Raw genomic sequence first — 57,088 nt, forward strand, 5'->3', positions numbered from 1 at the left:
GCAGGAGGATTGAGACTTTGTTTTCGAAGTTTTCTGAGTTTCTTCTGAGGCCGAGCAGGAGTGTTAGTTTGAGGGGGTTAGCTGTCAGGATTTTAGGGGCGATTCTGGCCGTGAATCTGGACAGATTATACAACTTCACAGGTGGTGGGAACTAGGGTATATGTATAAGATAAAAGATGAGTGGGGAGAATTTCTAGTGAGGCTTGCCAGAAAGGCTATAGAAGAATATTTAAAGTCCGGTAAGGAAATAGAGCCTCCTAAGGACACTCCTCCCGAGCTTTGGGAAAAAATGGGTGTCTTTGTAACCCTCAACAGGATAGGTGTCCCCCCTACGCAGGCATTACGTGGGTGCATAGGCTTTCCCTATCCACTCTACCCTCTAGTTAAAGCCACTATAAAAGCAGCTATATACGCAGCCGTTGATGACCCACGCTTTCCTCCTGTGACGCTTGATGAACTTGACAATCTAACGATAGAAGTCAGTGTTCTAACTCCTCCGGAGCCCGTAGAGGGGCCGCCTCATGAAAGACCCAAAAAAATAAAGGTCGGAAGAGATGGGCTTATCATTAAAAAGGGCATCTACAGCGGGCTTTTGCTTCCTCAGGTTCCTATTGAATGGGGATGGGATGAAGAGGAGTTCTTGAGCGAAACATGCTGGAAAGCAGGCCTTCCTCCTGACTGCTGGTTAGATGAGGATACGGAGGTTTATCGTTTTACAGCGGAGATTTTTGAAGAAGAGTACCCCAACGGGCCCGTAAAGAGGAAACCTCTGCATTAATCAAAACTCTTCTTTTTTAAGAATTTTCTCCATGTTCTTAGAAGGTAACGAGTAATTACCTATATAGTATTTGCTCAAATACATAATAATAAGTTGGAGGTATTATGCAATGAAAAAAGTTTTAGGACTTGTAGTCGTTTTCTTGTTTGTTTTGAGTAGCCTTAGCTTTTCTGCAGCCCAAGGACTTACAGGAAAGAAAGTACTCATACTAAAAAATGTAGATGCATGGAATTTTGATACAAATGAGGTGGTATTGACTGAACTAGGAGTTTCTTATGATGTCATGACTGCAGATCAACTAAACTCCCTAACTACCTCTGATCTAATAAACACTTATGACATGATCTTAATTGCAAGCGACCAGAATCAACAGTTTTACGATGATCTTGGTCCTCAAATGCTGAAGCTCGAAGAGTTTGTAAAGGCAGGAAAAGTTCTCCAAGTTCATGCGGCCAACTGGGGATGGCATGGAGGGCTTTGGACAACTTCACTTCCCGGTGGTGTTTCAATTACGAGGGGATACTCTAACTATGATTACATTGTCAAGAACGGAAGCTGGCTTTACAGTAATTACGCAAGCCATGGTTATTTAATTAACGTTCCGGCAGATGCAGAGATAGTTACTGTTCAAGGAGATGGGACTACTCCAGACTACACCAAACCAAGCACGATAATATACTCCCTCGGACGTGGCCGGGTTTTAGTTAGTGGGCTTACATTCGAATACAGTGTTAGATATGGAGGCCCAGAATGGAAAGCATTTCTTAAGGAACTAATTGTGGATAACTTGGAATATTCAAAAAAGAAAGAAGAAAAGCCTGAAGCTGTTCAGAAGTCCTTTAACTACGTTATCTGGAATTTCTTTTACTACAGACAATACCAAAAAGCTACTGAAAGGTTTAACTTATTGTACAGTAGTCCTGAGGCTGGAGAACTAGATAATGAGACCTTAGAGCTTGCACTGTTTCACAAGACCCTTGCAGAACAGTACTATGCAAAAGCAGAGGAAAACGGCCCAATATTCCGGAACTTAAACAGCATAAAAGTGTTCATAAACCTGAGAAAAGCGTACTTCTATGTGAGAGACGCAGTTGGTGTCCTCGAAGAAAGTATGGGTTGATTTTATTTTTTCAGTTTTGCAATGAAGAAACTATTGCAGTCGTGTAAGTGTGTAAAAGACCTGAAAACCTTATCTCCAATCTCAGTGAATCCCCTTTCTCCCCACTCAAAGGGGTAGTTGATAAGCTCAAAGCCCACTCTACTTATTGCGTATTTTATGTTCTCCTCGTTTTCATCGACCCTTATTGAACATGTCGAATACGTCATTTCTCCATCTTTCCTTAGGTTTCTATAGGCATTTCTCAACATGGCTTTTTGAACCTGAATGACCTTTTTTATCTTGTTTTCATCGAAACGCCATTTAACTTCCGGGAATTGTCTGTAGGTTCCGGAAGAAGAGCATGGAGCGTCGAGTATTATCCTGTCAAATTCTTCTTTGTCCTTAAACTTCATTCCATCTGCGTGCACAAGCCTGACGTTTTTTACGCCAAGAACTTTCATTTTTGCCTTCATCTTTTGGAGCCTTTCAGCAGAATAATCAACAGCGACTATCTCCCCAGTATTTTCCATTAAATGAGCCACGTGAAAGGTTTTGCTTCCCGGGGCAGCGGCAAGGTCTAAAATCCTCTCGCCTTTTTCCGGAGCGAGGACATGAGCAACGTAAGCACTTGCAAGGTCTTGAATCACAAAATAGCCCTCTTTATACCAATCCAAACGGGTTATAGGTGTTTCGTACTCCAAAATTTTCAGAACATCATCAATCGGAGTCCTTGCCGTTCTAACTCCATGTGCCTCTAAATACTCGGCAAGCTTATCTATGTCAGTTTTCAGCGGATTGACTCTAACGTAATATCTCTGAGGCCTGTTGTTGCTCAGCAAGAGCCTTACCGCATTTTCATAACCAAGAAGGTCAATTACGTATTCCACGTACCACCTGGGATGTGAGAATTTCACGCTTAAGTATTCTATCCTATCCTTTTCTTTGAGTTTTTTTAGAGCTCTATCCAGATTAAACTTTTCTGCCTCTCTGAGAACTGCGTTTACAAACTTTGCCCTGTTCAAATCGTATTTTTCTTTTACCACCCTGACCACTGAGTCGGTGGCTATCGCGGGAGCAACTCCCTTGAACTTCATCTCAAATATGCCAATCCTCAGGAGGTTGGCAAGATACAGCTCAAGGTCTCCAATCTTGGTTCCTTTGAGGACGGAATTTGCAATGAAATCTATTTTCTTTCTCCACTTTTCAATTTCAAAAACGTAAGCGTGAGCTAAACCTCTCGCTCTTTCTCTGTCCTTTCCGCTAACTCTCTTGAATACTCTTTCCAGAGCGTTTTTTGATGAAAGCTCACGCTCCTCTATGAGGGTCAGCACATCTGCAATGAGTTCGTGAAGGGTTATCCTGTAAAACAACTCCATGGTTTTCGATTTGGACGGGGGTTTAAAAATTTGGCGGAACTTTTATTTAATCTGAGCCTTAGTTTATATCTGGTGAGAACTGTGATATTGGACACTGACTACATAACAAAGGACGGTAAACCAATAATCCGAATTTTTAAGAAGGAGAATGGGGAGTTTAAAATAGAACTCGACCCCCACTTTCAGCCCTATATCTATGCTCTTCTCAAAGATGACTCTGCTATTGAAGAAATAAAGTCCATAAGAGGCGAGAGGCACGGAAAAACCGTGAGGGTGCTCGACGCAGAAAAGGTTAGAAAGAAATTTTTGGGAAGGGAAGTTGAGGTATGGAAGCTTATTTTTGAGCATCCCCAAGACGTTCCAGCTATGCGGGGCAAAATAAGGGAACATCCAGCTGTGGTTGATATTTACGAATATGATATACCCTTCGCCAAGCGTTATCTCATAGACAAGGGTCTGATTCCCATGGAAGGGGAGGAGGAGCTCAAGCTCCTTGCCTTTGACATTGAAACGTTCTATCATGAGGGGGATGAGTTCGGAAAGGGCGAGATAATAATGATTAGTTATGCCGATGAGGAAGAGGCAAGGGTAATTACATGGAAGAACATTGATCTGCCTTATGTTGAGGTTGTATCCAGCGAGAGGGAAATGATAAAGCGCTTTATTCAGATTGTCAAAGAAAAAGACCCGGACGTGATAATCACATATAACGGAGACAATTTTGATCTTCCCTATCTTATAAAACGGGCAGAAAAGCTGGGAATTCGCCTCATTTTGGGTAGGGATAAAGAACACCCCGAACCTAAAATTCAGAGGATGGGAGATAGCTTTGCCGTGGAAATTAAGGGTAGAATACACTTTGACCTTTTCCCTGTCGTGAGAAGGACAATAAACCTCCCAACGTATACGCTTGAGGCGGTTTATGAAGCTGTTTTGGGGAAAACCAAAAGCAAACTGGAGGCAGAGGAAATTGCCGCTATCTGGGAAACAGAGGAAAGTATGAAAAAACTCGCCCAGTACTCGATGGAGGATGCTAAGGCAACATATGAGCTTGGAAAAGAGTTCTTCCCCATGGAGGCCGAGCTGGCAAAGCTGATAGGCCAGAGCGTATGGGATGTCTCGAGGTCAAGCACGGGCAACCTTGTGGAGTGGTACTTGCTGAGGGTAGCATATCAGAGAAACGAACTAGCACCGAACAAACCCAGTGATGAGGAATACCGCAGGCGTCTGAGAACAACTTACCTCGGAGGATATGTAAAGGAACCGGAAAGAGGCTTATGGGAGAACATCGTTTACCTCGACTTCCGCAGCCTGTATCCATCTATAATAGTCACGCATAATATATCCCCCGATACTCTGGAAAAGGAGGGGTGTAAAAATTACGACGTTGCCCCAATAGTGGGATATAAGTTCTGCAAGGACTTTCCGGGGTTTATTCCCTCCATACTTGGTGACCTAATCAATATGAGGCAAGATATAAAGAAGAAAATGAAATCCACAGTTGACCCAATCGAAAAGAAAATGCTCGATTATAGACAAAGAGCAGTTAAATTGCTTGCAAACAGCATTCTACCCAACGAGTGGTTACCAATAATAGAAGATAGGGAAGTCAAATTTGTAAAAATTGGCGAGTTTATAGACTCTCATATAGAAAAGCAGAGAGATAGAGTTAAGAGAGTGGATAATACCGAAGTCCTCGAAGTGGACAACCTTTATGCGTTCTCATTTAACAGAAAAAGCAAAGAAAGTGAAGTTAAAAAGGTGAAGGCACTCATAAGACATAAGTACAAAGGGAAAGCTTATGAGATTCAGCTTAGTTCTGGCAGAAAAATTAACATAACTGCCAGTCACAGCCTGTTTACGGTTAGAAATGGAGAAATAATGGAAGTTTCTGGAGACGAGATAAGGAAAGGCGACCTAATTGTGGTGCCAAAGAGGATTAAGCTCGATGAAAAGGAAACTATTCTTAACATTCCCGAATTAATATCAAGTCTTCCCGACAAGGAAACAGCCGACATCGTTATGACAGTTCCAGTCAGGGGAAGAAAGAACTTCTTTAAAGGGATGCTTAGAACCCTAAGGTGGATTTTTGGGGAAGAGAACAAAAGGATAAGAACGTTTAACCGTTATCTGTTCCATCTTGAAAAGCTTGGTCTTGTAAGGATATTGCCTCGGGGATACGAGGTTATTAACTGGGAAGGGCTAAAGAGATACAAACAGCTTTACGAGAGACTTGCAGAGAGAGTCAAATACAACGGAAACAAAAGGGAGTATCTGGTTATGTTCAACGACATTAAGGAGTTTATACCATACTTTCCGCAAAGAGAGTTAGAGGAATGGAAGATTGGAACTCTCAACGGTTTTAGAATGAACTGCATCCTCAAGGTCAATGAAGACTTTGGAAGGCTCCTCGGGTATTATGTTAGCGAAGGTTATGCTAGCGCACAAAGAAACAAAACCGGCGGTGTTAGCTACTCAGTAAAGCTGTACAACGAAGACCCACGTGTCATCGAAAAAATGAAAACGGTTGCGGAGAAATTCTTTGGTGGAGTTAGGATTGGCAAAAACTGCGTGGATATACCTAAGAAGATGGCATATTTAGTTATGAAGTGTCTCTGCGGAGCGTTAGCGGAAAACAAGAGAATTCCCGCGATCATATTCAACTCTCCCGAATCCGTACGCTGGGCATTTCTGGAGACATATTTTGAAGGGGACGGGGACGTTCATCCATCAAAACGGTTTAGGCTCTCAACAAAGAGTGAACTCCTCGCAAACCAACTTGTGTTCTTGCTGAACTCGTTGGGAATCTCATCCGTGAAGATTGGCTTTGACAGCGGGGTTTATAGGGTCTACATAAACGAAGACCTGCAGTTTCTGCAAACCTCCAGGGAGAAGAATACATACTACTCAAACTTAATCCCCAAAGAGGTTCTCGAAGAAGTGTTTGGAAGAAAATTCCAAAAGAACATGACGTTCGAGAAGTTTAAAGAGCTCACTGAGGAGGGAAAACTCGACAGGGAGAAAGCCAAACTCTTGGAGTTTTTCATCTATGGGGATGTGGTTCTTGACAAGGTTACGAGTGTTGAAGAGAAAGAGTATGAGGGATACGTCTATGACCTAAGCGTCGAAGATAACGAGAACTTCCTCGTTGGTTTTGGCTTGCTGTACGCCCACAACAGCTATTACGGCTATATGGGGTATCCTAAGGCTAGGTGGTATTCGAAGGAATGTGCCGAGAGCGTTACCGCATGGGGGAGACACTACATAGAGATGACGATAAGAGAAATAGAGGAAAAATTCGGGTTTAAGGTTCTTTATGCAGACAGTGTCTCAGGAGAAAGTGAGATCATAATAAGGCAAAACGGAAAGATTAAATTTGTGAAAATAAAGGATCTTTTCTCTAAGGTGGACTACAGCATTGGCGAAAAAGAATACTGCATTCTCGAAGGTGTTGAAGCACTAACTCTGGACGATGACGGAAAGCTTGTCTGGAAGCCTGTTCCCTACGTGATGAGGCACAGAGCGAATAAAAGAATGTTCCGCATCTGGCTGACCAACAGCTGGTATATAGATGTTACTGAGGATCATTCTCTCATAGGCTATCTAAACACGTCAAAAAAGAAAACTGCCAAAAAAATCGGGGAAAGACTAAAGGAAGTAAAGCCTTTTGAATTAGGCAAAGCAGTAAAATCGCTCATATGCCCAAATGCACCGTTAAAGAATGAGAATACCAAAACTAACGAAATAGCGGTAAAATTCTGGGAGCTCGTAGGATTGATTGTAGGAGATGGAAACTGGGGTGGAAACTCTCATTGGGCAGAGTATTATCTTGGACTTTCAACAGGCAAAGATGCAGAAGAGATAAAGCAAAAACTTCTGGAACCCCTAAAAACTTATGGAGTAATCTCAAACTATTACCCAAAAAACGAGAGGGGAGACTTCAACATATTAGCAAAGAGCCTTGTAAGGTTTATGAAAAGGCACTTTAAGGACGAAAAAGGAAGACGAAAAATTCCAGAGTTCATGTATGAGCTTCCGGTTACTTACATAGAGGCATTTCTACGAGGACTGTTTTCAGCTGATGGTACTGTAACTATCAGGAAGGGAGTTCCAGAGATTAGGCTAACAAACATTGATGCTGACTTTCTAAGGGAAGTAAGGAAGCTTCTGTGGATTGTTGGAATTTCAAATTCAATATTTGCTGAGACTACTCCAAATCGCTACAATGGTGTTTCTACTGGAACCTACTCAAAGCATCTAAGGATCAAAAATAAGTGGCGTTTTGCTGAAAGGATAGGCTTTTTAATCGAGAGAAAGCAGAAGAGACTTTTAGAACATTTAAAATCAGCGAGGGTAAAAAGGAATACCATAGATTTTGGCTTTGATCTTGTGCATGTGAAAAAAGTCGAAGAGATACCATACGAGGGCTACGTTTATGACATTGAAGTCGAAGAGACGCATAGGTTCTTTGCAAACAACATCCTGGTACACAATACTGACGGATTCTATGCAACAATACCTGGAGAAAAGCCGGATGTTATTAAACAGAAGGCTAAAGAATTCCTCAAGTACATAAACTCCAAACTCCCGGGCCTGCTTGAACTTGAGTACGAGGGCTTTTACCTGAGAGGGTTCTTTGTCACGAAAAAGCGCTACGCGGTTATAGATGAAGAAGGTAGGATAACGACAAGAGGTCTGGAAGTTGTGAGGAGGGACTGGAGCGAGATAGCCAAAGAGACCCAGGCAAAGGTTTTGGAGGCGATACTTAGAGAAGGAAGTATTGAGAAGGCAGTTAAGATTGTGAAGGACGTTGTGGAGAAGATAGCAAAATACGAGGTTCCGCTTGAAAAGCTCGTTATCCATGAGCAGATTACCCGGGATTTAAAGGATTACAAAGCTATTGGTCCCCATGTAGCGATAGCTAAACGGCTCGCCGCAAAGGGAATCAAGGTAAAGCCGGGCACAATAATAAGCTACATCGTTCTTAAAGGTGGAGGAAAGATTAGCGACAGAGTGGTTTTGCTTACAGAATACGACCCCGCAAAGCACAAGTACGATCCGGACTACTACATCGAAAACCAAGTTCTGCCAGCAGTGCTTAGGATTCTCGAAGCATTTGGATATAGAAAAGAGGATTTGAGATATCAGAGCTCGAAGCAAACCGGACTGGATGCGTGGCTCAAGAGGTAGCTTCGCTCTCTTTTAATCCAAGCTTCTCCGCGAGTTTCTCTATTTCTTTTTGGTATTCCTCTATGTGGTTCTCGTTGACTATCAGGTAGTCCGCTAAAGCTATAACGCTTCCAATTCCAAACTTGAGCTCCTTCCAGTCCCTAGCTTCGAAATCACTCCATGTTTTTGGATCATCGCTTCTTCCCCTTCTGCTAAGCCTCTCGAATCTTTTTCTTGGCGAAGAGTGCACGGCTATTATGATTATCTTTTCATCTGGAAACGCATCTTTAAAGGTCTGAATTTCATCTAGAGACCTCACTCCGTCGATTATAACTGCCTTGTGCTTCTTTAGGAGTTCTTTTACCTTTGGGATCGTTAATTTTGCCACAGCATTGTCCCCAAGCTCCTGCCTAAGCTGAATACTCACACTGTTCATTCCTTCGGGAGTTCTTGGAATTCCCCTTTTGTCGGCTTCCTCCCTCACAACATCACCCATAGAAACGTGAGGCACTCCGTACTTTCCAAAAATTTTCACTATCTGACCTTTCCCAGAACCAGGCATTCCTACTATACAGATTATCATTGCCCACACCCACCTAAAGCGGATTGATTTAAAAAAGTTGCTCATTTGAAAAAGTCATCCAGCGTCCCTTTTTTCACTTTTTTCTTCTCTTTAATCTTCGGGAGCTCCACTCCAAAGTGTTGATATAGCTTTTCCAAGATTCCAACTCCAATTCCCTCCACCTTTAGAAGTTCACTGGGCTTTGCTTTTACGATGTCTTCTATGCTCTTAAATCCTGCATTGTATAGGGCTCTTGCTCTCTTTCTGCCTATCATTGGAAGGCTTGTAAGCTCAAGAAGCTCTTCTCTTACTCCATACTTCACTCTTAAGTGAAGTTGCTTTAAGAATTCTAAAATCTCTTTTTTGGGGCTGGAAAGCTTGTATAATTCAATTAGGGAATACATAAGCCAATCTGCCAATTCCAGTATCCTGTAGAGATCTCCTGTGTCTATGTCGTAAGTTTCCAAGATTCTTGACTCAGAGACTTCGTTAATCCAGTCAAGGAGAAGTTTTGCCGTTTTTACCTCTCCAAGGAACTTCTCAAATTTGTAGTCTTCCCAATAGGGAATGTTCTGGTAAAGATAGCTCTCCATCTCATAGGCATAGTCAAGAATATCCTCCTGTTCTTTGCGTCTTATCCTTAAAGATGCCATATCCGGGGTGGAAGCCAAAAGATGAAAAACTCCTAGCGGGTTTGGATTCGTCTCAAGCTTTTCAAAAGCATCCTTGAACTTTTTAGCCGTTAATGGATCAAGATACAGCTGGGAAGTCCTTATCCCAAATGGAAGCGGCATAAACTGGTCGTTTAAGTCGATGTCAATAAACTCGTTTTCAAGCAGGAAGTAAACTATATCTTTGGCCTTTCCTTCAAGGGCCTCAAGGTTCTTTCGCTGGTGATAGTAGAAAGTCCTCTCCAAGAATTCCACGAGCTCTCTAAAGCTCCTAACTCCAAAGTTGGTTATTAAGGCAAGAACCTGACTCCTAAACGACGCTTCATTTGAGAGCATAGAGAAGAGCTTCTCTGGTTTGCCAAAGACATACTTTTTCATCAAGTTCTCTGGCTTTTCAGTCCCCGCAATTATTATTGCTTGGCCTTCCCTGTCGTATTTTGGCCTCCCTGCCCTACCCATCATCTGCTGTATTTCCACAACAGGAATGTCTCTCCATCCGAAGTCAGAATAGCGCTTTGTGTCCCGTATTATGACACGGTACGCGGGGAGGTTTACGCCAGCGGACAGGGTCGGGGTGGCTGTAATCACCTTTATAAGTCCTTCTCTAAAGGCTTCTTCTACAATGGAGCGCTCTTCTCTTCCCAAGCCTGCATGGTGAAAGGCTACTCCTTTCTTCAGAGCCTCTTTAAGTTTCTCGTTGGTTGGAGTGCTCTCAAGTTCATCCGCTATCTGCTTTAATCTCCTCTCTTCGGGTTTGGTTAAAAATCTCTGAACTTTTCCCCCAATAGAAGGGCTTCTTTTTCGGCACTCCTTCGGGTATTGACAAAGACAAGCACCTGTTTGTCTTTTTTTAAAGCGTCAATAACGAGAGAGTCCCACTGACTCGGGAATTTTTCAATACTCCCGTCCTCCCAGAAAATCTGCCCGTGATGAAAGATGCCCCTCTTCAGGCTTACGGGGCGCCATTCACTCACCACTAGCTCAGCATTTAACCACTCCGCAAGCTCTTCGGCATTTCCAATTGTTGCACTCAGCCCTAAAATCTGGGCTTTATCCCTTAAGTGAGCGAGAATCATCTCCAAGGTAGCCCCTCTGTCATATGAGCCGAGAAGGTGAACTTCATCTGCGATTATAAGCTTAACGTCCCTTATCCAAGGAGACTTGTGACGGAGCAGAGAGTCGAATTTTTCTGATGTCGCGATTATGATGTCATATCTCCCAAGCCACTCCTCAGTGCTGTCGTAATCTCCGGTTGTTACCGCTATCTTAAGCCCAATCCGTTCCCAGAACTTGAACTCCTTATACTTTTCCTCGGCAAGTGCCTTTAAGGGGACAAGGTATACGGCCTTTCCTCCCTCGCGGAGAATCTTGTTTATCATCACTGTTTCCGCAACAAGGGTCTTTCCAGAGGCTGTAGGAATGGCCAAAATCAGGTTTTTCCCGTTAAGCACACCACTCTTTAAAGCCTCCGCTTGAGGAGGATACAGTTCCTCTATACCTCTCTCGCGTATCAGCCTTATAACTCTCTCATCGACTCCAAGTGATTTAAGCTCCTCCACCCTCATAGCCCATCAGTCCACATAAGAGAAAAGCGTTTATATAGCTTTTTGAGATATTGTCTTTCATGAAGATTGAGGTGCCATATATCGTTTTCGAGGTAAAGGGAAAACGCTTTATGCTGGATGCATATTTTTCCAAAAAAGTTGAGAAAATAGAGCACGTGAGTGTTCTTATAAGAAAATTCAACAAAGAACTCCCAAGAGAAGCGAGGAACCCTCTTCCAAAGCTTGTTAACGAAGAAAACCTCGAAGAATTTCTTAAGAGGACCTTTGAAAGGGTGTATGAGCTTTCGGGAAGAACTCTGGATGAAAGACTTAGACATATGCGAAAGTGGAACGTGTTCAGAATTCACCGATACAGCCACTTGCTACTACAGCAAAAATCAAAACACCCAAGACTAATATGGTTGCTAGTTGCTTTTTCATCTACTTCCCTCCACAAAGTAGGTCATTGATATCTCTATCATAGAGTTCTAATAAATTTTTCTACGCCCATGATACTTATTGTGCAGCAAACAACACAATATAACTTGGTTGTTTCTTTCTATTTAGCAATGTTTTTGCACCCAACAACGAAACAATTCTTGCCGAGTGTGCTAAAAATAAATGCGAAAACCTTAAATTATAGAACGTCTCTAACAAAGAATGACAACAAAATCTGGTGATGTAAATGGTTAGGGCATACATTTTGTTAACAGTCGAGATTGGGAAAGTTGAGAAGGTAATAGAAGAAATAAAAGCAATTCCAGGAGTTTTAAAAGCCGATGCTGTCACTGGCCCGTACGATGCAATAGTGGAGATTAATGCTTCAGACTTGGGAGAACTTACAAGAAAAATCCTCCACGATATACACAACATAGACGGCGTAATTGACACAACAACTGCAATAGTTGTAGAAACAGAAGAGTAAAGGCCATTATTTTTTCTTGCGTGCTTTCCTAAATTCTCTAACCTTTTGGGCTATTAGTTTTAGAGTTTTCGATTTTCCATGCTTGCTTTCGACTATAACCCTACCTTTAGTTCTTAACTCTTCGTCTACTCCTGCAAGCCTTGGATTAAGAGCGTCTCTATTTACCTCGATAACCGTAATCCCAAGACTTTTGGCCGCATCTATTATTTCGTCTATATTTGGCCTTTCCACTGCAAGATTTTTCGGAACTTCCCTGCCATATTTTCTCGAAATTCTGGCATCTATTTCGTTTGCCCATATTACGAACTTGCCCATTTTGAACACCTACAAAAGTTTAAAAGCCCTGGTGTTAAAAATCCTTTGGTGAGAGTATGGAGGTCGGTTCACTTGCTGAGTTTTTAAAAAAACACTCCACACTTGGCGATTTCATTCTCGTGGAATACCCTTCCTTGTATCCCCTCGGAGATTTGGTATGGGGAGAAATTATACCTTCATTTTCCAGTCATGATATCTTGATAGACGACTTTTTTGGGGTAGGAGATTTGTTGTTTAGGGATTATCTGAGAAAAAGCTCTCCCCAAAAATACAAAGAAGTTATGGAGTCCACAAAGAGGATAAAGGCAATAAGAATAGGGCCCGGGAGAACAAGCTATGCCTCCATAGTTGAAGAAATCCCCCTCACGTACGAAATTTCTGAGTTCATGAAAAGCTATTATGACGCTCTGATGAAGCTTTCTTCTCATTCAGCAAAAGTTGAGTACTCAATAACCTTCGGCATCTCTCAGTATATTTACTTTGGGGGAGATAATGCCCTGAGAGCAATTCTGTTTACAAGAAGTGTGCTTCCGTTTGAAGACTGGACTTCAATTTACTTTGTGAACAGAGATATCCTGAACAAACAGCAAATTGCCATCTTGAGGGAAATGGCAAGCAAACTGATAAAAATCCAAAAAGAGGGAAATCTTTACAAGCTTGAAATAGAGGATTAGTCCGGTGATTAAAATGATAAAACAGGGAGACAAAGTTGTGCTGCTCGATCCTAGAGGGAAGAGATATCTCATAACGATAAAAGAAGGAGAGTTTCACACAGACCTAGGCAAAATAAATCTAAATGAGCTTTTAGGGAAAGAGTTTGGAACCATTGTGGAGTCCCATAAAGGGTATCAATTCAGGGTTCTCAAGCCGAGAATAATAGACTATATCGACAAGATGAAGAGAGGCCCTCAGATAATCCACCCAAAGGACGCTGCCCAGATAGTGGCATTTGCTGGAATCTCACCAGGGGATGTTATAATCGAAGCCGGGGTAGGAAGCGGGGCATTAACGCTTTTTTTAGCCAATATTGTTGGCTCTCAAGGCAAGATAATCGCCTACGAAGTTAGAGAAGATTTTGCAAAGCTCGCATGGAGAAATATCGAATGGGCCGGCTTTGATGATAGGGTTGAAATAAAGCTGAAGAACATATATGAAGGGATTGATGAGGAGAACGTGGATCACATTATCTTAGACCTTCCACAGCCAGAAAACGTTGTGGAACATGCAATAAAAGCCCTAAAGCCGGGAGGATTTTTTGTTGCGTACACTCCCTGTATAAATCAGGTTGACAGACTGTATAAGAAGTTGAGGGAGTACAAAGACTACTTTACGAGACCAAAAACAATTGAGTGCCTTGTGAGAGAGCAGGAAGTTAAAGAGGAGTGTATAAGGCCAAGAACAACCATGCTGGCCCATACGGGCTATATAACCTTTGTTAGAAAGAGGTAGCTTGTTTTTGCTTCTTTCTGTTTCTATTGACCTTTTTTGTGAGCTTCTCTCATCTTAGACTTTCATCTTTTTTAGCCCACTTCTCAACTTTTGGTTTACAATATTTTTATAAATACCTCTGGTTTTGAACAAAAGTAGATAGCCAAACTTGAACGTATGTACGGAGGTGTTCATCGTGTACGAGATACTGGAAAAGAGAGAAATTGCAGCCAATAATGTGCTGTATAAAATTCACGCTCCGCACATAGCTAGAAAGGTTCAGCCTGGGCAGTTTGTTGTTGTCAGAGCATTTGAAAACGGCGAAAGAATACCCTTAACTCCCGTAATGTGGGATGCAGAGGAGGGGTGGATAACACTCGTGACCTTCATAAGAGGAAGAACCACCCTTAGAATGAACATGGAACTACAAGAGGGGGACAAAATACTAAACATAGCCGGCCCCCTTGGTAATCCCGCACCGATGAAAAAGTTTGGGAAGATTTTGGCAATAGGAATGATAACCGGAATAGTGGAGGTCTATCCAATAGCTAAGGCATGGCAGGAAATTGGAAACGAAGTAATAACCCTCCACATAGTCCCGGAACCAATGATTATTCTTAAAGAAGACCTGGAAAAGGCAGTCTCAAAACACATAGTGGAGAGCTTCCCGCTTAAAGAAGGCATGGGTATGCCAGAAATATTTAAAGAGCTCGTCACAAGGGGGCAAGCAAAAGTAAGAGAGCTCATTGAAAAAGAAAAGCCTGATCTGGTCTTTATGGTTGGGCCGGCAAGAGGGCAAAAAGCCATTTTTGATGTGGTTAAGGAGTACGGAATTCCTATGGAAGTCGACCTTCACCCCATAATGGTTGATGGAACAGGCATGTGTGGTGCGTGCAGAGTTACAGTTGGAGGAGAGGTTAAATTTGCCTGTGTTGATGGCCCAAGCTTCAATGCATATGAAGTAAACTGGGAGGAGCTTATTGCAAGGTCTGAGTTCTATGCCGACTTAGAAAAGAAGGCTCTGGAAGATTATCTCACCAAACTTCAGCAAGGAGGTGCTCAATGATGACGCTTATCAAGGAAAGAGTCCCCACTCCGGAGAGACCTGTTGAAGAGAGGCTTAAGGGGTTTATGGAGGTTAACTTGGGTTACACGTTTGAGCTTGCCGTTAAAGAAGCTGAGAGATGTCTCCAGTGCAGTCCCGCTCCCTGTACCCAGGGATGTCCCGTCCACATAGACGTTCCCGGCTTCATAAGGAAGCTCCGCGAGAACAGGGACAACCCAGAAAAAGCTGTTAAAGAGGCATTAGAAGTTATCTGGGCGTGCAACACTTTACCCGCAATTACCGGTAGAGTATGCCCCCAAGAAGACCAGTGTGAGGCAGTGTGTGTGATGGGTAAGGTTGGCGAGCCTATAAACATTGGAAAGCTTGAGCGTTTTGTAGCAGATTATGCAAGGGAAAAAGGCATAGATGAAAAATTGCTTCAGGAAATTACCCCTAAGATTGAAAAGAAGAAGGAAAAGGTTGCTGTTATCGGAGCCGGTCCCGCTGGGCTTACTTGTGCCGCTGAGCTGGCAAAAGAAGGTTACCAGGTTACAATATTCGAAGCCCTCCACAAACCCGGTGGAGTTCTGGTTTACGGAATTCCCGAGTTTAGATTGCCAAAAGAAACCATAGAAAAGGAGCTTGAAAAACTCAAAAAACTTGGCGTTGAGATAAAAACCGACTATGTCGTAGGAAGGACGGTAACGTTCGATGAGCTCCTTGAGGAGTACGATGCAGTCTTCATAGGAACCGGTGCCGGAACACCAAAGCTCCTCAACATCCCCGGAATCAACTTGAACGGCATATACTCAGCGAACGAGTTCTTAACAAGGGTCAACCTCATGAAAGCTTATGCATTCCCTGAGTACGAGACTCCAATTAAGGTGGGCAAGAAGGTCATAGTCATCGGTGCTGGAAATACCGCAATGGACGCTGCAAGAACCGCAAGGAGGCTTGGGGCAGAGGTCACAATAGCCTATAGAAGGGGAGAAGAAGATGTTACTGCGAGGGTCGAAGAGGTTGCACATGCTAAGGAAGAGGGTGTTAAGTTTGAGTTCTTCCTCAATCCGGTTGAGTTCATTGGCGACGAAAACGGAAGAGTGAAGGCAGTGAAGTTCATGAAAATGAAACCCCTTGAAGAAAGAGACGCAAGAGGAAAGAGAAAACTTGTGCCCACCGGGGAAACAGCAGTACTTGAGGCGGATACCGTTATAATAGCAATAGGCAAAACAACAAGCAAGCTTTTGAGAATGACACTTCCACAGATAGAAGCCGATGAACACGGTGTAATAAAGGTGAATGAAAACATGATGACAAACATTCCCGGTGTTTTTGCCGGTGGAGATGCCATACGAGGAGAAGCCACAGTAATTCTCGCAATGGGCGATGGAAGAAAAGCCGCAAAGGGAATCAAACAATATCTGGAGGAAAAGAGGAAGAGTTCCTGATTTTTCCCTTTTGTTTTAATCTCTCGGCCCCTCCAATAATTTTTATAAGGCACTTTTCAAATTTAGATAGGCGATGAAGAACTCTAGGGTATCTGAACTGTGATGATGGTCAAACCCTGAGCCGCTAAATGTATAAACTTTTGTGCCATATCCTTTTTGATGAGTCATGAGCCTGGAAGAAATTTTAGAGGAAGAAAACTTGGGTATTGAAGTCCTCCATCCCGGCGGATTGGAAATTACGAGAGAGCTAGCAGAACTCTGCGGCATTAATGAAAAATCCAAAGTTCTGGATGTGGCATGTGGCACTGGCGAAACTGCGTGCTTTTTAGCGGAAACCTTTGGTTGTGAAGTCGTAGGGGTTGATGCTTCTCCTCTGATGATAGAGAAAGCAAAGAATAAAGCAAAAATGAGAGGATTGGAAGGTAAAACTACTTTCATCTTAGCCGATGCTCATAAATTGCCCTTTCCAGACAACACTTTTGATGTTGTCATATCGGAGTGCACGCTCTGTCTCCTTAACAAGGAGGTTGCATTAAGAGAAATTGTTCGCGTAGTTAAGCCAAATGGCTATGTGGGGATACACGACGTTGCCTGGAAAGAGGATACTCCCGAAACGCTGAAGCTAAAACTCAAAGAAATTGAGGGAGAAGAGCCGGAAACCATCGAGGGATGGAAGAAGCTTTTCGAACAAGCAGGTCTTGTTGATGTCGTTGTGATTGATAAATCCCACCTAATTCCCGAGTGGATGAAAGAGATGAGGAAAGAGGTTGGCATCATAGGAGAGCTGAAAATATTCCTGAAGATACTTAGAAAAGAAGGGCTAAAGGGGTTGAAAAATGCCTGGGAATCAATGAAGATTTTTGAAAGCCCTTATACCGGTTATGTTATTATCGTGGGAAGGAAGCCAGCTAGGTAGCTGTCTCTTCCTCTTTCTCCCCTTCTTCCTCCTCGATTTCTTCGAGTATGTGCTCAAATTTCTTGAACTCATCTGTCTGAGCGACCAGCGTAATGAATTCGTCTATTTCTTCTTTTTCAAGGAAAGAACCTACCAAAAGTCTTCCTGTGTATCGGTTGTTCTTGATCTCCCAGAACATATAGAATTCGGGGAACTTGTTCTTTATTTTCCTATAAGCTACACCGTACTTTGAATCCTTAAGCGGATTCTGTTCAAGGAAGAAGTGGTTCTTTGAGATCTCTATCATGTGGAGAATCGCTCCCCTCTTAGTTCTAACTACCTTAATCTTCACAGGCCTTTCTTCCAGAACTCTCATGCTATCACCAAATAAAAATTAAGACGCAGAACAACTTAAACCTTTCTTCAAACAATCTTTCCCACACCGAGCACCCTGGGAGATATAAACGCCCCGAGCTCTTCCTTCTTCTTTCCTACAGCCGTTATGGAGTTCATGAACTCAAAAACGTTCCCCACAAACATGTTGTCCTTGAATGGAATGACCTCACCGTTTTTGACCACATAGCCAAGCTCAACCGTTAGTGAAAAGTCCCCGCTTATTGGGTTTGCAGTGTGCTCACCAAAGACTTTCTTTATTATAACCCCTTCAAAATCCTCAAGGTTCTCTTCCTCTCCCTCCACGATTATGTTGCTTGTCCCTATGTGGGGAGGGGTCCTAAAGTCTCTCACGGCATTTCCCGTGCCCTCCATTTCAAGAAGACGAGCATACATCTCGTCAAGAAGAAAGTTCTTTAGTACTCCATTCTCAACTAAAACCGTCCTTTGAGAGGGATTTCCTTCGCCATCGAAAGAGTAGCTCGCGATTTTGCCTTCCAGCGTGGCATCATCGATGAGCGTAAACGCTTCACTTGCAACGCTTTCGCCCAGTTTGTTAAATCTGCTCCTTTTGTGGTATACGTTGTCTCCCTTTAGGTTTGAAATAAACAGCCCGACGAGAGATGCAACTGAGTGCGGCTCTAGAACGAGTTCTCCATCAAAAGGCTCCAGCGGTTTTGCGTTGTAGCTTAGCTCAACCTCCTGCATAGCCTTTTCGAGCCCTTTCTCAAGCTCTCTTTCGAAGTCCATCATAGTTCTTGAGGCTTTGTAGTAGTCCCCCGTTCCAACTTTTTCGTCTTTCCTAACTATGTAAACGCTAAAGCTCATTGCTGTGCCTTCCTCTTCCATCTCGATCCCGTTTGAGTTCGCTATGCCGTCTCTTGCCACCCCAAAAGCCAGCCTTCCGGAAAAGGTGTAGCTTCCCCCGTATTTTTCTCTCAGCTCACTCTCTTTTCTGGAGATCTCTCTTCCAAGTTCCAAAGCTTCCTCAAACTCCAGCTCCGCTATCCGCTTATCGTAAATTCCACTAACCTTTTTGACAGGCTTTTTTTCGGGGAATCCGTAAAACTTTACCTCTCTGACCTTTGCAAGTTTTATGGTCTTTTTAACAAACTTTTCAAGCTCTTCTTTTGAGTGAGTTAGTCCTGTGATATAGGAAAAACCCTGTTTTCCGTTGTATCCCACCCTAAGACCAATACCAGAATGGTATTTCCTTTGGGCTCTCTCCAGCTCACACTTCTCGATTTTAAACGAGCTCCCTCTGCCGATTTCCCAGTAAATCTCCCACTCAACGTTCTCGCGGTTTAGGATTTTAACTAACTCGTCTATCATCTTTTCTCCCGCTTCTCATAAGCCGAAGGGAATTAAAGGTTTTTGGTAAAAAAGATATATATCAATTATCGAAATTATAATCAGGTGAAGAAATTGAGAACTCTTCCATTACTTGTAGCTCTTGTTGTTATCCTGAGCGGATGTTTAGGGACAAATACACCCTCTACTATCTCTCAAAGTCCTTTTTCGGAATCTTTAGTCCCGTGTCCCCTTACCCATCCAGGATACGGAGAGTTCAATGTAAAAAACGTCATTTTTAACTCAATGGACGGTCAAATATTAGGAGAAAATCCCTCATTCCTAATGCCTCCTAACGCTACAATAACAATTAAAGGAGTAGTTTTCGGCAAGGAATACAAAATAGACAACACAACGTGCTACTATGCAGGGAAAGTAGAGATAAAGGCCTTCTTGGGAAGTCCCAATATGAGCGAAAGCTGGCATTATATGGAAGGAACGCTAAAAGAAATAGAGAACATAAGTGTCGAGATAACTCCAAGGGAGGCTTTTATCTCCCCAGAAAAAATGCGACCTTTGATGTGGAAATCAATACTAAAAACGCACACGTCGGTCAGAGCTATTATGTTTACATAGTGGTATTTGGAGAAGACGGATAGAAGAGCTGGAACAAAATATGGATAAAAACCTGGGGTTCAGAGGAGCCCTCCGACTAAAGCCCTCGTTAAAATGTGGGGCCCCCCATCGTCAACAGACACCCACTGTCCTTTTCCGCAGTAGCCCGGGAACTCGATTTTGAGGTCATTCCCGATAGCTCTTATGTTCTTGAGGACATCCAGAATCTTGCCCGAAAGTGCCACATCTCTTATGGGTGTCTTTATTTCCCCGTTCTCGATTATATATCCCTCCTTTGCTCCAAACATAAAGGTGCCGTTTGCTATGTCCACCTGTCCGCCTTTGTCTCCTATAAGGTAGAGGCCGTTTTTGACTTCTTCAAGCATCTCCTCAAAGCTCCAGTCCCTCGGCTCTATGTAGGTGTTGCTCATCCTAACTAGGGGTTGATAATTATAGCTTTGAGCCCTTCCATGCCCGTTAGGCTCAAGTCCAAAGAAAGCCGCAGTCTCTCTGTCGAGGAGGTACTCTTTCAAAATCCCGTCTTTTATGATTTCTACTTTTCTCGCCTTAATCCCCTCATCGTCGTAGATATAAGAGCCGAACTTCCCCGGCAAAGTCGGGTCATCGACCACCGTGAGCTCTTCCACGGCTATCTCCTCTCCAAGCTTCCCTTCAAGTATGCTCTCCCCGTTTTTAACGGCATCTCCCTCTGCCGCATGCCCAAGGGCTTCGTGGATGAAAACTCCCGCAAGCTCGGGGTCAACTATTACGTCAAACTCTCCTGATGGCGGTAGGGATGCGTCCAAAAGCTCCCTGGCTTTTCTTTTTACAAAAGACGTCCAGTACTCGAGGTTTATCCCTTCTATCATTTCCCACCCCACAGTACCTCCGAAGACCTTCCAGTAGGTCTGCATATCATTGCCTTTTTTTGCAGTGACAGAAAAGCTCAGACGAATTTTTGGAACCACAGTTCTGATTTCACTCCCAATGGAGTTAAAATAAAACTGCTCCTTTATTCCATCTCCGTAGGTTACCTCCCTGTTGGGCAGGTTTTTTCCCATCAGCAGGGAATCTATCTCTTTGAGGATGGCAGTTTTCTCTTCTAAATCTACATCAGAAAACGGCTTTTTAACCTTTATTTCAGCATCATCCTTGACCGGGTCTCCGATGTAAATTTTTGAGTTGCCCCTTGTGACTTTTGCAATCTTCATTGCAGTTTCAAGTGCCTTTTCTGCCCTTCTTGGGTCATTTGCAGATGAGAAGCCCCAAGAACCGTCAAAGGCCCTAACACCAATCCCAATCTCCACATTCGAAGAAATGTCTTCAAAGTGAGAATTCTGCATTTCAATATGAGTCGCGCTTATTTTAGCTATTCTCACTTCGTAGTAAGGTATTCCATACTTTTGACTGAGCTCCTCGGCTTTTTTGATTAGCTTTTCAACTTCCATAGAACCCCCAAAGAAGAGAGCTAAAAAAGGTTTATATTGTTTTTGGAAAAGGAGAAGAAAAAAGGGGACTCAGTAGTCGACCTCCCCCTTTTCCCTGAGCTCTTTGTACATTCTCCACGTTATAACTGGCTTTTTAGCTGCGAGCACATCATCAACTCTCCTAACTGCCGTGTTGTGTGGAGCACTCTTGACGATTTCAGGGTTGGTGTATGCTTCCTCGCTTATTTTCTTGAGTGCTTCGACGTAGGCATCAATCTCTTCTTTGGTGACAGTTTCCGTTGGCTCAATCATCAATGCCTCATGTACTATGAGCGGGAAGTAAATAGTCGGGGCGTGCAGTCCAAAGTCGAGCAGTCTCTTGGCAACGTCCAGAGCCTTTACGCCAGTTTCCTTCTTCATTGGTTCTGCTGAGAACACAACCTCGTGCTTTCTGAGCTCCTTGTGTGGCAGTTCATATCCTTTCGTGCCCTTTAGCTTTTGTGTAAGGTAGTTGGCATTTAAAACAGCTATCTCCGCAACTTCTTTCAGTCCGTCCCTTCCCATAATCTTGAGGTACGTGAGAGCCCTAACGAGCACATTGAAGTTTCCATAGAACTCCTTAACCTTTCCAATGCTCTTTGGCAGGTCGTAGTTCAGGTAGTACTTTTCCCCATCGAATTCCACCAGTGGGACGGGTAAATAGTCAACAAGGTGCTCCTTTACACCGACAGGCCCTGCTCCCGGACCACCGCCTCCGTGAGGTGTTGAGAACGTCTTGTGAAGGTTTATGTGGACGATATCAAAGCCCATGTCTCCGGGCCTCACCTTGCCGAGAATTCCGTTTAGGTTTGCACCGTCATAATAGAGCAGTCCTCCAGCTTTGTGGACTATCTTTGCTATCTCCAAAATGTCCTCTTCAAAGATTCCCAGGGTGTTGGGATTTGTGAGCATTATTCCTGCTGTCCTCTCGCTTACGGCATTTTCTAAAGCCTCTAAGTCTACCATGCCCTGTTCGTTTGAGGGTATCTCAATGACCTTAAAGCCAGCCATCGCTGCTGAGGCTGGATTTGTACCATGAGCAGAATCGGGAACAAGCATTTCAGTCCTTTGGGTCTCTCCGCGGTCGAGATGATAGGCACGGATTATCATGACTCCCGTGAACTCACCGTTGGCACCAGCAGCCGGTTGAAGAGTGAAGCGATCCATTCCGGTAATCTCTTTGAGCCACTGCTCAAGCTCCCACATTATCTGCAGGGCACCTTGGACTGTTCTTTCATCCTGGTAGGGGTGGATAAAGGCAACTTTCGGGTGGTTTGCAAATTCCTCATTTATCTTGGGGTTATATTTCATAGTACAGGAACCGAGTGGGTATATGCCGGAATCAACACCGTAGTTCATCTCGCTTAACCTTGTGTAGTGCTTAACGACCTCCGGCTCACTAAGCTCCGGAAGCTCAAGGCTTTTCCTTCTTAGCCCCTCAGGGATTTGAACGTCAACGTCTTCAATTGGTTCCGGGAGGGTAAAACCAATTCTTCCGGGTCTTGAGAGTTCAAAAATTAAGGGCTCATCCCATTTAGCCTGTCTGAACATCTTTACCACCTCACAGCTCTGCCTCGTTTATTATCTCTCTAACATTCTCTATGAGTACATCGATCCACTCTTTCCTTGTTGTTTCAGTTACTGCAAGCAAAGCAGTCTCGCCGAGCTCCGGGAAGTGCGGCTTTAGATAGAAACCCCCGTGTATTCCCTTCTCAAGGAGCCTCTCGTGAATGACTGGATATGGGATTTCAAACGTAGCCGGGACATCCTTGAAGTTAACTGCATCAAATGGTATCTCAGCAACTTCATTCAGCCTCTTCTTGAAATATGCAGTGTTCTTCAATATTACTTCTCCAAGCTTCTGGAGGCCTTTTGGCCCGAGGGAAGCTAGGTGGATTGCTGCTGCAACTGCTACAAGAGCTTCATTTGAACAGATGTTTGATGTTGCCTTTGCTCTCCTTATGTGCTGCTCTCTTGTTTGAAGTGTCATGACAAAAGCCCTTTTGCCTTCTGCATCTTTTGTCATTCCGATAATTCTTCCAGGCATCTGTCTTACGAGGGCAGTTTCATTTCTGGTAGCGAATATTCCCGCCCTCGGACCCCCGAAGTTCAGGGCACTTCCAAGGAAAGATGCCTCACCGATCACAGCGTCAGCTCCTAAGTTGCCCGGTGCCTCTACTATGCCCAGAATCGTCGGGTCTACACCCACTACAAACAGAGCACCGTTTTCGTGGGCAATCTCCCCAATTTCCTTTATCTGTTCTTCGATTATTCCGAAGAAGTTGGGGAGCTCAACGTAGACTCCAGCAGCATCTTTTGCCTTCTCTTTTAAGTCCTCAATATCAACCTGGCCCTTTTCGTTCCAGTTTACGTATTCTATCTTAATGTCCGCCCCTTCCACAAAAGTTCTGAGAACCCTGTCTCTTTCTGGATGGATGTGCTTTGGAACAACGAATTTGTTCTTTTTCTTAACCCTTGCCGCCATTCTTGCTGCTTCGCCAAGTGCAGTTCCCCAATCGTACATTGAGGAGTTTACAATCTCCAACCCCACAAGCTCCCCTATCAAGCTCTGGTACTCGAAAAGCGCCTGCAGCATTCCCTGGCTTATCTCCGCCTGGTAGGGGGTATAAGCGGTTAAGAACTCACTCCTCTCTATGAGGTACTTAACGTGGGCTGGAACGTAATGGAAGTAAGCCCCAGCACCGAGAAAAGTCGGCATCTCAAGAACGGTCTTGTTTTTGCTGAGGATCTCGTTCATCTCAAGGAAGACTTCGTATTCGCTCTTGCCTTCTGGAAGGTTAAACTCCTTGACAAAGCCTTTTGGAACATCAGAGAAGAGGTCTTCAATGTTATTAAAGCCAATCTCCTTGAGCATCTCCTCCTTATGTGCCAAGTTTGGAAGGTAGTGCTTACCCATAGACATCACCTTTTTGAGATTATCATCTGAATATTTTGTTTCACTAAAATATATGCTTTGTGGAGGACAAAACTTAAAGGGAATAGTATTCATTGAGCTAGTGGCAGAATAACAAGGGGGATTCAATAATGATAATAGCTTTCGACTTTGATGGAACGCTTGTGGACAGCTACTCAGTTATAGAGGAGGCATTTAGAAGGGCGTTAAAAAAACATTTTCCCTGGCTCCCTTTTAAAGGGGTACTCGCTAAAATTCTCACTAAGATAGAGCTTTACTTTGAAAGACCTAAATTTGGAAAGCATACCGGCAAAATAAAACAACCGAGGTTTTTTAGGACCAAATTCGCTCGTACATGGTTTGAGGAGAGGGCAAAACTTTCAAAACCAATTGACGATTCAAAAGAACTTCTGAAAAAGCTTAAGGAAGAGGGGCATATAGTGATATCCTTTTCTGCGGAGGATTTTTTAGATGGCATGAAGGAATACAGACTGAAAATAGGGGGCTTTTACGAACTTTTTGATGATGTGATAATTTTTGGAAGGGAGATGACGCTCTGCGAGGCATTTCAGCTTGTTAGAGAGAGATATGGAAACGAGATTTTTGTATGGGTTGATGATAAACCATGGCGCTTTATTGGAAGGGGAGACGAGAACACGGAGTACGTTTGGTACTATTTCCCTCCAACGGCAAAATACGTTACCAAAGAAATCTTAGACCAAATTCCGCACCTTCACGTTATCCAAGACCTATGGAGCATTTTTGATGTAATAGAGAGAATAAAAAGCGAGAGAAGCTAATCCCCGCTTATATATTCTAGGGTATCATCAATGAATTCGTTAAGGTCTTCATCACTTACTTCTTCAATTCTGAGCTCAAAGGCCTTTCCAAGCGCCCATCTTACCGCTATATTTCCTCTGTCACTCTCGACTATAACAAGACCAAAGGGCATATCCCCTGCCCAATGATGTTTGGAAAACTTTATCTTAAAGCCCCTTCGCTCCAGTTCTTCTAGTATCTTGCTATAGGTCTCGTAAGGGGCTAAGTCTGTCTTTGCAAATCCTATATAAGCCATACTATCACCAGCTTTAGCTCTCAGCTTAAATTTAAATATTTTTCGGTTAGCCTAACAAAATTCAATATGTTTAAAAATACTGGGGAGTAACCCCAACCATGCATGAGCTCCTTCCTCAGAAGGCTGTTAAGATCGGAAACTCAATAATAATAGCTGACCTGCACATTGGATACGAGGAGAGCATGGCAAAAGAAGGAATTTATCTTCCAAAAGCCTTCAGGCAAATGGTAACCTCCGTTGCTGCCCTTCTCAAGGAACAACGACCAAAACGATTGATAATAAACGGCGACCTCAAGCATTCGTTCGTTCCACTCAAGCGAGAGAAGCTTGAACTCAGGGCGTTCTTTGAGGAGATAACTCCCCTCGTGGAGGAAGCAGTTGTTGTGAGGGGTAACCACGACGTAGGTGTAAGCTGGATTAAAGAGCTCGGTGTGGAAGTTGTTGATGAAATTGAACTTGAGGGCTGGAAAGTAGTCCACGGCCACAAGCTTGTTGAGGGGGAGAAGTTCATAATAGGGCATGAGCATCCCGCAATAAGACTTAGGGACGAGGTTGGAGCATTGATAAAAGTTCCAATCTTTTTGGTGAGCGAAACTCTAATAGTACTCCCTGCCTTCTCTCCATGGGCATATGGGAACGACATCCTCAGAGAGATTGTTTCCCCATTCCTTAAAGACGCTTGCCTTTCTAGCTTTGAGGTTTTTGTCCCTTTGGATGAAGAACTCCTAAACTTTGGAAAGCTTGGAGATCTAATCAGGGCACTCCAAAGACTTTGACCACAAGGATTAAAATCAGAAGAAACCAAAATTCTCTAGGTGATAGATATGGACGTATTGAGTGCTATAATATTCTTCGCGTACGCGCCAGCCTTAGCATTGCTCTGGTATTTCTATCATGCGGATAAATACGAACCCGAACCCAAGCGCTATGTTATAGCAACATTCATCTTAGGAAGCACCCTGTCTGTTGGTGTTGCAATGCTCTTGGAGGCCTTTTTGGTACAGGGGGAGTTTGGATACGCCATTTTACCAGCGACTGCATTTTATATGGCACTTGTGGCCGGCATTGTGGAAGAACCAGCAAAGGCTCTAGCAATCAGGCTTCCATTTAAGGCAGGTCAAATGGACGGGATAATGGACGGTGTGGTTTATGGTGTTGCAGCCGGGCTGGGATTTGCGGCTACGGAAAACTTCCTGTACGGGATTGGCTTTGGAGTCGGCACCACTATAGTGAGGGCTTTCTTAACACCTTTCGCTCACGCCACCTGGAGCGCAATAGTTGGTGTTGGGTATGGCTTAAAGGCAGAGGGAAAAGTCCAAAGCATCACAAGCTATTTTGTCCTCGCGATACTGCTTCACTTTCTGTGGGACTATTTCGCATTCCTAAGCCTCGCAATCCCCTCGTACTACATCTTCACGATACTGCTGATTTTTATCAACATAGCCCTTATTAGGTACTTCATAATGCTCGGGCAGAGAGAATATTTAGAGAAAGCATGGTGGTACTGGTTCGTTAGGAGGTGAAGGCATGAAGGAAAAAATAGAGAGAGCCCTCTTTGAGGCGAGGCCATACATTGAATATTACGAAGAACTAAAGAGAAAAGTTGAGGAAATAGGCTCAAAAGTCCAAGACGAGGCCTCTTTTATCCAGCTAGTAGAAGAGGAAATAAAGAGCTCCCGGGAGCCATTTAAAACCGATTTAAAAATATTCCTTCAAAAGTTTAGCTCTCTTTAAGGGAGTTCTTCCAATAATTTCGGAATTTTTTGAATTATTTAGAAATTTTTTCCAAATCGCGATAATTTTCGAGCATCCACGATATATGAATATACATTCATGAATTTCTTTCTTATCCCTTGTGCTTTTTATATGCTCTATGATAAAAAAGCAACATAACTGCTTTTTTATAAGTTTTACTGGTTTACAATCCCCATTAGCGGATAAAGTCGGGCGGGAAAACTTTATATGTGCAAAAAAGACAGAATGTCTCGCTTTTGTATCCCAAGTATATAGACCAGACCATATGTACAAAAATGTACAGGGGGTTGAAAATGGAAAGGTATGTCGGGCAGAGCGTTACAAAAAGGGAAGAAAGCTATAGAGAAGTAACACCAGTTGCCATAATCTTAGGGGTTCTCTGGGGAGCATTTATGGCCGCAAGCTTTACCTACGCTGGAATGATTATGGGGTTCACCTCTGGAGGCTCCGCAATAGCGGCAATTGTTGGTTGGGGCATTCTTAGGGGACTACTCAAGAAGGGCACGGTCGTTGAAAATAATATAGTCCAGACAATTGCTTCAGCAGTAAATATCTCCGTCTCTGGTGTCATATTCACAATACCGGCACTTTACATAATGGGCCTTCACCAAGAGATAAACACCTTGTACTTCTTCCTGGCAACAGCCGCTGGAGCAATTCTGGGTATAACCTTTATAATCCCACTCAGAAAGCAGATGATCGAAATAGACAGGCTCAGGTTCCCAACAGGTACTGCAGTTGCTACCATCCTCAAAACCCCTGGTAGCGGTATAGAAAAGGCAAGATTGCTGTTCTTTGGTATGATTCTCAGTGCCCTAGTTTATCTCATTCAACAGTTCCCACTGTTTGGACTGCCCCACATAATACCCGAGGTCGTTGACCTTGGCTCAGTGCTCCACCTTCCAGAATGGATTAACCTAACTATAGCCCTCTCACTCATGGTATTTGGTATGGGTTTAATCACTGGAAGGAACGGTCTGATAGTTCTTGCCGGTGGTATACTCTCCTACTACATCATAACTCCGGTGGTCAAAGCCCTCGGATGGCTTCCCGCTGAAGTTCAAGGAGCGGCTATAAGCGGTTACGTTTATGGAACTATGACAAGACCCCTTGGTATAGGAATGCTTCTTGGCGGTTCAATAGCAGGACTGATACTCTCACTTCCGGTAATTGCTGTTGCAATGAAGAGCCTTGCACAGGCGAGCAGAGTGAAAGACAAAAATGGAAATAGTGAGGAGCTTCCAATATACTATCTAATTGGTGGAGCAATTTTGGCATTTGCTTTGCTCTTAATAACAGCATACAAGCTCGGAGGCCTTGGATTGGGTAGAAGCCTCCTCACGGCCCTCATCGGTGTCGCCTGGATATTCATAGCCTCACTTCTCGTGGCAATGTCTACCGGAATGACCGACTGGAGCCCAGTATCAGGTCTTTCCTTGGTCTCAGTCATGATACTCCTCTACCTCACCAACAAGAACGTGCCGCTTACGATACTTATGGGTGCAACCGTTGGTGTTGCTATCTCTGGTGCCGCAGATATGATGCAAGACCTCAAGACAGGTCACATGGTCGGAGCTATCCCATCAAGACAGCAGAAAGTTGAGCTCTTAACCGCCTGGCTTGGCCCAATAATCGCTCTAACAGTTGTTGGCCTTATATGGAACGCCTACGGAATTGGAAACGAGAAGGTCCCAGCACCACAGGCAATGGCCCTCAAGTCAATGGTTGAGGCAGTGCTCGGTGGAAGTGTACCTATAGACAAGTTCATCGCTGGAGGTCTCTTAGGCTTTGCGCTCTCTCTCAGCGGAGTTCCAGGGCTTGGTGTTCTCGTGGGCCTTTCAATGTACTTACCAATGCTGTACATTATCCCCTACGGAATTGGGTGTGTTGTGAACGAGATTGCAAAGAGGAAGAAGGGCTACGAGTTCATCGTTGAAAAGGTCCTCCCATTTGCCGCTGGTCTAATGGTTGGAGAAGCTGCCATGACCTTGCTCTTCGCAGTGCTCACCGTTGCCGGAGTACTGCAACCATGAGGTGATGAACATGAAAAAGCTAATTGGAAATGTTATGCTTACAGCCGGTTTAATCACAGGGGCTATAGCTTCCGCTAGAAATCCACCACTCTGGCCAGTAGTTGGTGGCGCCTTAGTCATCATGGGCGCTGGAATAGTCCTTAGGAGACAGGGAGAGAAGGAAGAGCTTCACAGAAACGTGGCTAAAGGAGAAGGGGGAGAAGCAGAGCTCAAGAGGGTCTTAGAAAACGCACTTACAGAGATTGAAAAAGTAATGAAAGAAAAAGAAACTGACCTCGAAAAGGCTAGAGAAAGACTTGGCAAAATCTTGGAGACACTGGAAACATTTGCAGAAAAGGCCCAGCCCATCAGGATAAAGGGAATCAAGTTCTACGGAGAAGTCATGACAAGTTTTAGCAAAGCCGAAAGACATCTAAACAGAGCCTGGAGTGCCTATGCAGATGGATACATTAGAGAAGGAGATACCTACTTAGAGTCCGGATACACCCAGCTAAAGGAAACCCTAAAACTCTTGAGCTCCAAGAACTGACCTTTTTCTTTTCTTTCTAAGTTTCTTAGAAATGGGACAGCAGACGACGGCGAGCCGAATTTTCCTACTTTGAAGCCCTTTGCATTTTGCTTTCTATACGGGAGATTTTGTTGTCAAGGGAGAAATGACACCGCAGGACTAAAAGTCCCCCTTCAGGCGGGTCAAGAGGTTTTTAACATCCAGTGGTCGGTTGGAGATGAAATAATCTCCTAAATCAGCCAGCAAGGGGACGTATTTAAGCTCATCCACTTCATAGCTCCAGAGGCCTACTTTCATCCCCATGCCTCTGATCCACTTAAGGAGAAACCTAAAGTTTGCAAAACCTACATAGAATATTCCGTCTATAGGAACATGAAGGGCAAATATCCTAAAACGCCGTTTAAGGAGAGGAACTTTTGGAACATCACTTCGTCTTACTATAGAAAACGCCAGCTTTAATTTTTTATCATAAGCCCTTAGAGCCTTAAGTATACCAATCTCTGTTGTTGATACTATCACTTTTTCAATTTCATAGTTGCGTATAAGCTCCCCCAATTCTTCAACAGCCTCTGCATCCTTTATATCCGCATTAAAAAGAGCATCAGGAAATTTTCTAAACAGCTCTTCTATTTTCACTATGTGCTCTCTCGAAACTGCAAGTGCTTTGAGTTCTCCGAAAGTAAGTTCTTTTACGGAGTATCTCTCTCCATTAATAGCTATCTCCGGGTCGTGCATGGCTACGAGCTCTCCATCCGCTGTTCTCCACACGTCAAACTCTATCCCAAATCCCCTTTTAACGGCTCTTTTAAAAGAAAGCATACTGTTTTCAGGCTCTCCAAGACCTCTGTGGGCTATTATCATAGTTCTCACTTACAACTTAAAAGTTAGAAGGAAGAGCTATTCAAGCTCTTTCAATCTCTTTTCAACTACACTCCATATCTCTGGGTACTTTTCCCTTATTGCTTTTTCCAAAAGCTTGCTTGCTTCGTTTGAGATGCTGAATTCGGGAATAGTTTTCCTCAGATATCTAAGCACTGCCGCAGCTTCGGGAGACCACAGGGTAATCCTTGGATTTTTTAAAGCCTCCTGCAAACTTCTTTCGAGTGCTTCCCCACTTATCTCTTCCTTCTGGGGGCTCTCTAATTTGGGCATCGGCTCGGAGATTATTGCTTCCAATCCCCTTCCAAGGGCTTTTTTCTTCTTCATACTCCATCAACCTCCTCGGCAAGCTTCATATATGCTTTGGCACCTCTGCTGTCAGGCGCATATAGAAAAATCGGCTTTCCATGGGAAGGCGCTTCAGCCAGCTTTACGTTTCTTGGGATCATAGTTCTGAACACCTTTTCTCCAAATATTCTCTTTACTTCTTCCCTGACTTCCTTGGATAAATTGGTTCTTTTATCGAACATAGTGATTAAGAATCCTCTAATCTCGAGGGGAATACCCAATCTTTCCCTAACAAGTTTTATCGCCTTTAGCAGGAGACCGATTCCCTCTAAAGCATAGTATTCTGCTTGAATCGGTATTATCACTTCATCACTCGCCACAAGGGAGTTCATCGTTAAAATGCCGAGGGAGGGAGGGGTGTCTATTATCACATAGTCGTAATTGTCCTTAATTTTAGCAAGTTTGTTCCTCAGGATGTATTCCCTTCCTATTTGACTGCTGAGCTCGATTTCAGCACCGCTAAGCGCAATGTTGCTCGGGATTAAATAAAGGTCTTCTATTTCAGTAGGAATTATTGCATCTTCAGTGTCCACTTCGTCTAAGATCACGTTGTAGATAGTTGGAGTAGCATCTCTAAACCCAAGTCCGACTGTCGTTGCTCCTTGAGGATCCATATCAACAAGAAGAACTCTTTTTCCTTTGAGTGCCAATGCAGCTGAAAGGTTTATTGCAGTGGTGCTCTTTCCTACTCCACCTTTTTGATTTGCAATACTTATCACCGGCATGCAATATTCTCTGCTCTTGAAAGTTATAAACCTTAGCAGTCAGAACTTATAAGATAAGTTAGAAAAACCAAATAACCCCTTAATACTCAAGGTCGAGGAGGTTAAGGAGTTTTACGAGAAAAACAGGAAAATAAATCCTGATGTTGAGCTTTGGATTACAGAAGCGGCACATATAAGGAAAATCCAGCTTATGCCTGAGGAGTATAAGGGAAAGGTTTTGCAGTTTTTTGAGAAATACCTCTGACTTCTTTTTTCACTCCCAGTGAAAACAATGCTTAAGTATTTCCCTCTTTTTAAGATAATTTGGGGTGAGAAAATGAAAGTCAAGGTAGGGATTAACGGTTACGGGACTATAGGAAAGAGGGTTGCTTACGCAGTTTCAAAACAAGATGATATGGAGCTAATAGGAGTTACAAAGACGAAGCCAGACTTTGAGGCTTATCGTGCTAAAGAGCTTGGAATACCTGTCTATGCAGCATCTAGCGAATTTTTACCCAGATTCGAAAAGGCTGGATTCGAGGTAGCAGGTACTCTCGAGGATCTGCTCGAAAAAGTAGATGTAATTGTAGACGCAACCCCTGGAGGAATGGGTGAGAAAAACAAAGCCCTCTACGAGAAAGCCGGAGTTAAAGCAATATTCCAGGGCGGGGAGAAAGCGGAAATTGCGGAGGCTTCTTTCGTTGCACAGGCCAACTATGAACAGGCTCTGGGTAAAAACTACGTGAGGGTTGTCTCCTGCAACACCACGGGCTTGACAAGAACTCTCAACGCAATAAAAGATTACATCGACTACGTATATGCTGTGATGATTAGGAGGGCTGCAGATCCCAACGACATCAAGAGGGGCCCCATCAATGCTATAAAACCCTCAGTTGAGGTTCCCTCTCATCATGGACCAGATGTACAAACCGTAATACCAATAAACATTGAGACAATGGCCTTTATCGTGCCAACAACTCTTATGCACGTCCACAGCGTAATGGTGGAGCTCAAAAAGCCCCTTACACGGGAAGACGTCATTGACATCTTCGAAAACACCACGAGGGTTCTGCTCTTCGAGAAAGAGAAGGGCTTTGACAGTACAGCCCAGCTTATAGAGTTTGCCCGTGATCTTCACCGTGAGTGGAATAACCTCTATGAGATAGCCATTTGGAAGGATAGCATAAGTGTAAAGGGCAACAGGCTCTTTTACATCCAAGCCGTCCACCAAGAGAGCGACGTAGTCCCAGAGAATGTAGATGCAATAAGGGCCATGTTCGAGCTCGCCGACAAATGGGAGAGCATAAAGAAGACCAACAAGAGCCTTGGGATTTTGAAGTGAAGCCAAACCTTTTATAATTTTTTTACAGATTTTTCCTCATGGAAGCTGAAGAGCACCTCCTTGCCTTGGGTCTGATACTTATCCTTGCTTTCTTTCTCTATCCTAGCGAAACTATCTCCGGGACTTTCTGTGAGGGCAGCTTTGGAAAACTGGGGAGCTATGAGGTGAGCGTACGGGACGGGTTTTTGAAAGTCTATCAAAACGGTGAAGAAGTCTTCACGGCAAAAGGGGAGCATATCTTTGTTAGAAAAGCAAACGTGGAATACTTTATCTCAAACGGGTGCTACTCGGTCAGCGTAAGGGAGAAGCCCGAAAAGGCCCTCTACCTTTTCGTTGCGGGGGTTGTCATAATTGGAGCAACCTTCTATTACATCGCCTTCCTTAAATACCGTTAAATTCCGAGTTTTCTTTTTACTTCCTCCAAGCTTAGTCCTTTCACAAGGAGGTCTTTTTCCCTGCTTGTCTCGCCCCTTATGATGATAACTTCAGCACCAAGAAGCTTCGAAAAGAACTTCACAACTTCCTTATTTGCCTTCCCTTCCACAGGTGGAGCTTTTACCCTGACCTTCAGCCTTTTTCTCCACTCATCTATGCCCTCAATTTCAGTTTTCTTTGCATTTGGCTGCACGTATATCTGGATTACCACTCCATCTTTGGATTCCTTGATCATGCAATCACCGGGAACATCTAGAGAAAATGGTATTTAAATTTGACCTCCTCCCCGCCTGAGGGGCGAGGTTTCAAAAGAAAAGGTAAGGGCTCAGTGAGAACTTGAACTATCTCCAGAAGAAGAAAGTGAATACTGCCATACAACGTCTGGAGGGAACAATCCTTTCCTGAATTTTTCTATGATTTCCCTCGCTTTCGAATACGCAAAGTCGAACGTTTCTTTGTCTATGAGCTCATAGAGAAGGGCCATCTCAAGCTCGTCCTCATCAAGAAGGAAAATTTCCCCGTTGGGGAAAATGAAAATGTCTAGGAACAAATCCAGCATCTCAAGGGTGTCGCCTTCCCTCTTGGTATAAGCCAGGACGTCAACGTATAAGCCCTTAAAGTTGCCCTCCCTGTCGTAAACCTTCAAGATATCATAGTTTTCGCCAACAAAGGCAAAATACACCATCGTGTACTCGTTCTCTATGACCTTGACTCCGTTTACAAAAAGCGGAGCAAGCATGCCTTCGAACTTTGATTTTGCTACTATTATGTCCCCTAAGTCCGCGATAAGCTCGTCTTCTCGCTCAAGGACTCTGTTTGGAATACGCTTGTAGATGAGATGGAGCATATCTACCAATCATGGTCCGGGCTGAAGGTTTTTATATCTTCACTTCAAAGATGCTATCAGCAGGATTGAGAGACCACAGGGTGGGAGTTATCGCTCCCTAAAGTTGATTAGGTAGAACCCTGCTGTATTTGATCATATTGATTACTTCGGCACTCTCTCCGAGCACTCTCACCAAGGGCTCCGTTCTGGTTGCTATGACAACCGTTTTTTCCATTCTTTTCAGTTCTTCTATTAACCAGGGAATCAAAACTTCAGCACTATAATCATCAAGACCCACGGTCGGGTCGTCGATAAGGAAAAGCTCAGCATTTTTGGCTACCAGCGCACCAGCCAGTTGCAACCTTCTCCGTTGTCCTTGGGATAAGTGAGAGATTAACGCCTTGGGATTAATTCCAAAGCGTTTGAGTATATCTGAATGATCCTTGAAGAACGTCCCATAAAGGGTACTTATCACTGTTACATATTCTAATGCCCGCAGGCTCTTTGGCAGGTTTATCTGCTCATCTAAGAGAAAAACCTTCTTTTTAACTCTCTCAATTGGTTGTCCATCCAACTCTATCTTCCCGCCCAATGGCTTTAAAAGTGTGCCAATGGTTCTTAAAAGCGTTGTTTTTCCTGTCCCATTAGGCCCGTACAGTATTACGGTTGCTCCTCTTTCACACTGAAAGCTTATGGGGCCAACTACTGGGGTTTTGCTGTATCCAGCTATAAGGTTGCTAACTTTTAACACCCTGCATCACCCCTATTGCATCTACCAGAGCGGCAGCTCCGATACCGAACCAGAGATATATAAAGACTAGGTTTTTGGAAATCACAGTAAACACAAGCGCTATAGCCAACGGAAGGAGTGCGCTAAGGAAAACCGCCGAAAAAGGTATGGATGCAGTTGTAGAAATTGTTATGCCGATCCCGGTTCTTTGAACCTCAATTTCACTATTCCTAAGCGGGATGTAGTGGCCAAGTTCGTGGAAATAGATCATTAGAATCACCGAAATGAGAAGTTCAATGTTGATGGGATTTTTAATGAGACATTCAAACTTGTTCAGGTACATTGCTCCACCGAGTGCTGTCAGGAATAACAATAGGAATAGGAACATGCCAACTAAGGGTTTTCCAATGGCTTTAGTGAACTCCCAAAACTTCATGTTTTCACCTCCGGGACAACTTTAGCTTGAGCCAAACTACGCGGGCGGGGAAGATTAAAGTCAAGAGCATAAAGATGAGGTATTTCTGTTGTATATACATGCTCAACCTCCCGATTATAAAAACTGAAACCAAATAAAAAAGCAAATAGCTACCCAAAGACTCCCCTGTATCCAATGAGGGACCAACTGCGGATACTGTGAGGATACTAAGGAATACAACAAGTGCGGTTCCCTCAAAGCTACCAATTCCTAAGTACTTTAGGAGTGTAAAGGCACCCAGGATTACTGCAGTTCCAAAAATGGTATTCAGGAGAATTTCCATCACAAAACCTTCCCAGAATTTTCCCCTCAGAACCTTCAGACTCCACAGATAGTTATCCAAATAGCCAGCTCCAGAGAAAAAGACTGGCAACATTAGTGATAAAATCGCCGATAACGAAGTAAAAATTCCTCCAAGCAGGAGCGTCTGGAAGTCCCCGCTGACGGCGACTGTAGAAAAGTAAGTTGCTCCTCCCCCAACTGGGGATACCCAAAGTTTTGTGTTTTGAACCTTCTGAGTAATGAACACCATACCAATGAAGATGATGCCTAAAGGCCATAGGAATAGCGGGTTGATCACGGTGATCGGTCTTTTTTTAATCCAAAACATAACTATCCTCCTTTGGGGCAGCAATTTTGGCAGGGGTTTGATTAACAGAATGATCAAAAACAGAATGCCATAGCTGGGGGAGAGCACAGACGCTATTATGAAGCCTATTATGATAAACAGCGAAATATCTACGAGACCCAAGAATAAGAAAATTGACAGAATAAGATAGGAAAAGTCAATAAGTTGAGAGATATAGACAAAGGTAGGAAACGGTAAAAATGATAGGAGACTTAATATGGTAATCCTCCAATCCCGAGCAGGCATATAATTAATACTCAAGATAACACGAGGGTTGTGTTCGATTGAGTAAATCACTCCAACAACGGTTGTCATTATTAACATATTCACCATTAAAATGTTCTCAGGCACCTCCTTGAGCAGCGGTGATAGGATATTGAGGGTGTAAAATGTTCCAATACTTACAAATAGGAAGGTAATATAGCTAAATCTCTTGAAGAGGGTCTTAAACCAGATCAAGACCAGAAAAGACATGCCTCTCATACTGAACCCCCAGATAATAATGAAAAATCAGGGAGCTAAGATACTATACAGTTGCACACGTATTTCACATAGAAGAGTCCAGTGTGCCAAGTGCACGAATCCATGGCACCATGACATGCTAGTCTTGGACACACCACTCCACAGGCCACAATGGAACCAAAGATTAGAACAATGATTGAAATTGCCAGTACTACGACTATAACTTGGACTATTCTCAGTTGCCTTGATCCTTGTGGAGTCGGCTTGCTGTACCAGAGCAGTATTGCTGTGATGGCATAGCTTAGAAAAATAAGCAATGGGGTTGCCTTAAATGTTGTTGCGCCATCAGAGGAAATTTTCTCGAGCAACAAGGGGACATTGATGTCTCTAGTGATTGATAGAATCGAAAGTACCACAAGGGAAGATTGTGCTATCAGAGTTCCTAAGAATGCTATTGCTACAACAAGTAGCATTTTTTCTTTTTTAAATAGTGAACCTATATCCACTCGTATCACCTCCAGTAGCTTTCATTAAAACTTTATTACCACCTATTATTTAAAAACTTTGTTATCACATATTATTTAATATTTAATAATAATGATTTTAATGATTATGATCTTCACTCGATTATAGTTTTTTTAATCATATTAGATAAATTAATATTGGATAGAGCGTTAAAATTATATTACACTTAAAGGGGAGAGCTCGTCTATTTCTAAGCGCGATCTCTGCTTCTTTCTGAGCGAGATACTGGAGACTACCATCAGGATTTTAAGGTGACCTTTCAATAGTCTGGGTCATCATCTCGCAGCTTGGGGGGAGTTGAGAGAGAAAATAGAAAAGGCTCTTCAGATCAAGTGTTAAACTCCGAAAATCAGCTCCTTCAGTTTCCTCGGAAGTTCCTCAATGCTTACCCTTATCTGCTCCCTCGTGTCTCTATCCCTTATCGTTACGGTGTTGTCTTCAGGCGTCTGGTTATCCACTGTTACACAGTAAGGCGTTCCTATCTCGTCGTACCTTGCGTATCTCCTTCCAATGGTGTCTTTCTCGTCATAGACCACTATGAAGCCCTCTTTTTGCAGGGTTCTGAAGACGTCATAGGCTATGTTCGTTAGGGGCTCCTTGGCTACGAGAGGAAGCACGGCAACTTCTATTGGCGCCATGTCCTTCTTTATCTTGAGATAAACTCTTCCGTCCTCGTCTACGGCTAGGGAATTCTCAAGGAGCAGGTAGAAGGGCCTGTCGATACCAAAGCTCGGCTCCAAGACGTGCGGCACTATCTTCTCACCGGTTATCTTTTCCTCGACTTCTTGTATGATAAAGTCGTCTTTTTCAAGCTCGTAGCCGTCGATGATGACTTTTCCCACCTGTTTAAGTCCCTCAACTATTTTTTTGAGCTCTTCCTGGCTCATTTCCTGCAACTTCTTGTTAATCCTTCCGGCATCCTTCTTAAGCTTGGGCCCGACTCTCTTCATATTGAGGGAAACCTTAAGCTTCTTGACTATCTTGGGCTCCTTATAGTGGATCATAACTGTTAAATCTGCCCCGCTTTCTTTTATGTGTCTGCTTAGATCGTAGTCTCCCCTGTAGGCTATACCAACGCACTCAATCCATCCAAACCTTTCGCTGTGGATTTCAACGTCCCATGTGTCGCTTGAGTAGTGCGCCCTCTCCTCTGGCAACTGCTGTCTGAACCTGATCTTATCCTCGGGGATACCTATGTCAAGGAGAATCCTCTTCACCATTGCCATATAATATGCAAAAAAGGTGTTCAGCACGTAGCCCTTCTTCACAGCCTCTTCAAGGGTAACTTCGATCATGCCTAGGTCTTTAAGCTGGTGCTCTATTGGATAAAGCCTGACAATCTCGTCTTTAACTTCATCAAAGTGCGGATGCTCGGTCTCATTGGGATTGAAGAAAATCTCCGCTTCAGCCTGCGTGAATTCTCTTAGCCTGAGCATTCCCTGTCTTGGGGAAATCTCGTTTCTATAGGCTTTCCCTATCTGAAAGACCCCGAATGGTAGTTGGTTTCTTGCAAAGTTGTTCAAGCGCTTGAAGTTCACGAATATTCCCTGGGCAGTTTCGGGCCTCAGATAGCCCTTCTTATCCTTGTAAGGTCCGATGTAAGTTTCAAACATCAAATTGAAGTACCACACATCGCTGAGCTCTCCGCCACATTCTGGGCACTTTATGCCGTGCTCTCTTATGAGTTGCGTGAGGTGCTCGGCACTAAGCCCCTCGGTGTCTATGCCAAGAGCTTCTTCAACAAGGTGATCGGCTCTAAACCTTGAGCCGCACTTTTTACACTCGGTTAACGGGTCAACGAACTTCTCCACGTGTCCCGAGGCAATAAAAACCTCTTCCGGCGTGATATCGGGAGTTTCAATTTCAAAGAAGCCCTCCCTTATAAAGGCTTCTCTGATTTTCCTTTCGATTTTCCTTTTTATTGTAGCCCCTAAAGGACCGTAATCGTAAAAACCTCTCGCTCCACCATAGATTTCAAAACTGCCCCACGCAAAGCCTCTCCTTTTCATCAGGTCTTGAAGAACTTCATACTTATCCATGAACACCACCTTAGTGCATGAAGGCAAAGCACCTAAAAAAGTTTTGCTTCAGAGGTTTGGATTTTTGTTAATTGCTACTACCAAACTACTGTTGCATAAGCGTTACGGCTAATCTTTTTGTTCCTAAATCTTTAAGAACTATTAAACAGTAAATATGAGAAGGTGGCTCGTCATGAGGGAAGTTATTAGAAGAGTTTGGGAGTCAATACTATTTGGAGAGAACGTACTTATCGAACACGACTCATCAACACCTCCTCATATAGGATTTGCTCACTTGTTAAATCTTGTTAAATTGGGCATACAAAAAAGATTATGGTGTGGTTGTTGTGGACATTCTCGATACGCTCTACCTGTATAAGAGCCAGATGGAACTCCAAGGGCTAAACTCTGGCTTACTAGACAATGTTAGAGTTATCAAAATTGGGGGACGGTTGCACGTGGGGAATGTTATTACAAGACTTTCTTTTGGAGAGCCTGTTGTTCGGGAAAAGGAAGCATTTGGCATTGTTAAGTCAATTCTAGATGTGGGGGATAAAATAGTAAGCCTAGTTTTGGGATTTGATAAACTTCTCTTTGTAATAAATTCAAGAACAGAAGCATTGTCTATTGTGAATATCGTTCTGGGGTATACTGGAAATCCCAAGGGAATTGGCTACTACTTCATTAATACTGAGCTGTTAGAGAAGAATACTCCCAATATCCTCCCGCTCCTAGAGGAAGTTGCAACTACTGTCGTTGAGATAAGAAAGAAGGGTAAAAGTTTCTTTCTTAATGTCAAAAAATCAATCAACAGCGAAATTGATGGAGTGGAGGTGAAACTGTAAAACTTAGAAAGATAGTGGTGGACCGGGCGGGATTTGAACCCGCGGCCTACGGCTTGCGAAGCCGTCGCTCTCCCAGGCTGAGCTACCGGCCCATCCCGATTTTTATCTTTAGAGTCAGCTTAAAAAGTTTTCCATGCATTAAAACTTCTCGAGCGTTATATCCTTTACTTTTTTCTTTTCTTCATCAAAATCTATTGTGGCATAGTGTCCCCTCGACAGAGGACCTGGATTTACAATTATGGTTTCTCCGATCTCATCTATTCCAATTGCCTCATGTATGTGACCGCATATAACCAGTGGAGGCTGCTTTTCCTCAATGAATTTTCTCAGCGACTTGCTTCCGGCATGTGTTCCCACAAGGGTTTTGTCAACCTTGGTGTTTTTAGGCGGAACGTGAGAAAGCACTATATCGCCATCTTGATAATTTTTGGTCAGAATTTCCCAAATCTCCTCTTCGCTGAACTCCCATATTGTCGAGAAAGGCGTTATGTTTGAGCCCCCTATTCCAACGATGCCAACGCCATTAAACTCCACCCTTTTATCATGAAGGCTGACATTGAGTTCTTCAAGCAGTTCAAGGACATCCCTACCATCACAGTTCCCCATAACCGCATAAAAAAGCTTTCCGAAACCTATGAACTCCTTCAGAATATTATAAGCCGTTTCTTTACCTCCAAAGTGAGTTATGTCCCCTGCTATCATAATAAGGTCGAACTCTTCATCTTTGATGTGCTCCAAGAACTCTTTTACCCTGTTATCTCTTCCGTGGATGTCCGTTACCGCTATTATCCTCATCTCACCACCCTCTACAGAATACACGGGAGGGCTTAAATGTTTGATGGTTAAATTTTAAAACCTGAAAAGCAATTCATAAGACGTATGAGCAAGTGGAAAGAAACCCTAAAAGAGGAGGGGATTCTTGAGGTAGGGGATTTTGTTATTGAAGTCAGCGTAGAGTCTGAATGCCCATGTAAGGATGATACCCTTTACCCGGCAGTTCTGATATATGACCTCAAAGATGAAGAGATTTATTACCTTGATGAGCCCTTTGAACCTGTAAGCAACTTTAAAGAAGCCCTTGAACAGGTTTTTGAGTGGATTGAGAGATATAAACATGGAGAGCCGCCGAGAATGAAGAGAAGCCCCAAGAAAGATGCTCCCAAAGAAGTGGTGCAGAGATTTTTGGAAGCTCTGAAGTCCCTTGAGTAGGGCAAAAACTTTAAGTTCTTTTTTCAATGCCCCTTGGAGGTGTGGGATTTGGATCCAAAAAAGTCAGTTCTTAAGGAGTCATCAACTGAGGGAATTAAGGAAATTCCTGTCATTGGCCCATGGCTTGAGGACGTGAGCAGCTTAGAGGAAGTCATTGATTATTACGAGAGAATAGGTTTTCAAGCAACACATCTGGGAAAGGCCATTGAAATCTGGAAGAAAGTGGAGGAAAAAAGAAAGAACGGGGAAGAAGTTAGAGTTTTCCTTGGCTACACATCCAACATAGTTTCTTCTGGTCTGAGGGAGGTTATAGCTTATCTTGTGAAGCATAAGAAGGTCGATGTAATTGTAACCACCGCTGGAGGAGTGGAGGAGGATTTCATAAAAGCCCTGAAGCCCTTTATCCTCGGAGATTGGAACGTAAACGACGCCGAGATGAGACAGAAGGGAATAAACAGAATTGGCAACATCTTTGTGCCCAATGACCGTTATATAGAGTTCGAGAAGTACATGATTCCCTTCTTTGAGAGGCTCCTAGAGATTGAAAGGGAAGAAAAGAGACCTTTAACAGCGAGCGAGGTCATCTACGAGCTCGGCAGGTATATAGACGAAAAGCTGGGCAAAGAGAAGGAAAAGAGCATCCTTTACTGGGCATACAAGAACAACATTCCGATCTTCTGTCCTGCTTTGACCGATGGTTCCTTTGGGGATATGCTTTACTTCTTCAAAGAGGAGAGAGGCGACAGAGAGCTTATAATAGATGTAGCCAACGACATAGTGAAGCTCAACAACCTCGCCATTACCGCAAAGGAGACCGCATCAATAATTCTGGGTGGGGCTTATCCAAAGCACGCCATAATCAACGCAAACCTCTTTAGGGGCGGAACAGATTACGCAATCTACATAACCACCGCAATTCCGTGGGACGGCTCTTTAAGCGGAGCTCCCCCAAGTGAAGGCGTGAGCTGGGGCAAAATAAAGGCAAAGGCAGATTACGTGGAAATATGGGCAGATGCGACGCTGGTTTTCCCAATCCTTGTGTGGATGGTCATGAAAGGTTAGTCCTATTTTGTATGCTCGCCCTGGTTGGTTTTTTCTTTTTTAATTCAAAAAAGCGAAGGCTTGTTGTACTCCACTTCTTCTGGAATAAAACAAAAGAAAGAAATTACATCTTCTCTATTATTCTCCTCATTAACTCCCTATCTGGGTTGCCATAGATGAAGGTCGAGAGGATATATTCCATCTCCTCTTTCGTCAGCCCGAAAACGTCTCTCGCTATAATTGCTTCAAGCTCGGCCCTCATCTCCCTCCTCTCGTCTTCGTCGGTGACCTCGCTGGCCTTTATCCCCAGCGCTTTCCCCATGTCGTCGTAGTGGCCTTTTCTGTAGAGCAGCCTGAAGGCCAGCTCAACGATTCTGGCCTTTACCCCCGGCCCTGGCTCTGGAATCGGGAGCTCGTAGAGGAAGAACATGGTGAGGTTTGCCGAGACCCTCTGCCTTATGTAGTAGTCGAGGGTGAAGCTGTTGAGGAGGGCCATCAGGTAAACGACGTCCCCGTAGGGTATCCTCTCCTGGGTGAGCTCGCCGTCCCTGATGACGTAGCGGAAGGGTTTGAAGTAGTTAAGCGAGTGCCCCATAAAGACGCGTTTGGGCAGGATCGTGCTTATGAGTGTTCTTTTATTAGTGGAATGGGCTATCGCCCTGTAAGCGAGCCTGTGTTCCTCGTAGTCGAGCTTAAAGGTCCCGTTATTAAAGTTATCCTCCGCGAGGCGGTAGTTCTCATCTATGAACTCTTTAAGCTCCCGTCCCCTGAGACCGAGCTTTTCTCCTTCAGCCTTGAGGAACGTCCTGACCCTGCTCAGTTCCTTGCCCAGGAGCCGCTTCCTTCCCTTCTCCTCTTCCACCCAGTACCTCGGCTCGCTGAAAAACGGCTCGTACTGGTGTATCATTTTCCCCTCGTATAGGACGAGGCCCTTCTTGGAGGTGTTGAAAAGGTTGTTGTCAGTTGTCATATTAAAGTCTGCCTGAATGAGGTTTTTGCCATACACATCAATCCATAAGGGATGGGCGTCTCTGATTTTTTGGAAAATTACGATATCTTTTTGCTTTCTAAATTCTACAACGCCGAGAACATTGGGCGATGTCTTTGGAATTAGCTCAACTGGGTATTCAAAGGTTACCGCCCTGAGGAAGTCCTCGAAGCCCCCGCCGTTGTCATTTGCCCATGCCTCGTAGTCCCCTCTCGTGACGTAGAACGCCGCCCTGAATGGTTTTTCGCACCTTTCCTTGGTGAAGAAGACGATGTCAAACTTGAAGCGTGAGTCAACGTCTTTAAACCACCCGCTTCCGCGGTTCTCGAAGGAGACCAGCTCCTTAAGGCAGTAGTTTTCGAGGATTTCCTTTCTGAGAAGGATTGTGCCCTCGTCGGTGTGGAAGTTCGAGGGGACGAGGAGGTTCACGGCCCTCTTGGAGAGCTCCATAGCTCTCTCAATGAAGACTTTCTGGAGGGTTATCTTACCTTCAGTACTGAACTTGTACCTCTTACGGACGAAGTCAGAGAGCATTTTTATCCTGCTGTAATATTCGTTCCATAAAGATTTTAGCTCCTCTGACTCCTCAAGTTTCTTGCGGAATTTCTTCTTGAATTCTTTCCCAGATATGCCAAACTTTGTAACTCCTTTCGGAAAAACATCCCTGAACAGTTCTTCGTGTAATGTAACGAATTCTTTTTCGGAGGGTTCTACTGTTTCCCACGGCGGGTTGCCGATGACCCCGTGGAAGCCCCTCTCCTTCTCTGGCAGGGGCTCGCCGTTCTCGTCAAAGTAGAGGAAGAAGAACTCAAGGGGGTAGAACAGGGGTTTTTCAAAGTCCCAGCCCCTCTCCTTCATCATCTCGGTTAGCTTCTCCCTTATCCGTGCCTTTATTTCCTCCATGCCCTTAAGGACATCCGGATTAAATGGGTTGCTCAAATATGCCTTTCTTTTTTCCCAGAGCTCTTTTATTTCCTCTTTAAACTCTCTCATAAGTTCAACAACTTCATTATCTGGAAGCGAAACTATGGAATTTCCTGTGATGAGGTTCATCTCGAGATCAGGGAGTATGTGCTCCTCTGATTTCAGATTTTTATATCTGAATTCGGATGGTTCAAGCTTTATAGCCTCTTTCCAGATGTTTACCTTAGCAACATCTATAGCCCTTTCATCAAGGTCTACCCCATATATATGGCGGAGGATTACGAGAGAAATCAGATTGCGTTTATGAAGATTAAAACCTAAAAAGCTCCTTATTTCCTTTATCAGTTGTTTTTGCTCCCTAATATGTTTTGGTTCCGCTAGATCTTTTATAACGCTCTTATAATCCTCTGCCCATTTTGTTTTTTCATCAATTTCTTCATAGATTTTGTACACTTCCCTGAGAACCTTGATCAAGAAAGAACCCGAACCACAAGCAGGGTCGAGAATTGCAATTGATGTCAATTCTTTTGCGAGTTTCCAAGCCTTTTCTTTATCGACTCTTTCCGAGTTGAGCACATTTAAGAACTCATTTTTTACTGGTTCAAAAAGCTCTTTAACGAGTTTTTTAGCCATATATCTTGTAATTTCACTCGGTGTGTAATATATGCCCATTTGTTTTCGTCTTTCTGCTAGAAACATTTCATAAGCTTTTCCGAAGACGTCTTCGTCTATTTTCCTAAAGTTGTAGTAGAGCAGGCCTCTTTGAAATGCGCCTCTCCACCCTTCTACACCAAGAATAAGCTTAAGTCTTTTACCAAAGCTCCTCATGTTTTCTTCACTATCTTCCAACACTTCCAATATGGACTTCTTAAAGAGCTCGGTATCATAATAAGTGTAAAACCAGCTATCGATCTCTTTAAAAAATTCTTCCAACACCTTTTTCATGCCTCTAGGAGACCATTTATGCTCTGCGTCGGTATAAGCATCATGGAGAAATCTGAAAGGGATAAGGCTATGATCTTCCAGCGTTTTAATGAATATAAACTTATTGATGAGATGAACGATATGTTCATTTGGATTTTCCACCTTCCACTTAACTTTTTCAAGTGTTGTGTACCATCCCTTTAGGTCGTTGAAGAACATCTCGTCAAGATCATGGCGTGGAGTTTTGTCCTCTTTTCTCCTAACAAGTTCCCAAAAATCTCCGATCTCAGCAAGCTCCCTTACGAAGTCTTCAAATTTCTCTTGGTGGAATGGCTTGAACTCATAAACAGCTTCCCTGTTGAAATAATATACGTCAATAAGGTTAGTTAAAACAACATAGTCTACTTCCGAAGCCTTGAGATATCTTATAATCTGGTTATCTCTGTCTTCTTTCATCTGGTTGTATATTTGTTCAAGAGGAATGATTTTTATTTTAGTGGAGCTAACAATCTTATGCATCGGTTTTAACTCTACAGCAACGGGATTTGTGGTTCCCGTTTTTATAAGATAATCTACCCATCCTCTTTTATCAAGCTTTATTTCAGGAGCCCATTCAAAGCCCAACTGGTCTAAAAGAGGACGAAACAAAAATTCAGAGAGGAGAATTTCTGGTTTTGCTACAGTAATACTCTTGAGATAACGTTGCGCATTACTCGTTCTCAGCTTGGATTTTAGGTCTTCAATTGTTAATGAATCAATTACTCCTTCTATTTCACTGAGAACCTTTATGTCGTTAAGATAATCTTCTATGAGCTTCTTGTTTGAAGGCATTTATTAACCCCCCCTCATATTTTATAGTTACGTGCAGTTTAAAAATTTCTTGTTTATCACGATTTCATCCTAGAACAAAATGAAAATGCTCAATAAAGCGTAACCCAGACCTCCTCTCCCTCTTTATACCCCTCGCTGTCCTCCGGGATTTCGAGATAAGCGTTGCTCTCAACTATTGCGCTCATTATTCCGCTTCCCTTCTTCTTAATCGGTACAGCTTCGCCGTTTTCATAGTAAACTTTCACAAACTCATGCCTTCCCAGAGATGATGGCACTTTCTCCCTGAGCCTTGCCTTAACCCTTATCGGCCTGTAATCTGCTCCAACAAGCTTTGCTAAAGCATATTTGACGTAGAGATGGAACTGGGCAAAGACAGCTGCAGGATAGCCGCTCATTACAAAGGTTCCCTCTCCATACCCTATCGGCCTTCCCGGCTTGTTCGTACATCCATGGAAGAGCAGATTAACAAACTTGTGGGCATAGTCCTTCTCTCCAAAGGCGCTTCCACCGGTGATTAAAACGAGGTCGCATTCTTTTTTAGCTTTCTCGATTGTTTTGCCTATGAGCTCTTCATCGTCCGGAATTATACCGTAGAAGACCGGTTCGCCAAAGTATTCCCTCACAAGAGCTTTCAGCATTGCGGAGTTGCTCTCCAAGATTTTTCCTTTGTTCAAGGCTTCTTCATCAAATTCTTCTATGAGCTCATCACCTGTAACCATTATCCCGACTCTGGGCTTTCTCTTCACCTTAACGGTTTTAATTCCAAGCCCCTTGAGCATTCCGAGGTCTTGAGGTCTTAGAATACGTCCCTTCTTCAGGACGACCTCTCCCTTCTTCACGTCTTCACCTTTGAAAGCAACGTTTTGTCCGGGCGCAACGGGTCTGAGGACATAGATTTTGTTCCCTTCTCGCTTCACCTTTTCCTGCTCTATGACAGCATTGGCTCCCTTTGGCATCTTGTTGCCTGTCATTAACTTCACCGCTTTTCCATTTGTAACTTCCTTTTCGCTTTCCATCCCTGCTGTTATCTCATCAATAACCTCAAGCTCTACTGGAGCGTACTCTCTCGCCTGAAATGTATCTTCAGCCCTAACCGCATATCCATCAACGGCAGAGCGGTCAAAGGGAGGCAAATCTATTGGTGAGACAACATCCTCGGCAAGCACTCTCCCGAGAGCTTCGTCAAGGGGAAGTTCCTCAGTTTCTTCAAGCTCTTTTATATCGTTCAGCATCATTTCGAGGGCTTTTCTGTAGGGGGTTAGCTGTTTGAATTCCCTCATCTTATCACCTTCTAACTTTTAAGTTATAAGTTAAAAGTTATAACTTATAACTACTCCCTCGCATGTTTGAGAATGTGATAGGCTTCCTTTTTGATAATTTCAAGGGCTGTTTTCACTGCGTTTAGACTTCCCGGCAGACAGAAGACAACTTTGCTCTCCTTGTCTCTTATTATTCCGGCTGTTGCCCTGCTTAGAACCGCTGCAGTTCCAACTTCTTCGTAGCTTTTTAGCCTGAATATCTCCCCAAAACCTACGAGTTCTTTATCAAAGAGGGGTCTTAAGGCTTCAATCGTCACGTCTCTCCTTGTGATTCCGGTTCCCCCAGTGGTAATGACAACATCCGCCTTTTCAAGGGCTTCAATTACAGCCTTTATTATCTTGAGCTTTTCATCCGGCACAACTGCATAATAGACGTTCTCATTTCCTTCCTTTTTTAGCTCCTCAATGATATAATAACCGCTTAGGTCTTCCCTCTTTCCGCGGCTTGCGGTGTCGCTGACGGTTATAACGGCGAACTTGAACTTTTTGGGTGCTTTGGCTTTGTGCTCTTCAACTCCCATTTTACACCACCATTTAACATTCGGCTAAGAGGTTAATAACTTTTTAGCTAGGGTTCCTCAACAGTTTTTAAAAATAGAATCTAAAACTTGTTGATAATTTTTTGTTAAGGAAAAATACTCAAAAATGCAAAACGGAAGATATAAAGAGTCTAAATGGAACCCAAGGTTAATATCTGCTTAAAAAATCAAAATTCAATCGAGTTCAATTATTCCTCTCTTAGACAAAGCATCTAGGATTTTCTTTCTTATTTCGTTCTTGTCTACTAAATTCTTTAGTCCTATTATTATTTTTGTAGAACCTTCAAATTCTTCTGCGTGAAGTATCGAAGCTATTATTACATCTGCATCACTAGATTTTGCAGTTAGAAGTTCTGTGTGTTCCACCTTTGCTGGGATTTGCAATTCCTTCAAAACATCTTCAACAAACATTCTCATTATCAAAGAACTCCCCTGACCCACTCCACATACTGTTAGTATTTTAAGAGGTCTATCCAGCTTATATTTCACCATTATTCCGCCCCCCACGATTATAATTTAAAAAAGTTTAAAGAAATTAAAAAGTATTTTGGTAACAAAACTAAAATATTGCCGCCAATATTACTTTGAGTATTCCAACTATTGCGTACCAATCTGGATCTCCAAGTGTGGCAAGCTCTGTACCGTATGTTAGGAACTGTAAAGTTACAGCTTGGCCTATTGCTAAAATAAGTCCGTTAAGTGCTCCAGCAAACACTGCTCCTTTCCATCCACCAGTTTTGTTACCAAAGACTGCTGCTGCACCTCCAGGGAAGAACAACATGATCATTGGAGGAACTATGACGGCAAACCCTACAGCTATAAAGAGTCCCATCATCAGTAGGAATACGCCCAGGCCGCTTAGGAATCCTATTATAACCGCTGTGGGTGCATATGGGAAGACTACCGGAGCATCTACAGCAGGAATCGCTCCAGGTATTACCTTCTCTGAAATACCTTTGAATGCTGGCACTATTTCTCCAACGAACATCTTAACACCAGTGAGCAACACTACTATTGCTGCTGCAAAGTATACACCTCTTAGAATCGCCCATATGATTGGATTTAAGTCTCCAGCAAGACTGGTTATTGTATCCGGAGCTTTTACATAACCTACTATTGCCGCCACCACCATTATGAGACCCAGGATAACTGCAGTGCTTACAGCATAATCTTTTAAGAATGAAAGAGATTTTGGAAGCTTTATTTCCTCAGTGCTCTCTTCTGGCTTTCCAATGTATTTTCCTACATGATAGCTTATCAAGGCCACTAACGAGGATGTATGAGCATACCCAATTGCATCAGACCCAATAACATCTCTCATTGCATGATGGATATATGCAGGCTGGATTGTCCAGTAGATAGCCATAACTACCGCTCCAATTCCAATAATTTGTCTTGCACTAGCATTCGGATTCATAGTCAAAATCACTGCAACAACCAATAATGAGACCCACCACATTAAGTGCCCTGTTAGATATACATGGCGGAATTTTGGGATAATTCTTACAAGTATTAGGTGTAGAATAAAGGCTACTGTCATGATAACTGCAGCATAACTGCCATATTGAGCTATTAGGTCATTTAAAGGAACATAATTGGGAGGATACTTCGGAGAAACGCCGGTTGCTGCTGTTATCAATGATTGAAAGTTCACAAGCTCATCTACAAAAAGACCTGCACCCGCAAGCATCATGACGACACCAATCATTACCTTTGCAGTTCCTACTAAAGTTTCACTGAACGGCTTTTTTTGGAGAATTAATCCAACGAATGCAACAATTCCAAGCAACACTGCCGGTTGTCCAAGTATATTAGTACCAACCCAAGTCAAAAAATCCATAAAGGCGACCATGGGAATCACCAAGATTCTATAAATAAACAGATATTTATATATTTTTTGGTTATTCTAGCTATCTTCCACCGGTATTTGCATTTTAAAGCCCTTAGAGCCTTATTTTAACCTATATGGGAGAGGACATTATCATTTGTAACTCCCAAGATTCCCTTCAGAAAGGGTTACTTGTTGGTTACATTGAAGAAAAGCCCCTTAAACAACTTTTTTATTTATTACATAGTGAAGTATTACAAACGATGGATATGTCTGCAAGATGTTAATATGTAAAATTTATGGACTAAAATTTCATTATTTCTTAAATCATATCAGCAAAATCCGCAATTTTTGTAGGATACATCGATACTGTTAGGATAACTGGGGCATCACCTCCTGAAGCCATTCAGTAACATCACCAGGCGGATCACCAAAACTAGAATGAATTCTGACAAAATTATACCAGAAGGCAAACAGAAAAACAAACCTATGAACCCTCCTCCAGTCTTTACCCCTGAAATTATTCCAGAAACGCTTCGTCCTCTCCTTCAACGTCCTAAACCAGCGCTCAACACTGTTCCTCGGCCCGAAAGTCACATGCAGATAACCCAACCTCAAACTCTTAAAAGCAGACTTATACCAGCTCGCCCTGTCAACCAGAAAGACAGGCTGCCCTTCACACGACTTTAAAACAACCAGAATGAAATCCCTGGCAACCCACCAGTTTCTAACAGTCGTAATCCAGACTGCTAAAACTTCCTTGCTCTCAACGTCAATTGCAGCCCAGAGGTATCTTTTCTTCCCGTTGATTTTTATTACTGTTTCGTCAACTGCGATGAAGTTTCGCTGTTTTTTGACTGCGAGGATTTTTGGCTTGTAAACTGCTTCTGCGAGTTTTTGGACTGCCTCCCAGACTGTTACGTGACTGATTTTGAGTATTCTGGCGGTTTGCCGGTAACTGAGGCCTCGCAGGTATAATTCTACTCCCCTGATTTTCTTTTCTGGTGGGATTTTGTTGCGACGAAAGGGTTTTAAGGCTGAAACCACCCAGTAAATAATGGTTTCAGACTTCATGTTCCCCCTTCTTTTTCTAAAGTACTGCCAGTAACTTAAACCTGACACCCCACAGCTTATCCTAACAGTATCGGATACATCTATGACAATGTTTAAATAATACATATGATAAACATTATATATAGGGTGGTTATCATGAATATGCCTTTGAACCTTAAGGAGATACTTCGCGAAGAAATGGAAAAAAAGACTATTCTTATCAATCCTTCAGTTCTTAATGAGAGCTATCTTCCAGAGTATCTTCTATTTAGAGATGAGGAAATTACACAGATAACTAAGCACCTTGGGCGATTTCTAAGTGGATTACACCCCGGAAATCTATTAATCCACGGTCCTCCAGGTACAGGAAAAACCCATGCAATAAAGTTAGTAGCAAAAAACTACAATGAGTTTACAAGAGAGAATGGAATCAACTCCAAAATGATTTATATCAACTGTAAAGATAAAACATATTACCAAACGGTCGTGGCCTTATTGCATGAGTTAGATGTGAATTTCCCAAATAGAGGCTTTGGGGTTGCTGAAGCAGTAGATACTCTTACAAAACATTTGAAAATGGAGAATCAGAGATATATCTTTGTTTTTGATGAAATAGATAAGTTAAAGAAAACGTACAAAGACAAAGAAGATCCAATGAATGCATTAATATATAGAATGTCGCGATTAGACGAGTTGCTGGATAAGGATGCTCCTTTGCTAATAATGATATCAAATATGAGCAATATAGTAGAAAAAATAGAACATGCAACGATGGCTAAATTTACCCCAAAACCAATATACTTTAGAGAATACAACACGGATGAACTTTACCAAATTCTTCTTGATAGAGCTGACCATGCATTGGATCCCTCTAGTTTCAGTAAGGAATCAATAAGATACTTGGCAGAACTTATACAGAAAAATGAGAGGGATTTGAGATGGGGTTTTAGAGTGCTAGTAGAAGCTGCATTAATGGCTAAGGAAAAGATTACAAAAGAGTTGATAGAAGAGGCAGTTAAAATTGTGGATAACGACATTCTCATCCAGGTGGTCAAATCCCTCAGCAATCACCAGCTAGTAGTACTCTGGTCAATCTCATTTTTAGAAGCTTCAAGTATTCTTCCAGTTACAGGGGAACTTTATCAGGTCTATAAACTTATCTGTGAAGAGTTGAACTGGAGACCAAGGAGCATGAGACATGTAATGCATTATATAACCCCCAAGATAGAAAGTATCGGGCTAATTACTTCTAGAGAAAAAGGTATGGGCAGGGGAAGAGGGAAAACACTAGTATTCCATATAGAGGAGAATCCTCAAAAAATACTGAAAATCGTGGAAGAGATTTTATCTGAGAGAACACATGAAAAATTCAAGCCCAATGAAATTCCAGAACTCCTTCAAATAAGCTTTCAAAAAAGAGGGTGAACAGAATGAATATACTTATACTCAAGAAACTTATAGAGAACATAGATGTTAATGCAATTGCTATTAATGTAGAGGTAAAAAATTGGGAAGAAGCTGTGAAGATTGCCGGAGAAATTTTATACAACCTAGGGAAAGTTTCACACGAATATATTGAAGGAATGATAAAAACTACAAAACGTCTTGGTCCGTATGCCGTTATTGCTCCTGGGATTGCTTTACCACATGCCCGCCCAGAGAATGGAGCTCTTGAACTTGGAATAAGCATTGTAGTGCTTCGTAGCCCTATAGATTTTGACTCTCCTAATGATCCTGTGAAAGTCATAATAGCATTTTCAGCGCCTACAAAATCTGAGCATCTTGAACTCCTAAAAGAGATTGGAAGGCTTTTATCCACTACAACCCTTCAAAAGAAGTTAAAACATGCGAAAACCCCAAATGATGTAATTTCTGCATTTAAGGAGACCATAGCAAATTATGAGGTGATAAACAATGCAAATTATTAAAGGAATCCCAGTTTCAGGAGGAATGGGTATTGGAGAAGCCATAGTTATACAGCCAGTAATCCAAACAACTACAGAAATTACAGGAGAAGACGCCAAGAGTGCAATTTTAAATGCCAAAAAAAATACTATTGAACTGCTTGATGAATTTATAGCACGTGAACCCCCCGAAGTAGCCGACATCCTAAAGGCTCACAAGCTTATGGTGGATGCCATTGTTAGTGAAGCTCTCGAAGAAGTTGAGAAAGGACGCGGAGCAGTGGCAGCTATAAATTCGGTAATAGACAAATATGTGAAACTTTTAACAGCATCTGGATCTTCTTTGATTCAACTCAGAGTTAATGACTTAATAGACATAAAGAATACTCTGTTGGAAAATCTAACACAGAAGAATATAGAGCACGTTAAAAAAGGATCAATAATTGTTATAAAAGAAATCCAACCCTCACAATTGTTAAGATATAAGAATCAAGGGATTGCTGGGATAGTCTCCGAAAGGGGAAGCTACACTTCTCATGTTGCCATAATTGCCAGAAATCTTGGTATACCAGCTATCTTTGGAGCTAAAAATGTTACAGAGCTAGTGAAAAATGGAGACCTTATCATAGTTGACGGATTTTCGGGGGAAGTTCTTATTAATCCTGACAAAAACACAGTTGAACTATACAATGCAAAAAAGAAAACTTTCACGAAACTTATCCAACTGTTCGAACGTGCGAAGGATAAACACGCAATAACAACAGATGGGTATAAAGTCCTAGTTACTGCAAATATTGGAAGTGAAGACGATCTCAATACTGCCCTAATAAACGGGTGCGATGGAGTTGGGTTATTCAGAACCGAATTTTACTATCTCTCGCGCCAAACTCTTCCCTCCTCTGAAGAGTTTTCTAGAATACTAGAAAAATTAGCAAACAAACTTGAAGAAAAACCACTAACAATTAGGCTTCTTGATGTTGGTGGGGATAAACCCCTGCCCTATCTTTCATCTCCAAAAGAAAACAATCCCTTTTTGGGTCTTAGAGGGATAAGATACCTCCTAAAATACCGTGGACTGTTAAAATCTCAATTGCAAGCAATTGTTATGGCATCATCAAAACAAAAAAACATCCGAGTTATGGCTCCTATGGTGAGTACGATTGAAGAAATTAGACTGTTAAAAGAAGAAATTAAAAAGATATCCCCCAAAGCAAAAGAGAATATAGAATTTGGGATAATGGTTGAAGTGCCCTCCACTCTTTTTCTGTTAGATAAGATAATCAAGGAAGTTGACTTCTTGAGTATAGGCACAAATGACTTAACACAATATCTTTTTGCAGTGGATAGAACAAATGAAGAAGTGTCCCACATATATGATGATATGCATCCAGCAGTACTAAGAGCAATTAGTGAAATTACAAAACATGCACAAAAAAAGAGAATACCTGTTGATGTATGCGGAGAACTTGCAAGTAATCCTTTAGCTGTTCCAATACTTGTGGGACTTGGCATAAATGAACTGAGCGTCTCTCCAACGTCTATCCCTCTTATTAAGTGGATAATACAAAACATTCCGCTCGAAAGATCCAAGAGGCTTGCAAAAGAAGTACTCACCTTGGAAAATGGCCAAGAGGTAAGAGAGAAAGTTAGAGAATTCTTGAAAGAGTATCTTGGAGAGAATATTCCTTGGTGAGCTTGATTCCAAATTTTAATACTCTTTTTCAGTTTTTTCGGACTTGAATGATTTGATAATCTCAATTACTTCCTGAGGAGTTTCTGCATTTGCTAGTTTCTCCCTGAAGTCATCATTAGATAACAACACAGCTAATTCTTGGAGTAATTGAACATGAGATTTCTTATCCGGAGCAGAGAACGCTATTATGACTTTCACAGGATCATTAGGAGACCCAAAGTTCAGTGGTCTTTTAAGTACAACGATGCTTATTCCAACTTCGAGGGCACCGTCTTCTGGACGAGCATGGGGTAGAGCAACCCCTGGAGCAATAACGGCATACGGACCTAATTTCTTAATAGTGTTCACCATTCCTGTAATATAATCTCTTGTTACTTTACCGTTTTTGTATAGAATTTCTCCGGCAATCTTCACAGCTTCTTCCCATTTTGATACTTCAACATTCGTCTTAATCCCTTCCAAGCTAAGTGTCTCTATCATAGTTTTATCACCACATGAGTTGGTGATTAAATTCTTTTAATGTTTACTATGCTTACGGGCGTGTTTATAGTAACCTTTATTAGGGTTTTTGCTGAATTCTTTCGGGTGGTTGTCGTGATCCCCAGATGGGATCACAGACTCAAAGACCCTGAAAGCGTGGCATTCGCAATTCTTGACGTTTTAGCAGACTTCGAATCAGAAGGAAAGCTGAAGAACCTGCCAAAATCCAAAAAATTTCCAGTAAAAACAATACTGGCAATACTCCTCTTTAAACAATACTACAACCTACCTCTCAGAGACGCCCAGCACTACGGCAGAAAATTCTTCGGAGCAAACATTCACTACTCAACCCTCCACAACTGGGAGAAAAAGCTGAACCTCGAAGAACTGACAAACCACCTCCTGAAAAAACTCCAGAAATTACCCTACGCCAGCACTCAAGCAGACTCAACCATTATTACAAATAAAAAAAGGGTAGGATAGAAGTTCAGGCAATAACGAGAATCCTGCCGGGTTTACTGTATCCGGTTGCTGTGAAGATCACAACTTCTGAGAACGAGCTGATTGAACTCCTGCCGGGGGGTTCTGGGAATTTTTATGCTGATGGGGCTTATGATTCAAAGAAAGTTCTGAACACTGTGGTGGAAAAGGGTTATCGGCCGATTGTTAAGAAAACTAAGAACGCTCCAGGTGGTTTTGGTAGTAAGAAGAGAGACAGAGTGTTTTCTGAAGAAGAGTACAGGCGTAGGAATCCTCATGAGGGGTTCTGGGGTGCGTTTACAACGTGGTTTGGCAGTAGGATCCCCTGTTTTCTGAAAAAGACTACTGTAACCCGAATCCTGCTTGGGGTAATGTGTTATGGTCTGAAAATCCTCCTCAGAGTCAAATACTGTTTAAATAACAGGGGGTGAAACTAAACACGCCCCTATGCTTACGAAATTTGCTCATCTGTTAGTGAATCTAAACTATTTTCAGTAATATTTATCAGTTATATTACCACCAAAGATGGTGTTATATCTCCAGTAAGACACTCACATTATACAAACTTCTATCAATAGAGCGCTGGGATACATTTTCATGAAATGTTGCAAATGATAACTATCTCTCCCTATTTGGCAAAAAAACTAAAATCTTGGCTGTTTATCCCAAATAAGCTTACAGAAACTCCTAGATAACCAAAAAATATATATAGACTCCACTTAAATTGAATATTAGAAAACTCTTGGAAAGAAAACTCACTTAAAATAAAGGTGATAGTGAATGATTGAAGTGACGGTTAAATTAAAAAACAAATCTGGACTTCATGCAAGACCTGCAGCAATCTTTGTAGAAACTGCAAAAAAATTCAAGTCAAAAATTACTGTCTCAAAAGAAGGGAATACTGCAGATGCAAAAAATATTCTCCAGCTTTTAGCCTTAGGGATTGACTATGGAGACGAGATTAAAATTATTGCTGAGGGAGAAGATGAAAAAGATGCAATAAACGAACTAATACATCTATTAGAGGACGTTCTGCCTTTTGAGGATACCTAAAAAGAATAATTGGTGTCCATATAAAAGGTGGTCATATGATAGGAACGATCCTATTACTCCTTAATTATTCCCAAAACGAGGCATCAAGAATTTTGGATAAGATTGTAGATTTGTTAAAACCCGGTTTTGATATCATCACATGGTCTGCTTCCTCAATAAAAAGACATCAATTTGACACTCAAAATTATAAAAGATCAGTTATAACTGATAACATAAAAGGGATTTTGATTAACACTAACCGCTATGAAACAGGTATCCAATCCAATTTTATCATTCCGCACAGGGATGCACAAGAAGAAACGATAATATCATTTGAAGGTCTGTTAAATGGAGACGCTAGAAATGCCCTAGATAGTCTACAACATATCTGCAACTCCTGTTTCTCACTACAAGGATTAAAAGTTGCTTCCAAAAATCAATACTTCTCGTTTGTTTGTTATGAGCATAATCCAAAAAATCCAAAAGTTGTGTCATTTTCTTCATATAGACCCCTGTTCATGTCTCAAGATCAAAATAAAATCCTTCTAACGACTTCCTCAGGAATAATCTCTGCTTTGGGAATTGAAGCATATACAATACCTCCTAACTCTATAGTGTTTTGGTCATCTACTAAGCAATCCCTTCCCGAAAGTGCTGTAAAAAGAAGGGTTCAAGTACCAGAACATTTTATGAGAAATGAAATTTCTGAAACGCTTTACGCTTTAAAACGAGCTTATGCTTTTAGAAATCACGAAACAATAGAAGCTGCCGCAGATATTATTGCTAACTCCAAACGAATATATGTAATAGGAAATGGATCATCACTAAATGCAGGCATAATGTTGCAATATCTCCTTCCGGAGTTGAATATATCAGTGATGTCTGCGTTTGAATTTTTGCTATACTACACTTCGTCACTAGAAAGCGACCATACAATTATCGCAATAACTCAATCAGGAATTACTTGGGATGTTATTGAAGCAGTAAAGAAAGGAAAAACGACTGGGGCAAATATAATATCTATTACTAATAATCCTTTTGGTAAAATAAGAGAGTATTCACACGTGACTATCCCACTATTGACAGGATACGAACTTGCAATTCCAGCAACAAAGAGCTTCACCAACACTCTAGCAATTTTGCATCTACTGGCATCTCAAGTAAGAGTAAAACTTGGATTCTTAACTACAAAAGAAAGAGAAGAGAAGTTATCAGCAATTTCAATCTTTGCAGATGAAATACCAAATCTACTTAATAACCAAGAGAGATGGGCACAAAACACAGCCAAAAATCTATGCCATTGCAGGGGTGGATACATAATC

General features: G+C 42.6%; 56 protein-coding genes, 1 tRNA gene and 2 pseudogenes (1 of these 59 only partly in view). 30 read left to right on the plus strand and 29 right to left on the minus strand.

Annotated features, from left to right (window positions below; translation table 11 throughout):
- From THEPK_RS13110 to THEPK_RS07670, 3 genes and pseudogenes are all read left to right on the plus strand, one after another.
- A pseudogene (locus tag THEPK_RS13110) lies at positions 1-155 on the plus strand (IS982 family transposase); the annotation flags it as partial.
- A 5-nt stretch (positions 156-160) separates the two neighbouring features.
- A complete protein-coding gene (locus THEPK_RS07665; protein WP_042700249.1) occupies positions 161-778 on the plus strand; it encodes a TIGR00296 family protein in 618 nt (205 codons plus the stop codon).
- A gap of 109 nt (positions 779-887) precedes the next feature.
- Positions 888-1,898: a hypothetical protein gene (locus THEPK_RS07670; protein ID WP_042700252.1), complete on the plus strand. Its 1,011-nt coding sequence runs from the start codon at positions 888-890 to the stop codon at positions 1,896-1,898.
- A 2-nt stretch (positions 1,899-1,900) separates the two neighbouring features.
- Here the strand turns inward: THEPK_RS07670 and THEPK_RS07675 are convergent, their stop codons facing one another.
- Complete coding sequence (locus THEPK_RS07675) at positions 1,901-3,253, minus strand: RsmB/NOP family class I SAM-dependent RNA methyltransferase (RefSeq protein ID WP_042700254.1); 1,353 nt, start codon at positions 3,251-3,253, stop codon at positions 1,901-1,903.
- 81 nt (positions 3,254-3,334) lie between these two features.
- Between THEPK_RS07675 and THEPK_RS07680 the strand changes: the two genes are divergently transcribed.
- Positions 3,335-8,443 carry a DNA polymerase domain-containing protein gene (locus tag THEPK_RS07680; RefSeq protein WP_042700257.1) on the plus strand — a complete coding sequence of 1,703 codons (5,109 nt, stop codon included), beginning with the start codon at positions 3,335-3,337 and terminating at the stop codon, positions 8,441-8,443.
- On the opposite strand, the gene THEPK_RS07685 is transcribed toward THEPK_RS07680, so the two are convergent.
- Both THEPK_RS07685 and THEPK_RS07690 read right to left on the minus strand, forming a co-directional pair.
- Positions 8,433-9,005, minus strand: coding sequence for a dephospho-CoA kinase (locus THEPK_RS07685; protein WP_042700259.1), 573 nt, complete (start codon positions 9,003-9,005; stop codon positions 8,433-8,435). The two genes, THEPK_RS07680 and THEPK_RS07685, sit on opposite strands and share 11 nt — an antisense overlap.
- A 41-nt stretch (positions 9,006-9,046) precedes the next feature.
- Positions 9,047-11,220 (minus strand): annotated as a pseudogene (locus tag THEPK_RS07690) (ATP-dependent DNA helicase).
- 59 nt (positions 11,221-11,279) lie between these two features.
- On the opposite strand from THEPK_RS07690, the gene THEPK_RS07695 reads away from it, so the two are divergent.
- Together THEPK_RS07695 and THEPK_RS07700 are read left to right on the plus strand one after the other, a co-directional pair.
- The gene (locus THEPK_RS07695; RefSeq protein WP_052315913.1) at positions 11,280-11,669 is read left to right on the plus strand and encodes a hypothetical protein; all 390 of its coding nucleotides are present in this window, start codon (positions 11,280-11,282) and stop codon (positions 11,667-11,669) included.
- Positions 11,670-11,884: 215 nt separating this feature from the next.
- The gene (locus tag THEPK_RS07700; RefSeq protein ID WP_004067779.1) at positions 11,885-12,124 is read left to right on the plus strand and encodes an Lrp/AsnC family transcriptional regulator; all 240 of its coding nucleotides are present in this window, start codon (positions 11,885-11,887) and stop codon (positions 12,122-12,124) included.
- A 6-nt stretch (positions 12,125-12,130) separates the two neighbouring features.
- On the opposite strand, the gene THEPK_RS07705 is transcribed toward THEPK_RS07700, so the two are convergent.
- Positions 12,131-12,439, minus strand: a complete 309-nt coding sequence (locus tag THEPK_RS07705) for a signal recognition particle protein Srp19 (protein WP_042700262.1) — start codon at positions 12,437-12,439, stop codon at positions 12,131-12,133.
- Positions 12,440-12,495: 56 nt separating this feature from the next.
- Between THEPK_RS07705 and THEPK_RS07710 the strand changes: the two genes are divergently transcribed.
- The 5 genes from THEPK_RS07710 (at position 12,496) to THEPK_RS07730 (ending at position 17,276) form a co-directional block, all read left to right on the plus strand.
- Complete coding sequence (locus THEPK_RS07710) at positions 12,496-13,113, plus strand: DUF257 family protein (protein ID WP_042700265.1); 618 nt, start codon at positions 12,496-12,498, stop codon at positions 13,111-13,113.
- A 13-nt stretch (positions 13,114-13,126) separates the two neighbouring features.
- Positions 13,127-13,888 carry a tRNA (adenine-N1)-methyltransferase gene (locus THEPK_RS07715; RefSeq protein WP_042700268.1) on the plus strand — a complete coding sequence of 254 codons (762 nt, stop codon included), beginning with the start codon at positions 13,127-13,129 and terminating at the stop codon, positions 13,886-13,888.
- 175 nt (positions 13,889-14,063) lie between these two features.
- The gene (locus THEPK_RS07720) at positions 14,064-14,933 is read left to right on the plus strand and encodes a sulfide/dihydroorotate dehydrogenase-like FAD/NAD-binding protein (protein ID WP_198011299.1); all 870 of its coding nucleotides are present in this window, start codon (positions 14,064-14,066) and stop codon (positions 14,931-14,933) included.
- Positions 14,930-16,360, plus strand: a complete 1,431-nt coding sequence (gene gltA, locus THEPK_RS07725) for an NADPH-dependent glutamate synthase (RefSeq protein WP_042700270.1) — start codon at positions 14,930-14,932, stop codon at positions 16,358-16,360. The genes THEPK_RS07720 and gltA overlap by 4 nt, the downstream gene beginning before the upstream one ends.
- A 166-nt stretch (positions 16,361-16,526) precedes the next feature.
- Entirely contained in the window at positions 16,527-17,276 is a 750-nt protein-coding gene (locus tag THEPK_RS07730) for a class I SAM-dependent methyltransferase (protein ID WP_042700272.1), read from the plus strand.
- On the opposite strand, the gene THEPK_RS07735 is transcribed toward THEPK_RS07730, so the two are convergent.
- A complete protein-coding gene (locus THEPK_RS07735) occupies positions 17,269-17,631 on the minus strand; it encodes a DUF7132 family protein (protein WP_042700274.1) in 363 nt (120 codons plus the stop codon). The genes THEPK_RS07730 and THEPK_RS07735 overlap by 8 nt on opposite strands.
- Before the next feature lie 47 nt (positions 17,632-17,678).
- Positions 17,679-18,980 carry a TldD/PmbA family protein gene (locus THEPK_RS07740; RefSeq protein ID WP_042700277.1) on the minus strand — a complete coding sequence of 434 codons (1,302 nt, stop codon included), beginning with the start codon at positions 18,978-18,980 and terminating at the stop codon, positions 17,679-17,681.
- A gap of 84 nt (positions 18,981-19,064) precedes the next feature.
- On the opposite strand from THEPK_RS07740, the gene THEPK_RS07745 reads away from it, so the two are divergent.
- Positions 19,065-19,574, plus strand: coding sequence for a hypothetical protein (locus THEPK_RS07745; RefSeq protein WP_198011300.1), 510 nt, complete (start codon positions 19,065-19,067; stop codon positions 19,572-19,574).
- A 59-nt stretch (positions 19,575-19,633) separates the two neighbouring features.
- Here THEPK_RS07745 and THEPK_RS07750 read toward each other — a convergent pair whose 3' ends face one another.
- The 3 genes from THEPK_RS07750 to gcvPA all read right to left on the minus strand — a co-directional run bounded on the left by THEPK_RS07750 (position 19,634) and on the right by gcvPA (position 23,936).
- Complete coding sequence (locus THEPK_RS07750; protein WP_042700281.1) at positions 19,634-21,001, minus strand: TldD/PmbA family protein; 1,368 nt, start codon at positions 20,999-21,001, stop codon at positions 19,634-19,636.
- A gap of 69 nt (positions 21,002-21,070) precedes the next feature.
- A complete protein-coding gene (gene gcvPB / locus THEPK_RS07755; protein ID WP_042700284.1) occupies positions 21,071-22,570 on the minus strand; it encodes an aminomethyl-transferring glycine dehydrogenase subunit GcvPB in 1,500 nt (499 codons plus the stop codon).
- Between the two features lie 10 nt (positions 22,571-22,580).
- Complete coding sequence (gcvPA, locus tag THEPK_RS07760; protein ID WP_042700287.1) at positions 22,581-23,936, minus strand: aminomethyl-transferring glycine dehydrogenase subunit GcvPA; 1,356 nt, start codon at positions 23,934-23,936, stop codon at positions 22,581-22,583.
- A gap of 128 nt (positions 23,937-24,064) precedes the next feature.
- Between gcvPA and THEPK_RS07765 the strand changes: the two genes are divergently transcribed.
- Entirely contained in the window at positions 24,065-24,733 is a 669-nt protein-coding gene (locus THEPK_RS07765) for an HAD family hydrolase (protein ID WP_042700291.1), read from the plus strand.
- Here the strand turns inward: THEPK_RS07765 and THEPK_RS07770 are convergent.
- Positions 24,730-25,008 (minus strand): hypothetical protein, encoded by a 279-nt coding sequence (locus THEPK_RS07770; protein ID WP_042700294.1) that lies wholly within the window; start codon positions 25,006-25,008, stop codon positions 24,730-24,732. The genes THEPK_RS07765 and THEPK_RS07770 overlap by 4 nt on opposite strands.
- A 98-nt stretch (positions 25,009-25,106) precedes the next feature.
- Here THEPK_RS07770 and THEPK_RS07775 point away from each other — a divergent pair, with 98 nt between their 5' ends.
- The 5 genes from THEPK_RS07775 to THEPK_RS07795 all read left to right on the plus strand — a co-directional run bounded on the left by THEPK_RS07775 (position 25,107) and on the right by THEPK_RS07795 (position 29,325).
- Positions 25,107-25,784: a metallophosphoesterase gene (locus THEPK_RS07775; protein WP_042700296.1), complete on the plus strand. Its 678-nt coding sequence runs from the start codon at positions 25,107-25,109 to the stop codon at positions 25,782-25,784.
- A 48-nt stretch (positions 25,785-25,832) separates the two neighbouring features.
- Positions 25,833-26,531, plus strand: a complete 699-nt coding sequence (locus tag THEPK_RS07780; RefSeq protein ID WP_042700298.1) for a PrsW family intramembrane metalloprotease — start codon at positions 25,833-25,835, stop codon at positions 26,529-26,531.
- 4 nt (positions 26,532-26,535) lie between these two features.
- Positions 26,536-26,742: a hypothetical protein gene (locus THEPK_RS07785; protein WP_042700302.1), complete on the plus strand. Its 207-nt coding sequence runs from the start codon at positions 26,536-26,538 to the stop codon at positions 26,740-26,742.
- A 314-nt stretch (positions 26,743-27,056) separates the two neighbouring features.
- Complete coding sequence (locus THEPK_RS07790; protein ID WP_042700305.1) at positions 27,057-28,796, plus strand: OPT family oligopeptide transporter; 1,740 nt, start codon at positions 27,057-27,059, stop codon at positions 28,794-28,796.
- A 10-nt stretch (positions 28,797-28,806) separates the two neighbouring features.
- Positions 28,807-29,325 carry a hypothetical protein gene (locus THEPK_RS07795; RefSeq protein ID WP_042700307.1) on the plus strand — a complete coding sequence of 173 codons (519 nt, stop codon included), beginning with the start codon at positions 28,807-28,809 and terminating at the stop codon, positions 29,323-29,325.
- 138 nt (positions 29,326-29,463) lie between these two features.
- Here THEPK_RS07795 and THEPK_RS07800 read toward each other — a convergent pair whose 3' ends face one another.
- From THEPK_RS07800 to THEPK_RS07810, 3 genes are read right to left on the minus strand one after another with little or no spacing between them, the layout of a single operon-like run.
- Complete coding sequence (locus THEPK_RS07800) at positions 29,464-30,165, minus strand: glycerophosphodiester phosphodiesterase family protein (RefSeq protein WP_042700309.1); 702 nt, start codon at positions 30,163-30,165, stop codon at positions 29,464-29,466.
- Positions 30,166-30,201: 36 nt separating this feature from the next.
- Positions 30,202-30,510: a hypothetical protein gene (locus THEPK_RS07805; RefSeq protein WP_042700312.1), complete on the minus strand. Its 309-nt coding sequence runs from the start codon at positions 30,508-30,510 to the stop codon at positions 30,202-30,204.
- A complete protein-coding gene (locus tag THEPK_RS07810) occupies positions 30,507-31,256 on the minus strand; it encodes a ParA family protein (protein ID WP_042700315.1) in 750 nt (249 codons plus the stop codon). The genes THEPK_RS07805 and THEPK_RS07810 overlap by 4 nt, the downstream gene beginning before the upstream one ends.
- A 316-nt stretch (positions 31,257-31,572) precedes the next feature.
- On the opposite strand from THEPK_RS07810, the gene THEPK_RS07815 reads away from it, so the two are divergent.
- On the plus strand, positions 31,573-32,577 hold the full coding sequence (locus tag THEPK_RS07815) for a phosphorylating glyceraldehyde-3-phosphate dehydrogenase (RefSeq protein ID WP_042700737.1): 1,005 nt from the start codon (positions 31,573-31,575) through the stop codon (positions 32,575-32,577).
- Positions 32,578-32,615: 38 nt separating this feature from the next.
- Complete coding sequence (locus tag THEPK_RS07820; RefSeq protein ID WP_042700319.1) at positions 32,616-32,972, plus strand: hypothetical protein; 357 nt, start codon at positions 32,616-32,618, stop codon at positions 32,970-32,972.
- On the opposite strand, the gene THEPK_RS07825 is transcribed toward THEPK_RS07820, so the two are convergent.
- The 7 genes from THEPK_RS07825 to glyS all read right to left on the minus strand — a co-directional run bounded on the left by THEPK_RS07825 (position 32,969) and on the right by glyS (position 38,703).
- Entirely contained in the window at positions 32,969-33,247 is a 279-nt protein-coding gene (locus THEPK_RS07825; protein WP_042700322.1) for a DUF167 domain-containing protein, read from the minus strand. The genes THEPK_RS07820 and THEPK_RS07825 overlap by 4 nt on opposite strands.
- A 90-nt stretch (positions 33,248-33,337) precedes the next feature.
- Positions 33,338-33,859, minus strand: a complete 522-nt coding sequence (locus tag THEPK_RS07830; RefSeq protein WP_042700325.1) for a DUF402 domain-containing protein — start codon at positions 33,857-33,859, stop codon at positions 33,338-33,340.
- Between the two features lie 97 nt (positions 33,860-33,956).
- On the minus strand, positions 33,957-34,589 hold the full coding sequence (locus THEPK_RS07835) for an ATP-binding cassette domain-containing protein (protein WP_052315914.1): 633 nt from the start codon (positions 34,587-34,589) through the stop codon (positions 33,957-33,959).
- Positions 34,576-35,004: a hypothetical protein gene (locus tag THEPK_RS07840; protein WP_042700328.1), complete on the minus strand. Its 429-nt coding sequence runs from the start codon at positions 35,002-35,004 to the stop codon at positions 34,576-34,578. The genes THEPK_RS07835 and THEPK_RS07840 overlap by 14 nt, the downstream gene beginning before the upstream one ends.
- 4 nt (positions 35,005-35,008) lie before the next feature.
- Positions 35,009-36,154: a hypothetical protein gene (locus tag THEPK_RS07845; protein ID WP_042700329.1), complete on the minus strand. Its 1,146-nt coding sequence runs from the start codon at positions 36,152-36,154 to the stop codon at positions 35,009-35,011.
- A gap of 35 nt (positions 36,155-36,189) precedes the next feature.
- Positions 36,190-36,639: a hypothetical protein gene (locus tag THEPK_RS07850; protein ID WP_042700332.1), complete on the minus strand. Its 450-nt coding sequence runs from the start codon at positions 36,637-36,639 to the stop codon at positions 36,190-36,192.
- A 354-nt stretch (positions 36,640-36,993) separates the two neighbouring features.
- The gene (gene glyS, locus THEPK_RS07855) at positions 36,994-38,703 is read right to left on the minus strand and encodes a glycine--tRNA ligase (protein ID WP_198011309.1); all 1,710 of its coding nucleotides are present in this window, start codon (positions 38,701-38,703) and stop codon (positions 36,994-36,996) included.
- A gap of 311 nt (positions 38,704-39,014) precedes the next feature.
- Here glyS and THEPK_RS07860 point away from each other — a divergent pair, with 311 nt between their 5' ends.
- The gene (locus tag THEPK_RS07860; protein ID WP_232194557.1) at positions 39,015-39,521 is read left to right on the plus strand and encodes a DUF257 family protein; all 507 of its coding nucleotides are present in this window, start codon (positions 39,015-39,017) and stop codon (positions 39,519-39,521) included.
- A 15-nt stretch (positions 39,522-39,536) separates the two neighbouring features.
- On the opposite strand, the gene THEPK_RS07865 is transcribed toward THEPK_RS07860, so the two are convergent.
- Positions 39,537-39,613 (minus strand) — tRNA-Ala (locus tag THEPK_RS07865).
- Positions 39,614-39,659: 46 nt separating this feature from the next.
- Positions 39,660-40,316, minus strand: coding sequence for a metallophosphoesterase family protein (locus THEPK_RS07870; RefSeq protein ID WP_042700338.1), 657 nt, complete (start codon positions 40,314-40,316; stop codon positions 39,660-39,662).
- 84 nt (positions 40,317-40,400) lie between these two features.
- Between THEPK_RS07870 and THEPK_RS07875 the strand changes: the two genes are divergently transcribed.
- Together THEPK_RS07875 and THEPK_RS07880 are read left to right on the plus strand one after the other, a co-directional pair.
- A complete protein-coding gene (locus THEPK_RS07875) occupies positions 40,401-40,730 on the plus strand; it encodes a hypothetical protein (protein ID WP_042700341.1) in 330 nt (109 codons plus the stop codon).
- Positions 40,731-40,778: 48 nt separating this feature from the next.
- Positions 40,779-41,792, plus strand: coding sequence for a deoxyhypusine synthase (locus THEPK_RS07880; protein ID WP_042700345.1), 1,014 nt, complete (start codon positions 40,779-40,781; stop codon positions 41,790-41,792).
- A 103-nt stretch (positions 41,793-41,895) separates the two neighbouring features.
- On the opposite strand, the gene THEPK_RS07885 is transcribed toward THEPK_RS07880, so the two are convergent.
- The 6 genes from THEPK_RS07885 to THEPK_RS07910 all read right to left on the minus strand — a co-directional run bounded on the left by THEPK_RS07885 (position 41,896) and on the right by THEPK_RS07910 (position 50,198).
- Positions 41,896-45,438 (minus strand): Eco57I restriction-modification methylase domain-containing protein, encoded by a 3,543-nt coding sequence (locus THEPK_RS07885; protein ID WP_042700349.1) that lies wholly within the window; start codon positions 45,436-45,438, stop codon positions 41,896-41,898.
- Positions 45,439-45,527: 89 nt separating this feature from the next.
- Positions 45,528-46,718, minus strand: coding sequence for a molybdopterin molybdotransferase MoeA (locus THEPK_RS07890; protein WP_042700352.1), 1,191 nt, complete (start codon positions 46,716-46,718; stop codon positions 45,528-45,530).
- A 50-nt stretch (positions 46,719-46,768) separates the two neighbouring features.
- Positions 46,769-47,278 (minus strand): MogA/MoaB family molybdenum cofactor biosynthesis protein, encoded by a 510-nt coding sequence (locus THEPK_RS07895; RefSeq protein ID WP_042700355.1) that lies wholly within the window; start codon positions 47,276-47,278, stop codon positions 46,769-46,771.
- 192 nt (positions 47,279-47,470) lie between these two features.
- Positions 47,471-47,803: a PTS sugar transporter subunit IIB gene (locus THEPK_RS07900; RefSeq protein ID WP_232194558.1), complete on the minus strand. Its 333-nt coding sequence runs from the start codon at positions 47,801-47,803 to the stop codon at positions 47,471-47,473.
- Between the two features lie 52 nt (positions 47,804-47,855).
- The gene (locus THEPK_RS07905; RefSeq protein ID WP_052315916.1) at positions 47,856-49,148 is read right to left on the minus strand and encodes a PTS ascorbate transporter subunit IIC; all 1,293 of its coding nucleotides are present in this window, start codon (positions 49,146-49,148) and stop codon (positions 47,856-47,858) included.
- Between the two features lie 348 nt (positions 49,149-49,496).
- Positions 49,497-50,198 carry an IS6-like element ISPfu1 family transposase gene (locus tag THEPK_RS07910; protein WP_011011522.1) on the minus strand — a complete coding sequence of 234 codons (702 nt, stop codon included), beginning with the start codon at positions 50,196-50,198 and terminating at the stop codon, positions 49,497-49,499.
- A 135-nt stretch (positions 50,199-50,333) separates the two neighbouring features.
- Here THEPK_RS07910 and THEPK_RS07915 point away from each other — a divergent pair, with 135 nt between their 5' ends.
- Genes THEPK_RS07915 through ptsP form a run of 3 tightly spaced genes read left to right on the plus strand, consistent with a single transcriptional unit; the run spans position 50,334 to position 53,774 of the window.
- Positions 50,334-51,602, plus strand: a complete 1,269-nt coding sequence (locus tag THEPK_RS07915) for a Cdc6/Cdc18 family protein (RefSeq protein ID WP_042700359.1) — start codon at positions 50,334-50,336, stop codon at positions 51,600-51,602.
- Positions 51,603-51,607: 5 nt separating this feature from the next.
- Entirely contained in the window at positions 51,608-52,105 is a 498-nt protein-coding gene (locus tag THEPK_RS07920) for a PTS sugar transporter subunit IIA (RefSeq protein ID WP_042700361.1), read from the plus strand.
- Positions 52,092-53,774, plus strand: a complete 1,683-nt coding sequence (gene ptsP / locus THEPK_RS07925; protein WP_052315917.1) for a phosphoenolpyruvate--protein phosphotransferase — start codon at positions 52,092-52,094, stop codon at positions 53,772-53,774. Before THEPK_RS07920 ends, ptsP begins: the two co-directional genes overlap by 14 nt.
- A 15-nt stretch (positions 53,775-53,789) precedes the next feature.
- Here ptsP and THEPK_RS07930 read toward each other — a convergent pair whose 3' ends face one another.
- A complete protein-coding gene (locus tag THEPK_RS07930) occupies positions 53,790-54,254 on the minus strand; it encodes a PTS sugar transporter subunit IIA (protein ID WP_042700363.1) in 465 nt (154 codons plus the stop codon).
- A gap of 60 nt (positions 54,255-54,314) precedes the next feature.
- On the opposite strand from THEPK_RS07930, the gene THEPK_RS07935 reads away from it, so the two are divergent.
- The 4 genes from THEPK_RS07935 to THEPK_RS07950 form a co-directional block, all read left to right on the plus strand.
- Positions 54,315-54,737 (plus strand): hypothetical protein, encoded by a 423-nt coding sequence (locus THEPK_RS07935; protein WP_156882108.1) that lies wholly within the window; start codon positions 54,315-54,317, stop codon positions 54,735-54,737.
- Between the two features lie 50 nt (positions 54,738-54,787).
- A complete protein-coding gene (locus THEPK_RS07940; RefSeq protein ID WP_042697605.1) occupies positions 54,788-55,165 on the plus strand; it encodes a hypothetical protein in 378 nt (125 codons plus the stop codon).
- Between the two features lie 349 nt (positions 55,166-55,514).
- Complete coding sequence (locus tag THEPK_RS07945; protein ID WP_042700369.1) at positions 55,515-55,787, plus strand: HPr family phosphocarrier protein; 273 nt, start codon at positions 55,515-55,517, stop codon at positions 55,785-55,787.
- A gap of 35 nt (positions 55,788-55,822) precedes the next feature.
- Positions 55,823-57,088: the 5' portion of an SIS domain-containing protein gene (locus tag THEPK_RS07950; RefSeq protein WP_042700372.1), read on the plus strand. Its footprint extends 417 nt past the window's final position; the window shows 1,266 of its 1,683 coding nt (coding positions 1-1,266); it begins with the start codon at positions 55,823-55,825; its stop codon lies off the right edge, out of view.

The organism is Thermococcus sp. PK (assembly GCF_000430485.1).
GTDB classification, from domain to species: Archaea; Methanobacteriota_B; Thermococci; order Thermococcales; family Thermococcaceae; genus Thermococcus_A; species Thermococcus_A bergensis.

Excerpts from the sequence above, each read along its gene's own strand:
- THEPK_RS07665 (WP_042700249.1), top strand. The coding sequence starts at position 161 with ATGTATAAGATAAAAGATGAGTGGGGAGAATTTCTAGTGAGGCTTGCC.
- THEPK_RS07740 (WP_042700277.1), bottom strand. The coding sequence starts at position 18,980 with ATGATAGACGAGTTAGTTAAAATCCTAAACCGCGAGAACGTTGAGTGG.
- THEPK_RS07825 (WP_042700322.1), bottom strand. The coding sequence starts at position 33,247 with ATGATCAAGGAATCCAAAGATGGAGTGGTAATCCAGATATACGTGCAG.
- ptsP (WP_052315917.1), top strand. The coding sequence starts at position 52,092 with ATGCAAATTATTAAAGGAATCCCAGTTTCAGGAGGAATGGGTATTGGA.
- THEPK_RS07840 (WP_042700328.1), bottom strand. The coding sequence starts at position 35,004 with ATGAAGTTTTGGGAGTTCACTAAAGCCATTGGAAAACCCTTAGTTGGC.
- THEPK_RS07705 (WP_042700262.1), bottom strand. The coding sequence starts at position 12,439 with ATGGGCAAGTTCGTAATATGGGCAAACGAAATAGATGCCAGAATTTCG.
- THEPK_RS07820 (WP_042700319.1), top strand. The coding sequence starts at position 32,616 with ATGGAAGCTGAAGAGCACCTCCTTGCCTTGGGTCTGATACTTATCCTT.
- THEPK_RS07875 (WP_042700341.1), top strand. The coding sequence starts at position 40,401 with ATGAGCAAGTGGAAAGAAACCCTAAAAGAGGAGGGGATTCTTGAGGTA.
- THEPK_RS07715 (WP_042700268.1), top strand. The coding sequence starts at position 13,127 with ATGATAAAACAGGGAGACAAAGTTGTGCTGCTCGATCCTAGAGGGAAG.
- THEPK_RS07765 (WP_042700291.1), top strand. The coding sequence starts at position 24,065 with ATGATAATAGCTTTCGACTTTGATGGAACGCTTGTGGACAGCTACTCA.
- gcvPB (WP_042700284.1), bottom strand. The coding sequence starts at position 22,570 with ATGTTCAGACAGGCTAAATGGGATGAGCCCTTAATTTTTGAACTCTCA.
- THEPK_RS07945 (WP_042700369.1), top strand. The coding sequence starts at position 55,515 with ATGATTGAAGTGACGGTTAAATTAAAAAACAAATCTGGACTTCATGCA.
- THEPK_RS07700 (WP_004067779.1), top strand. The coding sequence starts at position 11,885 with ATGGTTAGGGCATACATTTTGTTAACAGTCGAGATTGGGAAAGTTGAG.
- THEPK_RS07885 (WP_042700349.1), bottom strand. The coding sequence starts at position 45,438 with ATGCCTTCAAACAAGAAGCTCATAGAAGATTATCTTAACGACATAAAG.
- THEPK_RS07780 (WP_042700298.1), top strand. The coding sequence starts at position 25,833 with ATGGACGTATTGAGTGCTATAATATTCTTCGCGTACGCGCCAGCCTTA.
- THEPK_RS07775 (WP_042700296.1), top strand. The coding sequence starts at position 25,107 with ATGCATGAGCTCCTTCCTCAGAAGGCTGTTAAGATCGGAAACTCAATA.
- THEPK_RS07730 (WP_042700272.1), top strand. The coding sequence starts at position 16,527 with ATGAGCCTGGAAGAAATTTTAGAGGAAGAAAACTTGGGTATTGAAGTC.
- THEPK_RS07785 (WP_042700302.1), top strand. The coding sequence starts at position 26,536 with ATGAAGGAAAAAATAGAGAGAGCCCTCTTTGAGGCGAGGCCATACATT.
- THEPK_RS07830 (WP_042700325.1), bottom strand. The coding sequence starts at position 33,859 with ATGCTCCATCTCATCTACAAGCGTATTCCAAACAGAGTCCTTGAGCGA.
- THEPK_RS07805 (WP_042700312.1), bottom strand. The coding sequence starts at position 30,510 with ATGAAGAAGAAAAAAGCCCTTGGAAGGGGATTGGAAGCAATAATCTCC.
- THEPK_RS07845 (WP_042700329.1), bottom strand. The coding sequence starts at position 36,154 with ATGAGAGGCATGTCTTTTCTGGTCTTGATCTGGTTTAAGACCCTCTTC.
- THEPK_RS07905 (WP_052315916.1), bottom strand. The coding sequence starts at position 49,148 with ATGGTCGCCTTTATGGATTTTTTGACTTGGGTTGGTACTAATATACTT.
- THEPK_RS07670 (WP_042700252.1), top strand. The coding sequence starts at position 888 with ATGAAAAAAGTTTTAGGACTTGTAGTCGTTTTCTTGTTTGTTTTGAGT.
- THEPK_RS07895 (WP_042700355.1), bottom strand. The coding sequence starts at position 47,278 with ATGGGAGTTGAAGAGCACAAAGCCAAAGCACCCAAAAAGTTCAAGTTC.
- gltA (WP_042700270.1), top strand. The coding sequence starts at position 14,930 with ATGATGACGCTTATCAAGGAAAGAGTCCCCACTCCGGAGAGACCTGTT.
- THEPK_RS07695 (WP_052315913.1), top strand. The coding sequence starts at position 11,280 with ATGAAGATTGAGGTGCCATATATCGTTTTCGAGGTAAAGGGAAAACGC.
- THEPK_RS07790 (WP_042700305.1), top strand. The coding sequence starts at position 27,057 with ATGGAAAGGTATGTCGGGCAGAGCGTTACAAAAAGGGAAGAAAGCTAT.
- THEPK_RS07800 (WP_042700309.1), bottom strand. The coding sequence starts at position 30,165 with ATGATAATAGCCCACAGAGGTCTTGGAGAGCCTGAAAACAGTATGCTT.
- THEPK_RS07710 (WP_042700265.1), top strand. The coding sequence starts at position 12,496 with ATGGAGGTCGGTTCACTTGCTGAGTTTTTAAAAAAACACTCCACACTT.
- THEPK_RS07750 (WP_042700281.1), bottom strand. The coding sequence starts at position 21,001 with ATGGAAGTTGAAAAGCTAATCAAAAAAGCCGAGGAGCTCAGTCAAAAG.
- THEPK_RS07890 (WP_042700352.1), bottom strand. The coding sequence starts at position 46,718 with ATGAGGGAATTCAAACAGCTAACCCCCTACAGAAAAGCCCTCGAAATG.
- THEPK_RS07910 (WP_011011522.1), bottom strand. The coding sequence starts at position 50,198 with ATGAAGTCTGAAACCATTATTTACTGGGTGGTTTCAGCCTTAAAACCC.
- THEPK_RS07795 (WP_042700307.1), top strand. The coding sequence starts at position 28,807 with ATGAAAAAGCTAATTGGAAATGTTATGCTTACAGCCGGTTTAATCACA.
- THEPK_RS07675 (WP_042700254.1), bottom strand. The coding sequence starts at position 3,253 with ATGGAGTTGTTTTACAGGATAACCCTTCACGAACTCATTGCAGATGTG.
- THEPK_RS07685 (WP_042700259.1), bottom strand. The coding sequence starts at position 9,005 with ATGATAATCTGTATAGTAGGAATGCCTGGTTCTGGGAAAGGTCAGATA.
- THEPK_RS07930 (WP_042700363.1), bottom strand. The coding sequence starts at position 54,254 with ATGATAGAGACACTTAGCTTGGAAGGGATTAAGACGAATGTTGAAGTA.
- THEPK_RS07735 (WP_042700274.1), bottom strand. The coding sequence starts at position 17,631 with ATGAGAGTTCTGGAAGAAAGGCCTGTGAAGATTAAGGTAGTTAGAACT.
- THEPK_RS07915 (WP_042700359.1), top strand. The coding sequence starts at position 50,334 with ATGAATATGCCTTTGAACCTTAAGGAGATACTTCGCGAAGAAATGGAA.
- gcvPA (WP_042700287.1), bottom strand. The coding sequence starts at position 23,936 with ATGGGTAAGCACTACCTTCCAAACTTGGCACATAAGGAGGAGATGCTC.
- THEPK_RS07770 (WP_042700294.1), bottom strand. The coding sequence starts at position 25,008 with ATGGCTTATATAGGATTTGCAAAGACAGACTTAGCCCCTTACGAGACC.
- THEPK_RS07815 (WP_042700737.1), top strand. The coding sequence starts at position 31,573 with ATGAAAGTCAAGGTAGGGATTAACGGTTACGGGACTATAGGAAAGAGG.
- THEPK_RS07810 (WP_042700315.1), bottom strand. The coding sequence starts at position 31,256 with ATGCCGGTGATAAGTATTGCAAATCAAAAAGGTGGAGTAGGAAAGAGC.
- THEPK_RS07870 (WP_042700338.1), bottom strand. The coding sequence starts at position 40,316 with ATGAGGATAATAGCGGTAACGGACATCCACGGAAGAGATAACAGGGTA.
- THEPK_RS07920 (WP_042700361.1), top strand. The coding sequence starts at position 51,608 with ATGAATATACTTATACTCAAGAAACTTATAGAGAACATAGATGTTAAT.